This window comes from Pseudoalteromonas sp. NZS11_1 (assembly GCF_015864275.1).
GTDB lineage: Bacteria > Pseudomonadota > Gammaproteobacteria > Enterobacterales > Alteromonadaceae > Pseudoalteromonas > Pseudoalteromonas arctica.
Window position 1 is genome coordinate 1 of record NZ_JADYXK010000025.1, and the last position, 57,671, is coordinate 57,671.

Sequence of the window (57,671 nt, forward strand, 5' to 3'; positions counted from 1 at the left end):
TGACGGCTAAGAATATGATATCAAATAGTTTATGAACCACTTTACCTTGTTGGCGAGGATCATCGATTGATTCGAAATATTTAAATAGCTGAGTATCAAGCATGAGAACGCTCCTTGAAAAGAGGAGTATAAGATCATACTTTTAAGTCAAGGTAAAGTTCGTGATCTTGCCCTGGGATATGGCCTAACCAGCTTAGTTTCTCTAGCAGTTCGATGGCTGTCATTCAGTATTTCTCGTCAGTATCTATAATGAGTCCAGGGAACATTCCAATACACTGGCAGCACTTACTCAATACACTGGTCTTATTTAAGCTTCCAGCTAGACGAGAGGATAGAAGATATCCCCGATGGGTTAAGCCAAAACCATCTAAGTATCCCCATAAAAAGAAAAATGCCAGTCAGCTTAACTGACTGGCATTAACCTTTAGGTGCTTTTTTTGGTTTTAAACTCAGCTTATAAATTTAATAAATAAGCTTCAATAAAACGGCGTTGGTTAGCGGCTTTTGGTGCTGTTTTAAATATAAGTGTATTACCATTTTTACGTAGTTTTAGCTCATTAGTAAATTTACATTCGATAGCATTGAACTGAGCTATGTCGTTTTTAAAACTTTGGTCTTTTTCGCACATGTATGCCATTTCGTTTGCAACTTGTGCACAAAATGAACCCACTGGATATTCTTTTAGGTTTTCATCATCAATGCTTTCCCAATCAACATTGGTATTTATTTTTAATCCGCATTGCTTATCTATTTCGCTATTAGCGGCAGCTATATTTTTTTGTTGATACCCTAAATGCTTTTCACGATTAAACTTCGCTAGTTTAGCTTGAGTACCTTTATTTAACTGTTGATCGTATTGCGTTTTTAAATCTTCAACAATGGCAGGGTTTGACTCTTCTTTTTTTGATAAGTAAATTCCATCACGAGTGTCTGGAATATAAAGATTGTAAGAGCAACAGCGGTAGCCTTCCTCAACACTTACTAAACTTCTTTGTGTACCATCGTAAGTATATTTGTAAGCTTTATTACTACCATGAGGTTTTAAATCGGTTAAAAATACAATCCCATCAATATCATGGTTTATGCCTGTTACTTTTACTAAAGCTTGTTTTTTATCTGTTGTTGGGGCAATAACAACATTAACGCCTTCGCCCGAACTTAATTCTATTGGGTACTTAGCAAATTCCAAAGCAAAGCTTTTTTGACTAAGTAAAATACAGGCTATAAAGAATAGTTTTTTCATATTAAGTCCTTTTTAAGTTTTAAAGTTATACAGCAAGCTGGTTTATAACATTGATAATAATTGATTAAAAGCAATACAAGGTAGGTGAACGTGCCTATTTTTTGATTTTTAGCATTTAAAAAACTAATTAACGTGTTTTTGGCACGAGTGAATTGTGCAGACGTACATAGTAACTAAGCACGAATTTTGGCATTATAGCGCCATTAAACTTTGCATAGCTGTAAAGTGAGCATACGATTTAAGGAAAGTATATGCATATACATATTTTGGGCATTTGTGGCACGTTTATGGGTGGTATTGCAGCCATTGCTAAATCATTAGGTCATAAAGTAACGGGTTCTGATCAAAACGTTTACCCACCAATGAGTACGCAACTTGAAGAGCTTGGCATTGAACTGACTCAAGGCTACGACGTATCTCAATTAGAGCCAAAACCAGATATGGTAGTTATCGGTAATGCAATGAGCCGTGGTAACCCGTGTGTTGAATATGTGCTTGATAAAGGCCTGCCTTATACATCTGGCCCTGAATGGCTTAAACATAACCTATTACAAAACTCGTGGGTACTTGCTGTAGCCGGTACGCATGGTAAAACAACCACAGCAAGTATGCTTGCGTGGGTATTAGAGTACGCAGGTTTAAAACCAGGGTTTTTAATTGGCGGCATAGTCCAAAATTTTGGTGTATCGGCCAAAGTAGGTGAAACGCCATTTTTTGTTATTGAAGCCGATGAATACGACACAGCTTTTTTTGATAAGCGCAGTAAGTTTGTCCATTACCTTCCGCGTACACTTATATTAAATAATCTTGAATTCGATCACGCTGATATTTTCGAAGATTTAAACGCAATAAAAAAACAATTTCATCACTTAATGCGTACATTACCTCAAAGCGGCAAGGTAATTTGGCCTAAGCAAGACGTAGCGCTTAATGACGTAATAGCACAAGGGCTTTGGAGCGAAAGCGAAACACTCGGTGATGACTGGGGCTATGAATTAATAAAAGCCGATGGTAGTGAGTTTAATGTACTTTTAAATAACGAAAAGCAGGGTACTGTTTGCTGGCAAGCAATAGGCGAGCATAACGTTAAAAATGCAATTATGACTATCGCAGCAGCGCGCCATGTGGGTATAGCTGTTGATCATAGTATTGATGCCTTAGGAGAATTTATTAGCCCTAAAAGGCGTATGGAGCTAAAGGCTGATATTAATAATATTAAGGTGTATGACGATTTTGCGCATCACCCAACAGCAATTAAAACTACGCTTGCAGGACTGCGCGCAAAAGTAGGTGATGAAAAAATTATCGCTATTTTAGAGCCGCGCTCAAACACTATGAAAATGGGCGTGCACCAATATACATTATCAGATTCACTGCGTGATGCTGACGACGTACTACTTTTTGAACCAGAGAATCTAAATTGGTCGCTAAAAGAGCAAGCAGATAAAGCAGGCATGCAGTGCTTTAGCAGCACGCAAACAATTATTGATACGGTGCTTGAAAATATTGAGCCTAATCAGCATATTTTAATTATGAGCAATGGCGGTTTTAATGGCCTTCATCAACACCTTGTTGATGGTTTAGCTGATAAATACAGCGGAGAATAGTGTGCAATTTAAAGATAGAATTACGCTCGCTTTTAGCGGTGCATCAGGTGCGCCTTATGGTTTAAGGTTACTTGAAGTATTGCTTGAGCAGCAATTTCAAGTTTACGTACTTATCTCAAGTGCAGCGCGAGTGGTGCTTGATACAGAATCAAATATTAAGCTCTCTGGTAATGAAGACAAAGCCACTGAGCAGTTAAGTACGCTGTTTAATGCTAAATCTGGGCAGTTAAAAGTATACGGTAAAGATAACTGGTTTAGCCCTGTGGCTTCGGGCTCTGCGGCGCCTAAAAAAATGGTGGTATGCCCGTGTAGTGCAGGATCGGTTTCTGCAATTGCAGTAGGGGCGTCAGATAACTTATTAGAGCGCGCCGCTGATGTGGTAATTAAAGAACGCGGACAGTTAATTTTAGTGCCGCGCGAAACACCGTTTAACGAAATTCATTTAGAAAACATGCTTAAGTTATCTCGTTTAGGTGTGACCATAATGCCAGCAGCGCCTGGCTTTTATCATAAGCCACAAAGTATTGAAGACTTAGTTGATTTTATGGTGGCGAGAATTTTAGATCATTTAAATATTGAACATAACCTAACAAAACGTTGGGGTTATGGTGAGGGTAAGTAATGAATAAGCAAAATATTGCTTTAAATATAGAAGGCCTTACCAAGGTTTATAAAAATGGTGTTGAGGCTATTAAAGGCGTTGATTTACAAGTTAAAGAGGGCGACTTTTTCGCTTTACTTGGTCCAAACGGAGCAGGTAAATCAACCTCCATTGGTGTTATTTCGTCACTTGTTAATAAAACAAAAGGCAAAGTAGAAGTATTCGGTTGTAATATTGATACTGACTTAGAAGCTGCAAAAGCGCATTTAGGCTTAGTGCCGCAAGAGTTTAATTTTAGCCAATTTGAAACGCTTAGCCAAATACTTGTTAACCAAGCCGGTTATTATGGTGTGCCACGTGGCGAAGCCCATAAACGTGCTGATAAATACTTAGCGCAACTTGGCTTACTTGAGAAAAAAGACAAACAAGCACGTACGCTTTCAGGCGGTATGAAACGCCGATTAATGATTGCGCGTGCCCTTATGCACGAACCCAAGTTGCTTATACTTGATGAGCCAACAGCGGGTGTAGACATAGAACTTCGTCGTTCAATGTGGGATTTTTTACGCCAAATAAATGAGCAAGGCGTAACTATTATTTTAACTACGCACTACCTTGAAGAAGCAGAGTTACTGTGTAAAAACATCGCCATAATCGATAATGGCCGAATTGTTGAAAACACGACCATTAAAGCACTGCTTGCAAAGCTTGATAAAGAAACCTTTATTTTAGATTTAAAAATGCCAGCAAACCCTGTAACGCTTGAAGGTTATAAATTTACCATGACGGACGATCACACTGTTGAAGTAGAAGTCGCTAAATCTCAAGGATTAAATGCGGTTTTTAGTGCATTAACAACTCAAGGTAATACTGTATTGAGTATGCGAAATAAAGCAAACAGATTAGAAGAGTTATTTGTTGGATTACTAGAGCAAGGGCGGGGCGAATAAATGTTTAAATATGGCGTAGCCTTAAAGAGTTTGTGGATCAAAGAGTGCATTCGTTTTTTACGTATTTGGGTGCAAACTTTAGTACCGCCAGCAATTACGATGAGCTTATATTTTGTTATTTTTGGTAACTTAATTGGTTCACGCATTGGCGACATGGGCGGCTTTAGTTATATGGAGTTTATTGTACCTGGCCTTATAATGATGTCGGTTATTACTAACTCTTATTCCAACGTAGCCTCTAGTTTTTACTCAACAAAGTTTCAAAAAAGCATTGAAGAGCTTTTAGTTGCACCTGTACCTAACTACATCATTGTTCTAGGTTATATGGGGGGCGGTATGACGCGCGGTATTATGGTGGGCTTTATAGTTACCTGTGTATCGTTATTATTTGTTGATATTCAAATTCATAATATTTTTGTAATTATGGCGACGGTTATTTTAACCTCAGCTGTGTTTGCTTTAGGTGGCTTAATTAATGCGATTTACGCAAACAGCTTTGACGATATAAGCATTATCCCCACCTTCATACTAACGCCACTAACTTACTTAGGCGGTGTATTTTATTCAATTACGTTGCTGCCTGAATTTTGGCAGAATGTATCACAAATCAACCCTATAATTTATATGGTTAACGCATTTCGTTATGGCTTTTTAGGTGTGTCGGATGTTGATTTGAGCGTGGCTCTTGGGGTTATTTTAGTATTTATAACAGCGTTATTTACATTAGCGCTTACATTGATCAAAAAAGGTGTGGGGCTAAGACACTAATGAGTGATGCAAATTCACGTAGTATTGTATCTAATCAAGCGGGTATTCACGAAAAGCTTGATGAAATAGTAAATAAGCACTTAGATGCTGAATTTAAAAAGCCAATTGCAGCGCATACCCAAGCCGCATTTGACGAGGTTAATGCTAAAGTACAAGCCTTTAGTGGCCCGCTTATTTTAGACTCGTGTTGTGGCGTAGGTGAAAGCTCAGCTAACTTAGCTAAGCGCCACCCAGATGCACTTATAATTGGTATTGATAAATCGTCGCACCGATTAGATAAGCACGATGTTGAATATAAGCAAACCGACAGTGGTCAGTACATCTTAGTGCAAGCAGACTTAAACGACTTTTGGCGTTTAGCGGTTGCTGCTAATTGGCAACCTATACACCATTATTTGTTGTATCCAAACCCGTGGCCTAAATCTAAGCATATTCGTAGACGCTGGCATGGCGCGGCTATTTTTCCATTTATCGTTAAGTTAGGTGGAAAATTAGAAGTGCGCAGCAATTGGGATATTTACGTTAAGGAGTTTGCTCGGGCGCTCGAATTAACAGGCAACCCTTGCGATGTAACGCTTTATGAGTCAGACGATGCCATTACGCCTTTTGAGCGTAAATACTGGGCCAGTGGCCAGCAAAGCCACCGACTCGTTATTAACTTACCTCGCTAAAGTAAGTTAAAGTGCTAATTCTTCTTCTATAACCGTACTAACATGTGACACTGGGTGGGCAAAGTAGTTGCCTTGCATTAGTGTCACATTCGCCTTTTTAAGTGCGGTTACTATGGTTGCATTTTCTACCGACTCTGCCATTAATTGCAAACCAAGTTGATTAGCAAAACTGGCTATATGTTCAATAAATAAATAGATATCTTTGTCATTCACTATTTGCTTTATTAGTGCGCCATCTAGCTTAATACCATCTACTTCCAGCTTAAGTACGTTTGATATATTTGAATAACCACTACCAAAGTCATCAATAATAACCTTAACGCCTTTCGTTTTAACCATTCCAATAAATGCTTTTACCTCAGAAAAGTTGGCAATAGCTTGGGTTTCTAAAAGCTCTAGTGTGATATTACCAGGATGCGGGTAGCGCTTAAGTTCGTCCGCAATAAACTCACTTAAATTAGGGTCGAGCATATCTTGTGCTGTTATATTTAAACTCCAGCAAATATCGGTTTTTCTAAAGCGACTAACACATTGTGAAAATATAGTACGGGTAAGTATTCCGTCCATTCTTGATCGAGTAACAACATTTAAAAATGCATCAGGTTTCAACACTTCCCCTTGCGCCGTTACCATTCGAGCTAAACATTCGTATTGAACGACCTTGTTGGTATTTGTATCAATAATGGGTTGAAAGTAAGGCACTATACGGTTGTTATCAAACGCTTCACGCACCTCTTTAGCCATTTCAACATTGTATTGATATTGCGTTTTTACATCGTGTAGCGCTTTTGAGTAGTTAACTACGCTATGCCTGCCTTGTTTTGCTTGCAGCGCCGCTATATGAGCATTTTCAAGCAGTAGCGATTTATTGCCACTGGCAATACCTGCACATAGGGTTATGTAAATAAAAGGGTCAGTTAACACTGGGGTATTAAAGTTATATGTTTTTACGAGATCGGTAAATTCGTCATTACTCATTTCTTTAGGCGCGAGTAATACTATTTTGTTGGTTGCTAGTCTGTATATATGGCAATGCGCAGAGCTTCTGAGTTTAAAGTGAATAAGTAAGTTTTTCATTACTTTGTCACCCACTTCAGTGCCGTAGAAACTGTTTATATCTTCTATTTCATTAACCCAAATAACGGCTAACTGCATGTGATGAGCATTACTTTTTTTAATAAAGTACTCAAGAGCAATATGATTTGAAAAACCAGTACTTGAGTCAGTTGCTAAAGAGCGCTTTAGTAAATAAATATATATGGCGGCAACTAGTATCGCGATAAAAAAGAAGAAGCTCGCCATGGCAGCTGCTTTTGATACGCTTTCTTTAAGTTTCTCGTTTAAATTGTAAATAGTTATATCGGCACCCGTTAAATAGGTATTGCCGTTAATAGGGTCAACGTAAGGAATAAAAATAGTTTTAAAGTGGCCCCACTGATCGCTCGATATTTCAAATACAGGCTCGGTTGAGTAAAAAGCACTTATATTTGCATCGGTAGCTTCAGGGTAGAGATCTAAAAATTGAGTTACTTTGCCATTATTCTGATCGTCTTGCGTGTAGCTTGATGAGCTAAAAAGAACCTTTCCGTCTTTTAAAATCATTGAATACACATAAGCAATATCAAGTGCTTGAGCAAACTCAGAGAGCTGTTTACTCTTATTTTGATAGTAAGAAAAACTTATGTTGTCGCCTTGATTAACCGCACTTAAGTAATTTTCACCTAGAATATGTTTAACGCTGGTGGCGGCATTAAGTAAGCGATTATCAACCGACTGCATTATTTCAGCACGCGTGGTTTGGTAAGTGTAGTAAACATAGGTAAGCAAGCTTATTAAAAATAAGCTAAAGCCTGCCACTATCCAACTAACTTTGACTCTTCCTTCTGGCATATGTGTCCCTTTTTTGTTATCAAATTTATTATACCCAAAATAAGTAAATGCCCAATAAATAATTAGGTTTGGTAGAGTTTTAATTAAATTATCATTTTTTTGTCATCGCTTTGATTGCTTTTACAGGTTTAAACGAGACATTTTAGTTATATTGCAGTAAAGTTAGCGCAATTTTTAAAGAAACACGATTGCTCTAAATGTCCTAATAATTAGGCGTTTTTGATGGGTAAGCGCGTGTTTTAGCTACACACACTAGGTATTGAGATGGATCAAAAGCGTTGTGCCGTCGCCTCTAAAGAAAGCCTTAAGCGTATATTTACTGTACCTGAAGCGCCAGACTCAACTTTAAGCAAAATCGAGCTTGAAATTTCGAGTAATTTAGCAGGTTTTCTAAACGAAAATATAGCGGCAATTGAAAAACCATTACATGAAATCGAAAAAGATTTTCAGTCGGCAGTGATCCCAGAGGATCCAACGTTTGTATCTGCTTATGCCCAAGACATAATGGAGCAACTTGTTGCGCATTCTGTGCATACAGCTGCGCCTAGCTTTATTGGTCACATGACCTCTGCCTTGCCGCATTTCTTATTACCGCTGTCAAAATTGATGGTAGGGCTAAATCAAAATCTAGTAAAAATAGAAACGTCTAAAGCGTTTACGCCTCTTGAACGTCAAGTGCTTGGAATGATGCACCATTTAGCTTATGGGCAAGACGATTCATTTTATTCTAAATGGATGCACAGTGCTAAAACCTCATTAGGTGCATTTTGCTCTGGTGGAACGGTCGCTAATATTACTGCGCTTTGGATTGCTCGAAACCGCTTATTAAAACCCGATGGCGATTTTAGAGGTATCGGCGCACAAGGCCTAATTGCCGGTATGCTGCATTACGGCTATAAAGGTTTAGCAGTATTAATATCAGAACGCGGACATTACTCGTTAGGTAAATCGGTTGATTTACTCGGTATTGGCCGCGATAACTTAATTGGCATTAAAACCTGCGAAAATAATAAAGTTGATGTAGGAGCTATGCGCGAAAAAGCACGTGAGCTTGAATCGCAAGGCATTAAAGTAATGGCGATTATTGGGGTAGCGGGTACAACCGAAACCGGTAATATTGACCCACTTGATGAAATGGCCGACTTAGCACAAGACATTAACTGCCATTTTCATGTAGATGCTGCATGGGGAGGAGCAACCCTTTTATCGAACACGCATCGCCCTTTACTAAAAGGGGTTGAGCGAGCAGATTCAATTACCATCGATGCACATAAACAAATGTATGTACCAATGGGAGCGGGCTTAGTTTTATTTAAAGATCCCGCTGCAACCGATGCAATAGAGCATCACGCTGAGTACATATTACGTAAAGGTTCAAAAGACTTAGGTAGCCACACGCTTGAAGGCAGCCGACCTGGTATGGCAATGTTAGTACATGCTTGCTTACGTGTTATTGGTCGTAAAGGTTATGAAATGCTGATTGATCGAAGCATCAAAAAAGCACATTACTTTGCTGATTTAATTAAAGCTGATGAAGACTTTGAGCTTATTTCAGAACCTGAATTGTGCTTATTAACGTATCGTTATGTACCTAAGCAAATTAAACAAGCAATAGCCGATGCAGATGCTGCAACTCGGTTAGATATTTTTGCCTCTCTGAATCGTTTTACTGCCAGTATGCAAAAACGTCAGCGAGAGTCTGGTCGCTCATTTGTATCACGTACTCGTTTAACGCCTTCTAAATACGACAATCAACCTACAGTTGTATTTAGAGTGGTACTTGCAAACCCGCTTACCTCAGGTGCTATTTTAAAAGAGATATTAGCTGAGCAAAAAGAGTTGGCTGCAACAGATCCGGTATTCAAAAAATACTTAAGAAAGTATATGTAATCTAAATACAAAAAAGGGTCCATAAGGACCCTTCTTAATATCAAAAGTACTTATTAATGCAAAATACGTGCTCTAATTGTACCCTCAACAGCGCTTAGTTCTTTAAGTGCTACTTCAGATTGATCTGTATCTACATCAATAACTACATAACCAATAGATGCGTCTGTTTGTAGGTATTGCGCAGCAATGTTAATACCGTGCTGTGCAAACGCTTGGTTAATTTGCGTTAGTACACCAGGGCGGTTGTGGTGCACGTGTAATAAACGGCTACGATTAGCAAGCTCAGGCAGCGATACTTCAGGGAAGTTAACGGCAGTAATAGTTGAGCCATTATCTGAGTATTTAGCCAGTTTACCCGCTACTTCAATACCAATGTTTTCTTGCGCTTCTTGTGTAGAACCACCAATGTGCGGCGTTAAAATAACATTGTCGAATTGGCGCAGTGGCGATACAAATTCTTCATCGTTAGACTTTGGCTCAGTAGGGAACACATCGATTGCTGCTCCACTTAGTTTTTTCTCTGTTAGTGCTTCTGCAAGTGCATCAATATCAACAACAGTTCCGCGTGAAGCATTGATCAAAATAGATCCCTGCTTCATAACAGCAAGTTCTGCGCTACCAATAAGATTTTTAGTTTGCGGTGTTTCTGGTACGTGTAAACTAATAATATCAGAGCGTTGTAACAGCTGAGTTAGGTTGTGAACTTGCTTTGCATTACCGAGTGATAATTTATCTTCGATATCGTAATATTCAACGTTCATACCGATATTTTCAGCCATAATACCTAGCTGAGTACCAATGTGACCGTAGCCAATAATACCTAATGTTTTACCACGTGCTTCAAACGAACCATTTGCTGTTTTTAACCAGCCACCACGATGAGCCGCTGCATTACGCTCTGGAATACCGCGTAATAAAAGTAGGATTTCACCAAGTACAAGTTCAGCAACTGAACGAGTATTAGAAAATGGTGCGTTAAATACAGCAATACCGCGTTCGCGTGCTGCATCTAAATCAACTTGGTTTGTACCAATACAAAAACACCCAACAGCAACTAGCTTGTCAGCTGAGTCTAATACGGCTTGGTTAATATGAGTACGAGAACGAAGTCCTACAAAGTGAACATCTTTAATGCGCTCTTTTAATTCGTCCTCAGGTAAGGATGTTTTAACGTAGTCGATATTGCTGTAACCGTTACGTTTTAGCGTTTCAACAGCGCTTTGGTGAACACCTTCAAGCAAGAGAATTTTAATTTTGTCTTTTGCTAACGATACCTTACTCATAACCTCATCCTATTTAATTTGTGGCCCATTTTTAGTACCGATAATCACTTTATCAGCACCACGCATTGCAAATAGGCCGTTGGTAACTACGCCAACAATTGAATTTATTTGTGCTTCAAGTTGTTTAGCATTGGTAATTTTTAAGTTAAATACATCTAATATAACGTTACCGTTATCGGTAACTACGCCTTGGCGATAAACAGGGTCACCACCAAGCTTTAATAATTCTCGTGCAACGTAGCTGCGAGCCATTGGAATAACTTCTACCGGAAGCGGGAAGTCGCCTAATGTTTTTACTAATTTGGTGTCATCTACAATGCACACAAATTGTTTAGCTACAGCGGCTACTATTTTTTCGCGAGTAAGGGCTGCGCCGCCACCTTTAATCATTTCGTTTTGATCATTTATTTCGTCAGCGCCGTCAACGTATACATCTAAAGCAGCAACGTTATTAAGCTCAAATACTTCAATACCTAACGCTTGTAAGCGCGCGGTTGAGGCTTCTGAGCTTGATACAGCGCCTACAATAGTGTCCTTTACTGAACCAAGGGCATCAATAAAGTGATTAACAGTAGAGCCTGTACCCACACCTACAATAGTGTTTTCTTTTACAAACTCGAGTGCTGCCCAAGCAGCTGCTTTTTTTAATTCGTCTTGTGTCATTGCTTTGTGCTCATGTATGTCAGAAATATGCGGTTAGTAATCAAATTTAATTGTTACCAACAGTATGTTTTATCTGGGGTGATAATGGTTTTAAGTGGTACATCCCACGACTCGATTGGTAGGGCCTCAACTTTTTGGCATTCATGTGCAAGGCCAATTAGTTGTGGTTTTTGCCAATTTTGTTCGTGCAAACGCGCCAATGTCCGGTCGTAAAACCCACCTCCCATTCCTAGGCGATTACCTTGTTTATCAAATGCAACTAATGGCATAAGGAGGTAATCAAGCACTGGTAATGGGCATATTTGAGAGCAGTTCAGCTCAGGCTCCAAGATACCATAGCGATTTGCTCTCATGGGTGAGTTTTTCTCATAGCGCTGAAATAGTAAATTAGCGCCATTGAATGGGTGTATTATAGGTAGGTAAACGGTATGGTTTAAACTCCATAATTCTTTAATTAACAATGAAGTGTCTAGCTCCCCATCGTTACTTAAGTAAATGGCAATATGCTTTGAATTCGTTGTTTTTTCGCTTTTTAAATGTTGAATAAAATTCATTTTTAGCGATTGCGCAGCAATTATTTGCTGATTATTTGACAAGTTTTTACGGGTGTTACGAATTTCCGCTCTTATTTTTGCGCGTTTATTGCTCATTAAATTAATTAGCCATTCTTAAAAAGAGAATAAATCGGGAAAAATTAAAAAAACAGCCAGTACGACTAGCAAAATGGTGGCAGTTGCAATCAATGAATATAAAAGTAAGTTACTGCGTTTTTTAGGAGGCGCTAAATCATCACCTAGCATTAGATCGTCACCTTGCCATTCGTCAATACTTTCGTCTGGTGCTTTTAACTGAGCTTCAGGAAGGCGTTGCTCTAACTCGTCTAACTTTTCTTCAAGGCGAATTAAGCTGCTAGTGATGTAATCGAGTGCATCAAAAATACGTTCATCACGTTGATTGTTATTTGCAGCAGGGTTTGAGCCATTTTGAATGATGTTTGAAACAGCTTGAAGCTTACTTTTAATGCCTAAGCCTGCTAGTAACTTAGCCTGTTTTAACGCTTTGTCTTTATCGCTTGGTGCAAACAGTGGCTTACCTTTAAAAAAAAGAGCTACTTTTTCATCTGACGTTTTTAATTTTGCAGCTAAATTTGTACATGCTGTTTTTATGTCAACGTTATCGGCAAGTCCTGCAAATATAACGCGAAAGTTATCGGCCATTTAACTGTCCCTAAAGCTTTTATAATGAAATGAGTATATACCTAAAGTACAAAAGAATTCGAGGTCGATTTAATAGTTATTTTGTAGACGCTCTACAAACAATATAGCGAATAAGTTTTAGATGTAAAAACGGCCCTTAAAAGGGCCGTTTTTAATTTACTACAACAATTTTGGCTTAAAGGCCGGCAGCTGCGCGAAGTGCGTCTGCTTTATCTGTACGTTCCCAAGGGAATTCGTCACGACCAAAGTGGCCGTAAGCCGCTGTAGGAAGGTAGATAGGGCGCTCTAAATCAAGCATTTGAATTAAGCCGTAAGGGCGCAGGTCAAAATGTTCACGAATAAGCTCGATTAAACGGCTTTCTTCTAGCTTGCTTGTACCAAACGTTTCAACGCTGATAGAAGTAGGCTCTGCAACACCAATTGCGTAAGAGACTTGTAGCTCACACTTGTCAGCAAGACCAGCAGCAACAATGTTTTTAGCAACGTAACGTGCAGCGTATGCCGCAGAACGGTCAACTTTTGATGGATCTTTACCAGAGAAAGCACCACCACCGTGACGAGCCATACCACCGTATGTATCTACAATGATTTTACGACCAGTTAAACCACAGTCACCCATTGGTCCGCCAATAACAAAGCGACCTGTTGGGTTAATGAAAAACTTAGTTGCACTTGTAATAAGTTCTGCAGGAAGTACCGGCTTGATGATTGTTTCCATCACAGCTTCTACTAAATCTTTTTGCGAAATGTCTTCGCTGTGCTGAGTAGAAAGTACAACAGCATCAATACCTACAGGTTTGCCATTTTCGTATGCAAAAGTAACTTGAGATTTTGCATCTGGACGTAACCAATTAAGCTCGCCGCTTTTGCGTACTTGCGCTTGGCGCTGTACTAAACGGTGTGAGTAAGTAATTGGAGCAGGCATTAGTACTTCTGTTTCGTTACATGCGTAACCAAACATTAAGCCTTGGTCGCCAGCGCCTTGCTCTTCTGGGCTAGTACGGTCAACACCTTGGTTAATGTCAGGAGACTGTTTACCAATAGTGTTCAAAATTGCACATGAATCGGCATCAAAGCCCATGTCTGAATTTGTGTAGCCAATGTCACGAATTGTTTTACGTGTAATTTCTTCGATATCAACCCATGCGCTAGTAGTGATTTCACCACCAACCATAACCATACCGGTTTTAACGTAAGTTTCACACGCTACGCGAGCCTGAGAGTCTTGCTCTAGGATTGCATCAAGTACCGCATCAGAGATTTGATCGGCGATTTTATCCGGATGACCTTCAGAAACAGATTCAGAAGTAAATAAATGTTTTGCCATTGTATTTCTGCTCACAAATATTGCGCTTCACAAATGTCGGTATTAGCGCTAAAAAATTAAGGGGCGTATTTTATCGAAAACAAAACGCATTGCATAGTGTTTTTACGCCTAGACGTCTAAATAAAATTACGAATGTCGTTCTAGTCTCAAAAAAAATTCATAATGCTGCCTTTTCTGGGGTTTTTAATTGCACACCGCCCCCACAATAAGTAAGAATGGATATATAACAGTATCCAAGTTATTTGGTTACATAAACAAACACATAAATACCCGCGCAAATACACATATAAGGTAGGAGAATTCATGCCATCTCGCAAAGAACTTGCAAATGCTATTCGCGTCTTGTCAATGGACGCAGTACAAAAGGCCAAATCTGGCCACCCTGGAGCCCCTATGGGCATGGCTGATATCGCAGAAGTATTATGGCGCGATTATCTAAAACATAACCCAACGAATCCAGAGTGGGCTGACCGTGACAGATTTATTCTTTCAAACGGCCACGGTTCAATGCTTATCTATTCTCTATTGCACCTAAGTGGTTACGACTTACCACTGGACGAAATTAAAAACTTCCGTCAAATGCACTCTAAAACTCCAGGGCACCCTGAATATGGCTATGCACCAGGAATCGAAACTACTACGGGTCCATTAGGTCAAGGGATCACAAATGCCGTAGGTATGGCAATTGCTGAAAAAGCACTTGCTGCACAGTTTAACCGTGAAGGTCACGATATTGTTGATCACTTTACCTATGCATTTATGGGTGATGGCTGCCTTATGGAAGGTATTTCTCATGAAGCAGGTTCACTTGCAGGCACATTAGGTCTGGGTAAACTTGTTGCATTTTGGGATGACAACGGCATCTCAATCGATGGCGAAGTAGAAGGTTGGTTTACAGATGATACACCAGCTCGCTTTAAAGCATACGGTTGGCATGTAATTAGTGGTGTTGATGGCCACGACAGCGATGCTGTAAGTGCTGCAATTGCAGAAGCAAAAAGCGTTACCGATAAACCTTCACTAATTTGTTGTAAAACAATTATTGGTTACGGCTCACCTAATAAATCAGGTAGCCATGATTGTCACGGTGCACCACTAGGTGATGACGAAATTAAAGCGTCTCGCGAATTTTTAGGTTGGACTGGCGATGCTTTCGAAATTCCTGATGATATTTACGCACAGTGGGATGGCAAAGAAAAAGGCAAGCAGCTTGAATCAAGCTGGGACGAAAAATTTGCAGCATACGCAAAAGCATACCCAGAGCTTGCAGCTGAATATAAGCGTCGTATTAATAACGAACTGCCTGGCGATTGGGCTGAAAAATCTCAAGCGTACATTGAGCAATTGCAAGCAAACCCTGCAAATCCAGCTTCTCGTAAAGCGTCACAAAATGCATTAAATGCATTTGGTCCGTTATTACCAGAATTTATGGGTGGCTCAGCCGATTTAGCTGGCTCAAACTTAACAATTTGGGATGGCTCTAAAGGTTTAACACGCGATGATGCAAGTGGTAACTACATTTACTACGGTGTACGTGAGTTTGGTATGTCGGCAATTATGAATGGTATTGCGCTTCATAAAGGCTTTATTCCTTACGGTGCAACGTTCTTAATGTTTGTTGAATATGCAAAAAATGCTGTTCGTATGGCTGCATTAATGAAGCAACCAAGCATTTTTGTATACACGCACGATTCAATTGGTTTAGGTGAAGATGGTCCAACTCACCAACCAGTAGAGCAAATTGCAAGCATGCGTTTAACGCCTAACTTATATAACTGGCGTCCATGTGACCAAGTTGAGTCGGCAATTGCATGGCAACAAGCTATTGAGCGTAAAGACGGTCCTACATCGCTTATCTTTACTCGCCAAGGTCTTGAGCAACAAGCACGTGACGCACAGCAATTAAGTGACGTTAAAAAGGGTGGTTACATCCTTAGCTGTGACGGCAACCCAGAGATTATTTTCATTGCAACGGGTTCTGAAGTACAACTAGCACAAGATTCAGCTAAAGAGCTACGCAGCCAAGGTAAAAAGGTACGTGTTGTATCTATGCCATGTACTGATGCCTTTGAAGATCAAAGCGCAGCATACAAAGAAAGCGTATTACCGGCATCTGTTTCACGCCGCGTAGCAGTAGAAGCTGGTATTGCTGACTACTGGTACAAGTACGTAGGCCTAAACGGCGCAGTAGTAGGTATGACTACCTTTGGTGAGTCAGCACCTGCAGGCGAGCTGTTTGAGCACTTTGGTTTTACAGTGGCAAACATTGTAAGCAAAGCAAACGAGCTTTTTTAATCGCTTTGATTAAATAAAGTAAGTAATTGAAAAACCCGCACGTGTTGCGGGTTTTTTTATGCCCTTACATGAAGCAACTTCACCTTGAACAATGCAGCTTTCCTTGCAAGAAAGTAAGCTATCAGGCAAGGTAGTGCGATAAAATTATATAAATAAAAATCTTAAATTAATAGCAGGAGCTAAAAATGCCAAAGTTCGATAACGTAAGTGTAGTAAAAAAAGCCAATGTATATTTTGACGGAAAAGTGTCGAGCCGTACCGTTATTTTAGGTGATGGCGAAGCGAAAACGTTAGGCTTTATGCAACCAGGTGAGTTTGTTTTTGATACAAACCAAAAAGAGTGCATGGAGCTTTTAGCTGGCCAATGGGATATTTTATTACCAGGTGCAAGTGAGTGGAAAATATTTAACGCGGGTGAATCGTTTAATGTTGATGCAAATGTAAGCTTTAAAGTAAAAGTATCTGATTTTGCTGACTACTGTTGTTCGTACACAGATTAACCAGTACAGCTAGACGTCTGAAAGCCCATGCACTATGGGCTTTGCATAAACTTTGCACAACGCATGATTTAAATCACCAAAAACCACAAATAAACCTCAAATATCTCTATTTTTTCCTTGTGTTAATCTAAATAGCCCCCAATACTATTTATGAGGTAACAAATAAAAGGATACCCTATGAAAATTAATCTTTCTGGTCACCATGTTGAAGTTACTGACTCTATTAGAGAGCACATCAACGAAAAATTTTCAAAAATCGAGAGCCATTTCCCATCGCTTATTGCACTCGAAATTATTTTGTCTAAAGAACATCATAAAATCCAAGCTGAAATTAGCACTAATTATGAAGGCACGCGCATATCGGTAAAAGGGGAAAACGAAGTTATGTACCCTGCCATTGCAAGTGCAGCTAAAAAACTCGATGCAGCACTAAAACATCGAAAAGGGCAGATAAAAGCAAACTTACACGAAAAGCCTGTTAGCACTACACCTGAAATCGCACACGAGATCATCCAAGAGATGGATCTTAAATAAAATTTAGTCACAAAGTATTGTAAAAAAGAGCCGTATGGCTCTTTTTTATTGCCTGTAATTTAGGTAAGTTATGCGTTCTTGCAGTTTATTAATTATAAAAATTAATAAAAAGAACACACAACACACATATTTTGAGAAATTAATGCACACAACAAAAGCAGTATGGAAGTCTCGACTAGGTGCGCTTGGACCTGGAATACTCATGGCAACAGCCGCTATTGGCGGTTCTCACTTAGTTGCGTCTACACAGGCTGGAGCAATATTTGGCTGGCAACTATTTTGGTTAATCCTCGTTGTTAATGTCTTAAAGTACCCGTTTTTTCGCTTTGGTATGGAATACACACTCGCCACTAAAAATAGCCTAGTGGAGGGCTATAAAAGCAAAGGCCCGTTTTACTTCTACAGTTTTATTGGCTTAAACATTGTTGCCGCTGTTGTTAATACCGCCGGCGTATTACTGCTTACCGCAAGCTTACTGCATTACGCGCTGCCTGTAGTGATAGAGGTAACACTGCTATGTTGGATATTATTAGGAGTGTGCTTAGCCATATTATTGTTAGGGCACTTTAAAGCGCTCGACAGTGTGGCCAAAGGCATAATGGGATTATTAACGCTGGCTACCGTTATTGCGTTAGTTATCGCGTTTAGTAATGGCCCAATGGCGCCTACTGACTATGTTGGCCCATCACCTTACGAGCTGGCTATGCTGAGCTTTATGGTCGCGTTAATGGGCTGGATGCCAGCGCCTATCGAAATATCTGCATTAAGTTCTTTATGGCTAAAAGAAAAACAAGCACAGCAAACAGTTTCTAAAAGCCAAGGCTTGTTCGATTTTAACGTAGGTTACTGGCTTACAGCTGGCTTAGCGTTAGTATTTTTTAGTTTAGGTGTATTAGTGCAGTACGGGCAAACCAGTAGTATAGAGCTCGGTGGTGTCGCGTTTGCCAAGCAGCTTATTGATATGTACGCATTAACAATAGGCGAGTGGGCAAGGCCGCTTGTATCAGCAATCGCCTTTTTATGTATGTTTGGCACCACACTCACGGTGCTAGATGGCTACGCCCGCACGCTTAACGAGTCTCATAAACTACTTGGCTTTAGGCAATCAAAACACAGCCTAAATATTTGGTTAATACTGCAAGCACTTGCCGGTATGGCCGTTATTTTATTTTTTAAATCAGCCCTTGGCCCCATGCTTACGTTTGCCATGACGCTTTCATTTGTCACAACGCCAGTGTTTGCATGGCTTAACTTTAGCCTTGTGCGATCAGAGCCTGCTATAAAGCACAGCGTTTTACTACGTAGTTTAACGTGGTTAGGTTTGGTGTACTTAGTTGGGTTTGCTGTCGCGTTTGTAGTGTGGAAACTAGCAGCCTAAATAGAGCCACTTACTTAGGGTTTTAAATAAAGCCTAAGGCATTAAATTCTAGGATTAAACGAGGTATAAATGGATATTAGAATAGGTGAGCTTTCAAACCCAGAAGTTATAAAGCTACTACAAGCGCATCATAACGATATGCTAAAGCACTCACCTGTTGAGAGTGTACATGCACTTGATGTGAGCAAACTCACTCAGCCCGACATAACTTTTTATAGCTTATGGATTGATAATAATTTAGCGGGTGTTGGCGCTTTAAAAGCGCTAAATACAACGCATGGCGAAATTAAATCAATGCGCACATCAAGCAACTATTTACGCCAAGGCATAGCGGCTAAGTTACTCACCCATATTATTGAGCAAGCAACACTCCGTGGCTACAAAAAGTTAAGCTTAGAGACCGGCACTGCAAAAGCATTTTTACCCGCGCAAAAGCTTTATTCTCAATTTGGTTTTAAAGAGTGCGAACCGTTTGGTGATTATGAGCTAGATCCTTACAGCTTGTTTATGAGTAAAGCGCTTTAGCTAAAGCAAGAGATACCTGCGCCAATCGTTTAAAATCTTTAATTGAATTTATACGCTATCTGCGTATACTTTAATGTATGAAAAGCCTATTTGTTGAATCAAACATATTCGAAAAGTACCGAGAGTTGTACTTGAGTGATGACGAGTATCGTTTATTTCAAGCAGATCTAATGGTTAACCCAAAACAGGGCGATGTTATTCAAGGAACAGGCGGCTTACGTAAAATACGAGTTGCGAGCAAAGGAAAGGGTAAGCGTGGTGGTTCAAGAGTTATATATTATTACTTGGACGATAAAAGACGTTTTTATTTGCTCACTATTTACAGTAAAAACGAAGTCACCGATTTAACAGCAGATCAGAAAAAGCAATTAAAAGAATTCTTAGAGGTGTGGCGCAATGAGCAAACGTGATTTATTTTCAGAATTAACTACAGCACTTGTGGACGCTAAAGCGCATTCACAAGGTAAGCTTACGTTACGTTCTCATGCAGTAAAGGATATCAACGATCTTGCTATCTCACCTGATGAAATAGTAAATATTCGAGAAACATTTAATATGTCGCGCGGTGTATTTGCAAACATTCTACATACATCAGCAAGAACGCTCGAAAACTGGGAACAAGGACGCAGCGCACCGAATGGGCAAGCGATAACTTTGCTAAAGCTTGTACAGCGTCATCCTGAGACATTGAACCATATAGCTGAGTTATAGAGCTTCGCACACTTTGAGATATGAAATAGATTTGAACAAGAGGGTAGGCAATAAATGGATGTTTCTGGCTTTTTAACTTTATTCGCGGTGCTAGCTGCAATAATCACCTTATTACCTGAAGATAAAAAATTAGAATTATCACTTAATCTTAAATCAAAAGTTACGTGTTCCATTTTTCTATTATTTTGTTCGTTTTCTACTTATTTCCTGCTTTATGATGTTTTTTCTGCTTGGGGAATAATAATACCTTTAAAATGGATAAAAGGCTTTGATCAAGAAAGTGCTTTACTGCTTATTTCGATTCTTTTTCTGGGGTATATTTTTAAATTGATTTTAGCTAAATCAATCAGAGAAAATCAGATACCTCACCTTATTGATGCAATTTCAAATGATATTTAATACGAACAAAAAATGAGCCTCATTGACTCCTTATTAAATAGAAATCTTTGTACTTTGAAACGTTATTTGATTAAGGAAACTTTATTTAAATCACTAAGGGTAAAGTTATTAAATCAAGATATATCAAACTACTTTAACGAACCATTGATTGCCCTCACCAATGAGCAGCCTAAACAAGAGTCATTGAGTGCCAAAAACTTTTTCAAGTACCACTTTCTTATAGTTCCCTTAACTAAATTTGAGCAACTTAGTAGATTAAGCAGCAGGCAAGAAAAATTAATTGAAGTACTGAAAAAAGAATTTTTCACCTCTAGAGTTAAAGCTCATATCCTGAAAAATAATCCTAGAGTTGCATTCGAACTCATTTCACTTACTGGAAATGACTTTTCAGAAGAGGATATTGAAATATTAATAAGTTCTTCACACTTTAAACATGAGTTAGAGACTTTCTTTGAAGATTACTATTTTTATGAAAATATTCTTGGATTTTCTCCTTTATTAGATGAGTCTATTGGAAATGCTGGTTTTATTGATAAATCTAAGTTTTTTGATAGGCTAGAAAGTATAGTAAAAACGTATATTTTAAATAACAAAAATCAACTTGTTGAGGCACATGAGTACATACCAAATGACTCATTTATAAAGCAAACACGATTAAATTTTTATATAGACTGCGTATTCCATTCTTCAGTTGAAGTAAGCAAAAAAGAACAATCATTTTCTTCTCGACATCCTAGCTGGGTACTAACAAAAATTGTAGAGCAATTGATTGAACTCTCTAACGAAAATGCAGCGAAGGTTCAAAAAAATTGTGAATTCGAAAGCAGAGCTGGCTATTTCATATTTGAGATATTAAATAGCCAAATTAAAGTATTTGAACATATTTTTGAAAGCAAAAGCACTCAAAGCTACGATAATATACTGGAATCTATGGGGCATTCGTTTTATAAAATTTTCAAAGATTCTAATTCAGAAGTAATAAAAACATTTTCATTTGAACTTTTAGCAAGGGTATTTGTTAAATCCGAACAAAATGTTCAAATACTAGAAAGCTCGATTTATGGAGTTTATGGAAATGGCTTTAAATCATGTTTATTAGATTTTAGTATTTTAAAACCACTTTCCGTAAATAGTGGGAAAGGTTTTAACTGGGATATACTATCTAACAATCTGGTGAATTATTACTCAGAAAACGAATGTGTATAACAAAATCATATAGCTCAACTACTTCTAAGCACTATAGATTTAGAAGTAGTTGCTAATTTATTTTAACTCAGCTCTTTTATCGCTCTACTTATCCCATCTAAACTCAGCGCATACATGCGATTGTTCATTAACTCTTTTATAAAGCCAATTGATTGATAGTACGGCCAATGTTCAACCGGTTGTGGGTTGAGCCATGCGACTTTATCAAAGTGGTTTGTGACACGTTGTAACCATGCACTGCCGGGCTCTTCGTTGTAGTGTTCTACCGAGCCGCCCGCATAAGCTATTTCGTAAGGTCCCATAGTGGCGTCACCGACAAATATTACTTTATAGTCGCTGGTGAACTTGTTTATGAGCGTCATGGTGTCTATTTCGTTTGAATGGCGGCGCGCGTTGTCTTGCCAAACGTGCTCGTATAAACAGTTATGAAAGTAGTAAAACTCTAGGTGTTTAAATTCGCTGTGGGCGGCGCTAAATAATTCTTCGCAGGTATGAATGTAGTCATCCATTGAGCCGCCAATATCAAATAGCATCAACACTTTTACGGCATTGTGGCGCTCGGGTGCCATTTTTACATCAAGCATGCCGCCTTGTTTTGCAGTAGCGCGAATAGTCTCGTTTAAATCAAGCGTGTCGCTTGCGCCAGTGCGGGCGAACTTACGTAACTTTTTAAGGGCGAGTTTAATTGTGCGCGAGCCAATTTCTCTGTCGGTGTCGAGGTTTTTGTATTCTCGTTTATCCCACACTTTTACCGCTTGGCGGTTACGATTGCCGTCTTGACCTATGCGCACGCCTTCTGGGTTATAGCCGTATGCTCCAAAAGGTGATGTGCCGCCAGTGCCCACCCATTTATTGCCGCCTGCGTGGCGTTTTTGTTGCTCTTCTAAACGCTCTTTTAGGGTTTTCATAAGCTCGTCGAGTCCGCCCATAGCTTTAAGTTGGGCTTTTTCTTCATCGCTTAGGTTTTTTTCAAACTCTTTACGTAGCCAGTCTTCAGGTAAGTTGTGCTGTTGCTTTAAGCTCTCGAGCAAATCAAGGTCGGCAATACCACTAAAGTAGTCGCTAAAGGCTTTGTCGAATCGGTCAAAGTGCGTTTCGTCTTTTACCATTATGGTGCGTGCTAAATGGTAAAAGGCGTCTACGTCGGCAAATATAACGCCTTTTTTTAAGGCGTTTATTAAATCGAGTAACTCGCGCAAGCTTACCGGTAAACGGTATTTACGTAGCGTGAAAAAAAACTGTACTAACATGTTAGCGACGACTCATAAACGCGAGCTTTTCGATTAGGCTGATGTCTTGCTCATTTTTAAGTAATGCGCCAAACATGGGCATTAAACCGCCTTTTTTAGCTTTATCGTGCAGTGTTTTAGCGTCTATGTCTTCTGCCATAAGCAATTTAAGCCAGTCGAGTAATTCGCTGGTAGAAGGTTTCTTTTTAAGGCCGTTAGCTTCGCGCAGGTTAAAAAATACCTCAAGTGCTTGGCGTACTAAATCTTGTTTAACGTTAGGGTAGTGCACGTCGATAATTTGCTGCATTTCATCGCTGCTAGGAAAATCAATATAGTGAAAAAAGCAGCGGCGTAAAAATGCGTCCGGTAATTCTTTTTCATTATTGGAAGTGATGATCACAATAGGGCGCTCTTTTGCGACAATGCGCTCGTTAGTTTCATAAACATGAAACTCCATTTTATCGAGCTCAAGTAGTAAGTCGTTTGGGAACTCTATGTCGGCTTTGTCTATTTCATCAATTAAAAGCACTGGGCGTTTGCCGTTAAGCTCTGCATACGTAAATGCCTGCCAAAGCTTACCTTTAACGATGTAGTTGCCAATATTGTGTACGCGTTCGTCACCTAATTGGCTGTCGCGCAGGCGCGAAACCGCGTCGTACTCGTATAAGCCTTGCTGTGCTTTAGTAGTCGATTTTATATGCCACTGAATAAGCGTGGTATCTAAGCTTTTAGCTAACTCCTCAGCCAGCATGGTTTTACCTGTGCCTGGTTCGCCTTTAATTAAAAGTGGTTTTTCAAGCATAATGGCAGCATTTACAGCTTGTTTAAGCGCGCTACTCGCTATGTAATTGTCAGTTGAATTAAATTGCACGGTGTACCCTTGTCTGGTCTGAGGAGTAAGTTATTTTGTTATAATGCCATAGTTAAACGGCAGGTCCAATATAAGCAAAACGCTGTATGACCTCACCTTCTTTTTCAACAGTTTCTAAAAACATACTAAGTGGGCGCGCCCACATACCAAATTCACCATAGAGTGCTTGATAAATCACAAGCTGCTCCTCGGTTTCGCTATGGGTGGCAACATGAACAACTTTGTATTGCGGCCCTTTGTAGTGTTGGTATATGCCTGGTTTGAGTGAAAGTGGTTTTATTACTGTAGTCATGTTTTGATCTCTTGTATAATTTGGCTTTGCACTTTTAATGTTAACTAATTTGCCAATACTATGAACTATATTTCGCTAGATGATTACAAAAAAGCATGGGTTTTTCGTCATAAAGACTTACCTGTATCAGATGAAGACGCAGTAAAAATAAAGCCTATGGGAGATGAGCGCGCAGCCGTACTTTGGACAACCATGGTAAGCCGTGAGTTTGATCACCCAGATTTTTTTGAAGACACCGATTGGTGTGGCCAAGAAAAAAGCTTTAGCCAAGAAGTAGATTGGCAAGATGCGTGGGAAAATGGTGATGCGCAACCACCAGAAGCAATCTTAACGTTTTTAGATTGGGAAGCTAACACCACTGTTTATTTTTGTATGGCACGCGATAATATTATCGAAACAACATTTGATGTATTTAAACGCAATTGGCAAAACTTTATGTTTTTAGCTGATGGCAGTTTGCTGATTGGTAAAAAGCGTAATACGGTTGTGCAATTTTTAGAATCAGGTAAAGCAAAATTAGGTGAAAAGCCAAGCGCTTAATTAGTGCGCTGCGCTTAAAAAATATTCAATACTGTGTTATAAAACATTTACCTGAATATTTTTGAGTACAGCTTTTGGTCGCTAAAAATCAGTCACTTGGTGCTCAGCAGCAAGTTGAAATTTGGCAAACTGATGCACAAAAAGTGTTGTATGCACAATTGTGCAATGCGTTTTATCAGCGTGAGGTTCAGCGATTAGTTGCAGAGCCTAATGCCGATAAACTGCGCCGTCAGTTAAAAAGCCTACCTTATTATATTGAGCGAGCTGCAACGTTAGTTGCCAATGGTGACACGCCTTTTACGCTGGACGCGCAAAATGGTACGTGGCTTGAAAAGCAAAAACCGACCCCACCCGATGTGAATGTTCAAGCTAATGAACTTTTTTATCAAACGTATGCCAAAGTGGGTCTTATAGTGCCTGCTATATTACATGGCTACGATCAGGTGCGTCTTAGAATAGACAGTATCGATCAGTTAGGCGAAAATAAGCTGCATTGTAACGAGCTTGGTTGGTTTGATTTTTTAGGAAATGGGCTAGAGCAGCAAAATGCTCAGTTAATAAAGCCAAGTAAAGTGAGTTTAACCGCGGCATGTTGCGGGCATCAGTGGCAATTTTCGAAGCGTTGTATGCCACGGGTTTTATCACTACGCGAAATGCTTTTAGCGGGTAGTATTAATTGGCGCAATTTAAAGCGCCCCTTAGCGTATTAAAGTTAAGGTATTTGGAATTTAAAATAAGGAGTGTTAAATGCGTATTTTTCAAGTTGGCTTACTGTGCTTAGCACTGTTTGTACAATACAGATTATGGTTTGGTCATAATGGTTTACAAGACTACACACGGCTAAAAGGTGCTGTAGCGTCGCATCAAGAAACCAACGAAAAGCTCATTAAACGTAATAAAGTACTTAAAGCAGATATTGAAGACTTAAAGCTTGGCCAAGAAGGCATTGAAGAGCGTGCACGCAACGAATTGGGAATGATTAAACCGGACGAAACATTTATTCGTGTTTTACCGGGCAAACAATATGACAAATAAACAGACTATTGCAGCAATTGTACCTGCTGCGGGCGTTGGCAGTAGAATGCAGCACAATGCGCCTAAGCAATATATACAATTAGCCGGTAAAACTATTTTAGAACACACTTTAGCTAAACTTTCTCAACTATCTCAATTACGCACTATTGTTGTTGCCCTTAGCGACTGCGACCCCTATTTTGACGAACTCCCAATACTTGATAAGCGCATTGTTCGAGCCAGTGGCGGAAAAGAGCGTGCAGATTCAGTACTCAATAGCTTACTTTTTTTAGCGCCTAACCCCCCAACATGGGTGTTGGTGCACGACGCTGCCCGTCCGCTAGTTAATATCAGTGATATAGAACGTTTAATTAGTGAGTGTATAAGCGCTGATGAAGGGGGTATTTTAGCTACCAAAGTAAAAGACACTATAAAACGTGGCCACACTCATGCATTGCAAACTGTGCCGCGAGATGATTTATGGCAAGCACTTACCCCCCAACTTTTTAAATATGACGAGCTTAAAAATGCACTTCAAGGCGCATTAGCAAGTGGGGCAACTATTACCGATGAAGCAAGCGCAATTGAATGGGCGGGTAAACCGGTAAAGCTTGTTGCAGGTCGCAGCGATAATATTAAAATAACCACGCCAGAGGATTTAGATTTGGCTGGATTTTTACTACACAAACAACAAAACGAGAGTGCATTATGATACGAATTGGCCATGGTTTTGACGTACATAAATTTGGCGGCGAAGGCCCGTTAACTATTTGTGGTGAAAAAATTGATTACCCACAGGGCTTTTTAGCGCACTCAGATGGTGATGTTGCTATTCATGCATTATGCGATGCTATTTTAGGCTCGCTTGCAATGGGTGATATTGGTAAGCACTTCCCAGATACGGCAAGCGAGTATGAAAATATCGATAGCCGTATTTTACTTCGCCATGTGGTGAGCTTAGCTAAAGAGCAAGGTTATGTAATTGGCAATGGCGATGTGACTATTGTTGCACAGGCGCCAAAAATGCTGCCACACATTCAAGCTATGCGTGCTAATTTAGCCAGCGATTTAAATTGTGACCTTAGCCAAATTAACGTTAAAGCCACTACTACCGAAAAGCTAGGCTTTGAAGGGCGCAGGGAAGGTATTTCGAGCCATGCAGTGGTTATTATGAGTAAAGAGCTTGCGAGTACAAAAAACGCATGAGCGATCTAAATTATTTATACGGTGCGCCGCTTTCTAAAGCTGATTTTAAAACCACTGCTGAAGACTTTATGGTTGATGAAGACTTAGGTATAGAGTTTACCGGTAGTGGCGAACACGTGTGTTTGCAGGTGGTTAAAAAAGGCGAAAATACGCAATATGTTGCCAAGCTAATTGCGCAGCGTGCGGGTGTTTCACCGCGAGACGTAAGTTACGCCGGCATGAAAGATCGCCACGGTGTGTGCTCACAGTGGTTTAGTGTAAAAGTACCGATTAAAAAGCCTATCGATTTTAGCGATTTAAATAGCGAGAGTATTTTTATTGTGTCGCAACAGCGCCACGACCGTAAATTACGCACGGGCTGCCACAAAGGTAATAAATTTACTATTACGCTTCGTAACGTAACCAAGCCCCTCGATATTTTATGCCGCATTAACGCAGTACGCGCAGGTGTGCCTAATTACTTTGGCGAACAACGCTTTGGGCATGGCGGTCATAACTTAGTAATGGCTGAAAAAATGTTTGCAGGGGAGCGCATTCGCGATAAAAAACTGCGCGGCATTATTATTTCAGCAGCGCGCTCTCATGTGTTTAATCAAATAGTAAATTTACGTGTTAAAGAGCATGGTTTAGCTAAAACAATGCACCGTGAAGTATTTATGCTCAGCGGCAGTAATGCATTTTTTGAAGATGCAATTAACGACGAAAACATAGAGCGATTAGCCACTGGCGATATTATGATGTCGGCACCTATGGTGGGAAAAAGCGAAAAAGGTTTAACCGAACAAGAAAAAATATGGCTTGAACCTTTCCAAACATGGTGCGATGGCTTAGGTGAGCTAGGCCTTAAAAATGAGCGTAGGATGCTGCGTTTAATTCCGCAAAACTTAACGGTTGAGACCATAGATGAAACCAGTTTAAAACTGAGTTTTGGTTTGCCAAAAGGGTGTTTTGCAACTGCATTATTACGTGAGCTGGTGGATTATAAAGATGCTAGCCCTCGAGATCGCAAAGAAAAGGATAATGACATAAATGAAGATACTGTTAAGTAACGATGATGGTGTAAATGCTAAAGGTATTGCGGTTTTATATCAGGCGCTTATACAAATTGCAGACGTAACCCTTGTTGCACCAGATCGCAACTGTAGTGGCGCAAGTAATTCTTTAACATTAATGAACCCGCTACGAGCGACTACACTCGAAAATGGTTTTATGTCGGTAAATGGCACACCTACTGATTGTGTGCATTTAGGTGTCAATCAGTTAGCTAATGAAAAACCAGACCTTGTTGTTGCTGGCATTAACCATGGTGCCAATTTAGGCGACGATACGCTTTATTCTGGCACCGTTGCAGCTGCAACTGAAGGTCGCCATTTGGGCTTACCTGCAATTGCAGTATCGCTTTGCTCACATAAGGGCGAGCATTTTGAAACAGCCGCTGCTGTTACCGTTAATATTATTAAAGGTTTGGCTTCGCATCCGCTTCCTAAAGATCAAATCATAAATATAAATGTGCCAGATATTCCATTAAGTGAATTAAAAGGGGTGCAAGTAACACGTTTAGGCGCTCGTCATAAAGCAGAAACCATGACCAAACAAACCGATCCTTGGGGTCGAGATATTTATTGGTATGGATCGCTGGGCATAGAAAGTGATGCAGGTGAGGGTACCGACTTTTACGCAATCAATAACGGTTATGCCTCAGTTACGCCATTAAGTGTTGATATGACAGCCAAAGACAGCCTAAAAGCAGTAGGAGACTGGTTAGCCGATTTGGAGATTAATCGTGCTCGCTAATTATACCCGCAGTGCAAAAGCGCTATCTGACTTACTAAAGCGCGAAGGCGTTGAAGATACACAAGTACTGAGTGCTATAGCTGATATTCCGCGACATATATTCGTAGACGATGTGCTAAAACACAAAGCTTATGAAAATACGGCGCTACCTATTGGGCAAGGGCAAACTATTTCCCAGCCTTATATAGTAGCGCGCATGACAGAGCTACTTCGCTTAGCTGGTGTACGCAATAAAGTGCTGGAAATTGGTACTGGCTCTGGATATCAAACTGCAATATTAGCCAAAACGTTTACAAAAGTTTATTCGGTAGAGCGTATTAAAACGCTTCAGTGGCAGGCAAAGCGTCGATTGCAACAACTCGATTTATATAATGTAACCATGAAGCATGGTGATGGTTGGCAAGGCTGGCAATCACAAGCACCTTTTGATGGTATTATAGTGACTGCTGCGGCCTCTAAAGTTCCGCAAGACTTACTTGCTCAGTTAGCCGATGGAGGCGTGTTATTAGCGCCCATTGGTGAGAGCGATCAAAAATTAGTAATGGTTATTCGCGAAGGCGATAATTATAAAGAGCATGTTATTGCTCCCGTTAGATTTGTGCCGTTAGTACCTGGCGATATTGAATAGGAATTCATTTTGAAGTTGTTTACCAAGTTATACGATATGGCCCTAGTGTGGGCAAAGCACCGCCATGCGGAACGTTATTTAGCTGCAATGAGCTTTGCAGAGTCAGTTTTTTTTCCAATACCGCCCGATGTAATGCTTGCACCTATGTCGCTTGCGCAACCCAAAAAAGCATGGCGTTTTGCAAGTTTTGCCACAATAGCATCGGTTGTTGGTGGAGTAGTTGGTTACTTGCTTGGGTTTTGGCTATTTGAACCCGTTGTTGAGCCATTGATTGCACAAATGCACTGGCAAGAAAAGTTTGATATCGCATTAAATTGGTTTAAAGATTACGGTGTTTGGGTTGTGTTTTTAGCTGGTTTTTCGCCTATACCATATAAAGTATTTACCATTGGCGCAGGTGTTTTACAAATGGCATTTTTGCCATTTTTACTCGCATCGGCGATTGGACGTGGTGCGCGATTCTTTTTAGTTTCAGCCTTAATGACGTGGGGCGGGGCTAAAATGGAAGCAAAATTACGTCAATATATTGAAATACTTGGTTGGGGATTAGTGGTATTAATTGCGCTAGCGTACTTTTTATTGCGTTAAGCGTTAAAAATATCAATTGTCTAATTTGGGAGAAAAATACAATGAATAAACAGTTTTTACTGTATGTGACTATATTTATTGGTGTTTTTCTTTCTGGTTGCTCTTCTCGCCATGTTCCTGCGCCTGTTAGCAGTCTAAATAATAATGTTAACGATTTAGGTCATACTATTAACATTAATGGAAGCAACTATAAAGTACAAAGAGGAGATACCCTTTACTCTATCGCCTTTAGTGCTGGGCAAGATGTTAGATTACTTGCAAAAAACAATTCAATTCCATCACCTTACACTATCTTTCCTGGACAAAATATCTCCTTAATCCCTAAGCCTAAAAAAATAAAAAGGGATGAAAAATATACGAATTCGAGTAAAAAGTCTACAAAAAAAACACAAAAAAATAACATAATATTAAAGAAAGAGCTTGATCCCCCAAAACAACGAGAGTATGTTCAGAAACAAGCCAGTAACAAAGTTAGTAATACTAAACATTTGTCGAGCAGTAAAGTTAAGTGGTTTTGGCCTGCAAAGGGCAAAATTACCAAACGCTTTTCTAATAAGGAAAACGGTTATAAAGGTTTACAGATTACTAATCGCAAAGGGGCTTCAGTCTTAGCTGCGGCACAAGGAACAGTGGTATACGCGGGTAACGCTCTACGAGGTTATGGTAGTTTAATCATATTGAAACATAATGATGATTACCTAAGTGCTTATGCACATAACTCGAAATTACTTGTTAAAGAAAAGCAGAAGGTTAAGGCAGGACAAAAAATAGCAGAAATTGGTAATTCAGAATCTCCGGTCACCGCGCTTCGCTTTGAAATTCGCTACCGAGGGCAAGCTGTCAATCCTGCTAAATACCTACCCTAATTTTTAGGTATTGATAATTGCTCGGGAGAAGGCTTATGGCTAGCGCAGCAAAACTTGACAAACATACTACGACTGACGAAAAATTCGATAATATTGATGCTGATGAAAGTACAGCGTTACTAGAAAAAGTAGAAGACGATGAAATCTTTGCAAAAGAAGAAGTAACTAAAAATCTTGACGCAACCCAACTTTATTTAGGCGAAATTGGTTTTTCTCCTTTGCTTAGCGCAGAAGAAGAAGTGTTTTTTTCTCGCAAATCACTTCGAGGTTGTGAAGCCTCACGCAAACGTATGATTGAAAGTAACTTACGTTTAGTTGTTAAAATAGCACGCCGTTACAATAACCGTGGCCTTGCTCTACTCGATTTAATTGAAGAAGGTAACTTAGGCTTAATTCGCGCTGTTGAAAAATTTGACCCTGAACGTGGCTTTAGATTTTCTACTTACGCTACATGGTGGATACGTCAAACAATTGAACGTGCCATTATGAACCAAACGCGTACCATTCGCTTACCTATCCATGTAGTTAAAGAGCTTAATGTTTACCTGCGTACAGCACGTGAATTAACTCAAAAGCTTGACCATGAACCAACAGCTGATGAAATTGCAGCTTGCCTAGACAGACCCGTTGAAGACGTAACTAAAATGCTACGTTTAAACGAAAGAATTGCATCGGTTGATATGCCGATTGGTGGTGAAAACGACAGTGTACTGCTTGATATCATCCCAGATGAAAAAAGTGCAGGCCCTGAAGGCGAAGTACAAAATAATGATATTAATAAACATATTGTAGATTGGTTAGGAGAATTAAACCCTAAACAACGTGAAGTGTTAGCTCGTCGATTTGGATTGCTTGGCTATGAGCCATCTACACTTGAAGATGTAGGTCGTGAAATAGGCTTAACACGTGAGCGTGTAAGACAAATTCAGGTAGAGGCATTACGTCGTTTAAAAGACATTTTGCAACAAGAAGGTTTAAGTACAGATAGCTTGTTTAATCAGTTTTCGTAACTAGTTAAATAGTATAAGAGACTATGTGTGTTAAAAAGCCGAAGAATTTATTCTTCGGCTTTTTTTATGCTTGTAAATTAGATGATATAAATTACAACAATGCTTTTAGTTTATATAACAAATCGTGCGCTTGGCGTGGCGATAAATTATCAGGGTCAATTGCGCTTAACTGCTCTTCAACTTCTGAAGGTGTATTTTGTGCAACTTCATTATTAAAAGTAAATGCTTGTTGCTCTGTATTTGGTGCAGTAACGCTTTGATGATTTTCAAGTAACTTAAGTTTTTGCTTTGCTTGTGCAATAACAGCTTTTGGCACACCTGCAAGAGCGGCTACTTGTAAACCAAAGCTTTTGCTTGCTGCGCCATCAAGTACTGTATGCATAAAGGCGATTGTATCGTTATGCTCTATTGCATCAAGGTGCACGTTTACCAGACCTGTTGTTTGTTCAGCAAGTTCTGTTAACTCAAAGTAGTGCGTAGCAAATAATGTTTTAGCTGATATTTTTGACGCTAAATGATCGGCTGTTGCATACGCAAGCGAGAGCCCATCGTAGGTACTTGTACCGCGACCAATTTCATCCATTAACACTAAAGACTGCGCCGTGGCATTATTTAAAATAGTTGCTGTTTCGGTCATTTCTACCATGAAGGTTGAGCGACCTGATGCTAAATCATCGCTTGCACCAATACGTGTAAATATGCGATCGATATTACCAATTTTAGCGCTGTCTGCAGGTACATAACTGCCAATGTGAGCCATTAGTACAATAAGTGCTGTTTGGCGCATATAGGTTGATTTACCGCCCATGTTTGGACCCGTAATAATCAACATTTTACGTTGGCTGTTTAATTCAACAGGGTTAGCAATAAACGGTTCTTTCATTACTTGTTCAACAACAGGGTGACGACCTTGTTTAATGCTTATATTGTCGTTATCGCATAGTTCTGGTTTTGCATAATTGAGTGCAAATGCACGTTCGGCCAAGTTATTTAATACGTCTAAATCGGCCAGTGCTGCTGCCATCATTTGCAGCTGTTCAATATGTGGAGCGATAAATCTGAACAGCTCTTCGTATAGTTGCTTTTCAAGCGCTAAGGCTTTTGATTGGCTACCAAGTACTTTATCTTCGTGCTCTTTAAGCTCAGGAATAATATAGCGTTCGTTATTTTTGAGCGTTTGGCGACGAATGTAGTCGGCTGGCACTAAGTGGGCATTGGCGCGGCTTACTTCAATAAAAAAGCCATGTACGCGGTTATAACCAATTTTAAGCGTACTAATACCCGTGCGTTCGCGTTCACGTAACTCTAGTTGATCAAGTACATCGGTTGCACCTTTACTTAAGTTACGCCACTCATCTAGTTCGCTGTTGTAACCAGGGGCAATAACGCCACCGTCACGAATAAGTACCGGTGGGTTTTCTATCACTGCACGTTCTAATAACTCTTGTAAATCAGGGAGCTCAGGCGAGTGCTTGATAATACCCGCTATACGAGGTTCGTTAGCATCACCTAACAAAGTATGTAGTGGCGCAAGTGCTTGTAATGCGCTGCGAAGGCGAGTTAAATCGCGCGGGCGAGCTGTGCATAAAGCTAGGCGTGCAATAACACGCTCTACATCACCAATCTCTTTTAATGATTCGTGTAATTCGCCGCACAGTTGTACATCTAAAATAGCGCTAATTGCATTTAAGCGTGAATTTAGCTCGTCTTTATTACGTACAGGTGTATGAATACGGCGCTTAAGTAAACGAGAGCCCATAGGTGTTGCTGTTTTATCAAGTACCTGGGCAAGTGTATTTTCAAACCCACCTGATAAATTAACGGTAAGTTCTAAGTTTTTACGAGTAGCGGCATCTAAAATCACAGCGTGTTCGTTGTGCTCAAGTGTAATTGCACGAATATGTGGCAGTGCAATACGTTGTGTATCTTTTACGTATTGCATTAAACAACCGGCAGCAACAAGCGCGCTGTGGGCTTTATCAACACCAAAACCAACTAAATCTTTAGTACCAAACTGATCGCATAATAAGTGCTCGGCCGTATCTAAGTCGAACTCCCACTCTGGGCGGCGGCGGGCACCTTTTATATGCTCAATTAAATGAAAGTTTTCAAAGCTTTCGCTATACAGAAGTTCTGCCGGAGCTAAGCGCTGAATAGTTGAGCTAAAGGCTTCGTCGGTGTTAACCTCTACAACGTTAAAGCGACCAGAGTTAATATCAAGGTACGCGATACCGTACAGACCTTTTTTACTTTGCCAAACGCTGGTAAGGAGGTTGTCTTGTCGTTCTTGTAAAAGCGCTTCATCAGAAATTGTACCAGGTGTAACTATACGAACAACTTTACGATCGACAGGACCTTTACTAGTTGCAGGGTCACCCACTTGTTCACAAATAGCGACTGATTCACCCATTTGGACTAGGCGTGCTAGGTAGTTTTCTACTGCATGATAAGGTACGCCCGCCATAGGGATAGGATCGCCACCGGCTTTACCGCGATGTGTTTGCGAAATATCGAGTAATTGAGCGGCGCGTTTAGCGTCATCAAAAAAGAGTTCGTAAAAATCGCCCATACGATAAAACAATAAAATATCGCGATGCTCTGATTTTATTTTTAGATACTGCTGCATCATAGGGGTTTGTTGTTTTATAGTGTGTGGTGCATAAAGATCAAACGACATGTATTTACCCAAAGGCTGAATATGGAATTACATCAAGAGATTAAAACACTTGCTGCGCAATTAGGCGCTATTTTAACGGATAAATGCTTATGGATCACTAGTGCTGAGTCATGTACTGGTGGCGGAGTGAGTTATGCCCTTACAGATACGCCCGGAAGCTCGGCTTATATTGACCGCGCATTTGTGACTTACAGCAACCAAGCAAAGCAAGACTTACTAAATGTAAGTGCCAGTACATTAGCGCAATTTGGTGCTGTGAGCGAGCAGACAGTACGTGAAATGGCACTAGGTGCAATTAAGGCAACAAACGCAAATATATCTATAGCTGTATCGGGTATTGCAGGACCTGGCGGGGCAACTGATGGCAAACCTGTGGGACTTGTGTGGTTTGGCATACAAATTAATGACAAAGTACTGACCTTTAAACAAGTATTCTCTGGCGATAGGGCTCAAGTTAGACTGCAAGCTATTGTATTTGCATTGAAAAGTGTAATAGATGAGATAAAATAAAAAAATTAGCTTGATACTGTGATTTCATACAGTATACTTGATTCCATTAGCTGGATTTGGAGAATAAAATGAACGATAACAAACAAAAAGCGTTGGACGCTGCACTATCACAAATTGAACGTCAATTTGGTAAAGGCTCAATTATGAAATTGGGTGATAACAAAGCGTTAAACATTGAATCTGTATCTACAGGCTCATTAGGTATTGATATTGCTTTAGGCATAGGTGGTTTACCTATGGGACGTATTGTTGAAGTATACGGACCTGAGTCATCTGGTAAAACAACGCTTACTTTACAAGTTATCGCAGAAGCACAAAAAGAAGGCAAAACATGTGCCTTTATTGATGCTGAGCATGCTCTAGATCCAGTTTATGCACAAAAGCTTGGTGTTAACATTGATGAGCTTTTTGTATCGCAACCAGATACCGGTGAGCAAGCATTAGAAATTTGTGACATGTTAGTGCGCTCAAGCGCGGTAGACGTTGTTGTAATTGACTCGGTTGCTGCACTTACACCAAAAGCTGAAATTGAAGGCGACATGGGCGACTCGCACATGGGCTTACAAGCACGTTTAATGTCGCAAGCATTACGCAAGCTTACTGGTAACATTAAACGCTCTAACACGTTATGTATTTTCATTAACCAAATCCGTATGAAAATTGGTGTTATGTTTGGTAACCCAGAAACAACAACGGGTGGTAATGCACTTAAGTTTTACGCATCGGTACGTATTGATATTCGTCGTATTGGTTCTGTTAAAGAAGGCGATGAAGTTGTTGGTAACGAAACTCGCGTTAAAATTGTTAAAAACAAAGTAGCGCCGCCGTTTAAACAAGCTGAATTTATCATCATGTATGGTGAAGGTATTTCTAAGCAAGGCGAGCTAATTGACCTAGGCGTTAAGCATAAAATTGTTGAAAAAGCAGGTGCTTGGTATAGCTACTGTGGCAACAAGGTTGGCCAAGGTAAATCTAACTCAATTAAGTTTTTGAAAGAAAACCCAGAAATTGCAGATGAGATTGAAGGCAAGTTACGCGAAATGCTTTTATTAAAAGCAACTATTGAACCAGATGATGGTGAAGATAAGTTGGGCGATGACGCTGATCTTTAACAGCCTCAAAATGAGTTTTTAAGCTTGATTTGACCCGAGCTTTAAAAAGCGTTAATCAGTAATGATTAGCGTTTTTTTGTTATTAAAAACTTAAAGTAGATAACCTGAGCTCTGGATAATAAATCTATCTCGAGCAGCTATTTTCAGCGCTAACTGCGTTGAATTTACTTACAATAGGCCAGCTATTGACGCGTAAATTCGCCTTGTTTCCACTGAAAATCTCTGGCTAGAGAAAATAAATTTAAATACCACTATGATTCAATACGTTAGTAAATCTCTTAACCAGAGTTTAGGTTAGATAAAAATAAAAACGACACATTAAAAATGTGTCGTTTTTTAATTTAACCGCAAAAATCTACAGCCTTTAATTAATCAAATATATTTATAACTGCCAATTTACAGATAGAGCGTAGTTACGCGGTGCACCGTAGTAACCTTGTTCCCAGTATAGGCTGTGCAAATATTTTTCACCTGTGGTGTTATTAACGTTGAAAGTGACTCCTACGTTATCTGTAATTTTGTAAGTGGCCATTAAATCAAGTAACCCGTATGCATCTTGGTTGGTAGTAACACTTGCAATACCATTAGCATCTTTAACTTGAACTCGGCTAGTTGAATCCTGCCAGCGATAGTTTGCACCAAATGATAAGCCATCAACTAAAGGAACTTGGTAGGTTGCGGCCACTTTAAGTTGGTTTTCTGGTGTGTAATCTTTTACTAAATCATCACCATCAATATTTAAATTACTAAAGCTAATACTTGCACTTAAATCATCTGTAAATTTACCACTTAACTCTACTTCAAAACCATTACTACTAATGCCATCAGCTGCATAATAACGCGTATCACTTGGTAATGAGTTAGCTATAGCAACAGCAAGGCCATCTTGTTTTGCATCAAAATAAGCAAACGTTACAAATAACTGGTCGTCTAGAAGCTGTGCTTTGACACCTATTTCGCTACTTTTGCCAGTAACAGCAGGTAGTTGATTGGCATTTATGTCTAGTTCTTTTTGCGGTACAAATGTTTCTGTATAGCTTGCATAAGCCGATAGAGATTCGTTAAAGTCGTACACTGTACCAATGTACGGTATTAGCTCAGAGTCACTTCGAGTTTGAGCAACGCCATAGGCTGTGCCTTTTGTTTCCCAATCGGTATAACGCACGCCAGCGAGCACACTTAAAGGCTCACTTAATTTAATGCGAGTAGATATGTAAGCTGATTTTTGCTCGTTAGTAATATCACTACCATTTACGCCATCAGCAAGTGTTGCCTTTGGTACTACACCATCCCACGTTTTAAGTGATGGCATATCTGGAAAACCATTGCCTGTAGTGTAATCGTAAAGAGACTGCTCGTTGTAATCCATTTTAGCTTGGCTAACACCAAATGATAGGTCGTGCTCTTGATTAAATAAATCAAACTTACCACTGGCGTATAAATCAAATAAGTCATGCTTATCTTCGTAATCATAACGGCTAGCATAACCTGTTAAACCAAGTTCAGTATCTTTATCAGGGGTACCGTATACGTAGAACAGCTCTGAGTTTTGCTTGTTTTCGATGTGAGCATAGCGTGCTCTAGCCACCCATGTTGCTGATAAGTTTTGTTCAAGCGTTACATATACTTGCTCTGCACTGTTATCCCAGTAAGACCAATCAGCAGCAGTACTGGTTGATTCGTCATAGTTAGTTGGTGAGCCGTCGGTGTAATAAAGAGGTAGTGCCCCCCAAAGTGGGCTATCAGCATCTTTTTGTTGGTTAACGTAGTTAACGCTTAATAATGTGCTGTCTGTTAATTTGCCTTCGTAGGCTAAATAAATAATTGTTTTATCTGTTTCGTAGCGATCTAGGTATGAATCAGCTTTTTGCTTTGTAAATACAGCACGTACGGCGTGTTCTTCATTTATTGGCGTAGATACATCTAAATCTAAACGTTTTTTATTCCATGAGCCATACGAGGCTGATGCATTTGCTTGTGTTGTGTAAGTTGGTTTCTTTAAAACCATATTTACAGTTGCAGAAGGGTTACCGGCACCGGTCATTAAGCCATTAGCGCCACGAACTATTTCTACACGGTCATAAATTGAAGTATCAAGGCTGCCTTGAATAGATCCAGAGCTTTGTGGAATACCTAAGCCATCAACTTGAAAGTTAGTAATTTCAAAGCCACGAGCTTTAAAGTAAGTACGATCTGTTTCTATTTGCTCTACTGTTACGCCGGGGGTGCTTTCAAGTACTGAGTTTATATCGTCTAGTGAAAAGTCGTCCATTAATGCGCGTGATACTACCGAGATTGACTGTGGTGTTTCTTTAATTGTTAAACCTAGTTTGGTAGCTGATTGCGCTTCTTCTGTTATGTAGTTTTTGTGATGTTGACCATATACCGCAATTTTTTCGAGAGGTTCATCTTTTACAGTTGCTTCATCAGCAAGTGCATAACCAGATAGAATTAAAGAAGTAGCAAAGCTTAATTTAGATAAACGCAAAACTTGAGGGGACGACATAAGTTTTTCCAGTTAGTTCAAAAAGAAGTGCGTAACTTAATCTAAATGATATCGATTTGCAATTAGGTTGTGTGTTTTTACCTATTATTATTCTATTTTGTTGGATTTTAGCGTCACATAAAGAGATTATGGGTACGAATTGATGAATTATATAGAACTTAATATCCCTTATAAAAAAGCGGCCTAGGCCGCTTTTTTAAAGTAGTTAGCTTTTTAGTTATTAAAAAGAGTATTTAACAGAGAATTGTAAACGATCTAAATCGCCATCTACGCCACTTTCAGTTTCACGCTCAGCATGTTTTAGCTCAGCTCCAAATGTTAGGCGTTTAACAGGGGAATATAAAATGTTAGCGCTATAGCTTTGGCTTGATTCAGTCGGATCACCAGAAATAGCTAATAAATCAGTGTTGTTATCAGCAGAGAAGAAAGAGTATAAGAATGTTGAACGCCATTGGCTTGTCCACTTGTGCTGGTAAGCAACAAAACCAGAAGTCGAATCAATGGCATCTAGTTCATCGCCATTAAGTACTGCGCCGTGAGCAACGTTTAAGCCTACGTAACGGCCTAAGCCTTTACCTTGAGTAAGCATAAATTTAAGGTTGTCTTCACCAAGGTTTATTTTACCCGACGCACTAATACCAAAAGATGTTTCATCTGCATCAACACTGCCTACCTTATAGGTAAGTTGGCGAGCAAGCGCTGCAACAACAATGTTACCCCAATCAGCTTTGTGTGTGTAACGAGCTGTAAAGTCAGGCAATGATGCATCATCAGTTACTACCATACCGCTAGTAGTAGAAATTGTACTTTCTGGGTTTTCTAATGAGAAAGACCATGCGCCAGTGGTATATTTAATTTGCGATTGACGAACAAATATAGTGCCTTCAGCTGGGCCTACAAAATCAAGCGTTTCAGCAAGGGCACCCACGTTTTGAAAGTTAGACCATGTTTGACCAAATAACCAACCGTCGTATGTCACAAACGCATGGCGAATACGTGGAGCATAAGAGTTTGATACACGTTCATTGCCGCCAGCAGCTGAGGCTAAAAAATCAATCTCAATTTTAGTGTTAACGGTCTTACCGTTATCCATAACAGTGGCTGTGCCAAAGTTAAAGCGTGACTCGCGAGCATGCATATCAAACACAGCATCTGAGCTGTTATCGTCGCCAACTGTTAGCGTACTTGGTACGTAAAAGTCACGACCTACGTTTGAACCTGCAGGCGCACCCGCTGAATAATCACTCCACATAGAGTCGAGTTTAATGTATCCACCGTAAGTAAATTCGGTATCACCAATTTTTGCAGCAGTTGCCGCGTATGCAGTACTTGATAGTGCACATAGTACAGCGCTTGCTGCCAATGTTTTTAATGGGGTAAATTTCATTGTGGTGTCCTTTATAGGCTACTTGTTATTTGTTACTTTTTTTTCATAGATATTTGTATTACTTGCTACGAGTATTACTTACGAATAAAAAGGGTTGTTAATTTGGCTTTCAATTCACTTTCTATTTTCATTCGTTAAATAAAGCATTTTAGTAAGTACAACAAAATATCTTTATTAGAGTACGACAACACTGTTGAATATGTGCAATATTTACTCAATTACCTATTGGTCTATAAGACTAAGGTTTGAGAGCAGATTAGTTTGTATTTACTTACATTTAACGCGTTGTATTATTTATGTAAAAAAATTGAAAGCAGAAGGATTATAAACTACAAATGAGGAAATTGAAGAGGTGTACAACTAAGGTCTAATACTTAATGTAGCACTGCTGAGTAATCCTTGATAAAAGCTTAAGGCAAGTAATTTAAATGGAGACTAAGATGTCACAAAGTATCTATCCAGTTCCTGCGCATATTAAAGATGCGACTCTTGTAGATAAAAATAAATATAATACGCTTTACAAGCAATCTATTGATGACCCAGAAAGTTTTTGGCGTGAGCATGGCAAACGTCTTGATTGGTCTACCCCTTATACAAAAGTTAAAAACACATCATTCGACAAAGGCCATATAAATATTAAATGGTATGAGGATGGCTACCTTAATGCTTCGTACAATTGTATCGATCGTCACTTAAAAACCAAAGCAGATAAAACGGCGCTTATTTGGGAAGGTGACAGCCCATCTCAAAGTGAGAATATTACTTATCAACAATTGCATGATGAAGTAGCCAAGTTTGCCAATGGTTTAAAAAAGCTAGGTGTTCAAAAAGGTGACCGTGTAGCGATTTATATGCCTATGACGCCTCAAGCTGTTTATGCAATGCAGGCTTGTGCACGTATTGGTGCTATTCATTCGGTTGTATTTGGTGGCTTTTCACCTTCTGCGATTGCAGATCGTATTCGAGATTCGGGTGCCAAGGTCGTTATTACTTCAGATGAAGGGCGCAGAGCGGGTAATTGTGTTCCATTAAAAGCAAATGTAGATGAAGCGGTAGCGCAAGAAACTGTAACCTCAATTGAGCATGTTATTGTGCACCAATTAACCGGCGGTGAAGTTGATTGGAATGAGCACGATATATGGTGGCATGACCTAGTTGCTGATTTACCAGCAAAGTGTGAACCAGAGCCAATGAACGCTGAAGATCCATTGTTTATTCTATATACGTCAGGTTCAACAGGTCAGCCGAAGGGGGTTGTGCATACGACTGGTGGCTACTTAGTTTACTCATCAATGACACATGAATACGTATTTGATTTAAAAGAAGACGATGTGTATTGGTGTAGTGCCGATGTAGGTTGGATCACAGGCCACAGTTACATTGCATACGGGCCATTAGTAAACGGTTGTACACAAGTATTATTTGAAGGTGTACCAACTTATCCAACTGCAGGACGTATGGGCGAAATTGTTGATAAACACGGTGTAACTATTTTATATACTGCGCCTACAGCAATTCGTGCGCTAATGGCGAAAGGTGATGAGCCAACAGCTTCGTCAAATCGCGATAGTTTACGTATTTTAGGCTCGGTTGGTGAGCCAATAAATCCAGAAGCATGGACGTGGTATTACGAGAGTATTGGTAAATCTAATTGTCCGATTGTTGATACGTGGTGGCAAACAGAAACCGGTGGCATAATGATTACGCCTCTACCGGGTGCAACTGATACAAAACCTGGTTCTGCGACACATCCATTTTTTGGTATTGCCCCTGCATTATTTGATGCTGAAGGCAATAACCTTGAGGGTGCTGTAGACGGTAATTTAGTAATTTTAGATAGCTGGCCATCGCAGGCGCGAACGGTTTACAACGACCATGAACGTTTTGAACAAACTTATTTTAGCGCCTACCCAGGTGTTTACTTTACAGGTGATGGTTGTCGTCGTGATGAAGACGGGTATTACTGGATCACAGGACGTGTGGACGATGTACTTAACGTATCAGGCCATCGCCTTGGTACTGCCGAAATTGAAAGTGCTTTAGTTGCGCACGAAGCAGTAGCCGAAGCTGCAGTAGTGGGTTACCCGCATGATATTAAAGGCCAAGGTATTTATGTTTATATTACGCCTAACGAAGGTGTAACAGTAAGCGATGAGTTAACCAAAGAGGTACGTAACTGGGTTCGTAAAGAGCTTAGCCCAATAGCATCACCAGATATGATTCAATGGTCACCGGGTTTACCTAAAACGCGCTCAGGCAAGATTATGCGTCGTATTTTACGTAAAATCGCTGCAAATGAGCACCAACAACTCGGTGATACGTCAACGCTTGCAGATCCATCTGTAGTTGATGAACTAATCGAGAACAGATTAAATCGTTAAATGTGCGTTAAAAACTTGATTACAAGTTGATTCTAAACGTAGTATATCGGCTGTCAGTAATGGTTTTATACCTAACTGGCAGCCGAATTTATTAGGAGTGAACCATGAGTCAGTTTTTAATAGCGGACGACCATCCGTTATTTCGTGAAGCACTAAAGGGCGCATTGAGCGCAAAATTTGAAGGTTTAGAGGTTTTTGAATCATCCGATTTTGACAGCACACTGCAAGTGTTAAGCGAGCAAGAGGATCTTGATATATTACTGCTAGACCTTCACATGCCAGGTAATGGTGATTTATATGGTCTTATTCGTATTAGAGAAGAATACCCAAGCTTACCTATTGCCGTTGTTTCGGGTAGTGAAGACGCTAATATAGTTTCTAAAGTAATGGGTTACGGCGCTATGGGTTTTATTCCTAAATCGTCATCGTCTGATGATATTGCCAGTGCAATTAACCAAATACTTGAAGGCGATACATGGCTACCAAAAGAGCTAAAAAACAAAGTAGCTGAAATTGAAGGTGAAGACCGAGAAATAGCAGCGCAAGTTGCCTCATTAACACCTCAACAATACCGAGTGCTGCAATATCTGCACGAAGGTTTACTTAATAAGCAAATTGCTTATGAACTGCACATATCAGAAGCAACAGTAAAAGCACACATTACAGCCATATTTAGAAAACTCGGCGTGTACAATCGTACCCAAGCGGTTTTAATTGCCGCTAAATTAAAACTCGAGCCAATAGAGCAGGCATAATTTTTATACAAAAAGAGGCTAAGCCTCTTTTTTTGTCGTTTCATCCTTTTCTTTTCATTTTTATTCGACTAGCTTTTTTTTTGCATGTACTGTAAATAAATAGAGCAATAAGTAATCAAAAAGCAATCAAAAAATACTTAAAGGGATTATTATGTCTAAAATTAGATTGGGTTATCTATTTTTAATTGCCAGTTTCGTTTCTTTTTCTACCTTAGCAGAGAAAACCGCTTTAGTTGGGGGGCGGTTAATTGATGGTTTTGGTAATCAACCAATCGCAAATAGTGTGATATTGATTGAAAATGGAATCATTCAACAGGTAGGAACTATTGAAAGCTTAGATGTGCCAAGCAGCTTTAAAATAATTTCAACTGAGGGAATGGATGTACTGCCAGGGCTTTGGGAAAATCATGCTCACTTAATGTTAAATGGTCATTCAGATTATGTACATTGGGATAAAACCTATCTAAATCGATTGTCAGATGAAATTATGCCAGCAAGTGCACTGCAATTATTACTCGCAGGTGTTACAAGTGCTCGGGATTTAGGCGCACCACTGGCAGATACCGTTAGCATAAAAAACAGAATAAATAATGGTGATATTCCAGGCCCAAACTTATATGTATCAGGGCCATTTTTACAGCATGAAGCATATTCAGGGGCTAAAGCATTTCGATGGGGTATAAATGGTGTTAGTGATGCAAAAAGAAAAGTTAATAAATTAGCAGACGCTGGAATGGATATAGTTAAGCTAATAGATCAAGATAAAATGACGCTTAAAGAGGCACAAGCGATCGTTGAGCAAGCACATAAGCGAGGCTTGAAAGTTGTAGCTCATTCACATAGGCCTGATGAAATAAGACGAGGGCTTGAAATCGGAGTTGATAACTTTGAGCACACAGGGTTAACTACTGCACCTGAGTACCCTGAAGATATTGTTAAGATGCTGAAAGAGCGTACGGCCACAGGTAGAGTTGCCGGTGGTCCATTATTTTGGACTCCAACAGTTGAAGGTTTATGGAATTATCAGCAAACGGTTGCTAACCCGGAAAAGCTAGATAGTAAATGCTGGCAACGAGGTCTAAAATCAGACACGATAAGTGATATCCAGAACTCACTTAAAAATGTTGGACAACTAGAATATATGCAATTAACCCCATTAAGAAAGCCAACATTAAAACGAAAAATTGCTCAATTAAAAGATGCTGGAGTTGTTTTTTTGATTGGAACAGACAGCGGTATTCCGACAAAGTTTCATTGTCAAAGTACTTGGAATGAAATGGCAGTTTGGGTTGAGCAAATGGATATAAGTGCTATGGATACAATTCGCGCAGCCACATACTGGCCTGCAGTAATGATGGGAGTTAGCAAGAAAACGGGTACAGTCTCTGTTGGTAAAACCGCTGATATCATTGCAGTAAAAGGTGATGTTTTGCGCTATATAAATTTATTGCAAAATGTTGACTTTGTTATGAAAAGTGGAATTATTTATAAAGAACAAGGTTTACCTGTAGAAACGAATTTATAAGCAGGCTCAGTGTCTAAATGAAAGTGATTGAATGCAGTTTTCGATTATTATAATTTAGATATAAGCTCAAACTGTAGTAAGTCTACTCAGGTTAGACATAAAACAGTTAGGGCTTATTTTCAAAGAAGGATATTAGGTTAACTAAACACTACAGTTTTATTACCATTAATAAATAGCTTATGCTCTGATGCAAGTTGGAGTGCTTTACAAAACACTGTTTTCTCTACATCTTTACCCATTTTAGCCATCATTTCGGCGGTATTAGCATGTGTAACGCTTGTTACATCCTGCAAAATAATAGGGCCTTCATCAAGCTCATTATTCACAAAGTGAGCTGTAGCACCAATAATTTTTACGCCGCGCTCAAATGCTTGATGATAAGGTTTAGCACCAATAAATGCGGGTAAAAATGAATGATGAATATTAATTATTTTGCCTTCGAAGCGACCCACAAATTCAGGGCTTAAAATACGCATGTATTTGGCAAGACCAATAATATCAGGGTGGTAGCTGGCAATTAAATCACCTACTTTTTGATCGTGCTCGCTACGAGTTAGTCCTTCGTGCGATACAACATGAAAGGGCACATCAAACCCTTTTGCTAAAGGCTCTAAATCAGCGTAGTTAGCAATAACTGCTAATACTTCAATATTAAGAGTTTGTTCAAATTGCTTTAGCAACATACCACCTAAACAATGGGCTTCTTTAGTTGCAAGTAAAACTACTTTAGTTTTTGCACCGCAATGTAGGGCAAGTTTAGCGCCTTGTGGCAACAGTGCGCGTAGTTGATCTAAAAAGTCGCTTTGTGGCTCGCCTGTAAGCTCTGTGCGCATAAAAAATCGCTGTGCGTCTTTATCTACAAACTCGTTGTTACGCGTAATATTTAAATTATTTTTATGACAAAGCCCTGTGATTTTAGCTATTAAGCCTACGTCGTCAGCACATTGGGTGGTTAGTATATAGCTCATTGTCCTCATTCTTACCCTGTGATTAATACTTCATTATTTGTGTTTTGGCACATAAAGCAAGGGCTTTGTGGACTAATCCAATATTAATCATGTTGTTGAGTATAAAAGAGGTAGTAAAGTTAAAAGGTATTGAATAGAGGTTAATAAAGGATAAAAAAATGCCACCTAATTTACAAGGTGGCATTAATACTAATAATCCAGAGTTTAAGTTAATTAACCCTTTGGCTCGGGAGATAAGTTTTCTTCTTGTCTTAAATACCCTGCAGCTTCTTCGTCATCTTTAGCTATCGCTTGCTGAGTAGGTATAGCACGCGTTTGCTGGTTTAATTGATGTATTTGTGACGCATTACCTAAATCACGCTCACTGGTGATTGAGGCGATAGATTCACGGTCTTTCAAGAACGCGATAACGTCTTTTTTGATTGCTTGTAATTGTCCTTCGTCTTTATGCATTTCCATAATATGGCGAGGATGTTCAAGATTTTTCATACCTGTTGCTGCAAACGTAGTAGAAATAACACGAGAAACAATAATCCAAGGCGTTATGCTACTGCGTACTAAAGTATTTTCTGAGCGAGTACTATCGTGAATACCAGTACCTGTTGATATTTTAGACTCAGTAAATGTGCCTTCGCATTTAAAGTACACTAGTAGTGATTCAAACTGCATTTCAGCAAAAAATAGATGAGCTGTATTTGTAAGCAATTGCGCAAATGCTTTAATAAGTATACCTATTAGCAATAAGTGAAAGCTTGTCATTAATAGCTCACTAAATTGAATAACATGTTGGTTATTAAATGCTTGTTTAAAGCTACTAATATTTGCAGCGTCAACGTAATGATAAATATTAATAAACGAATACGCTAAAAACACAGTAAATGCTAACGCTACAATATAAAGCAAGTTACCACTTACTAAAGCAAGTAACCTTGCTAGCGTAAAGTTTTTACCTAAGTCTATTGAGTGCAGTTTAGGTTGAATCTCTTGGATCATTTCACCTTTAAAACCGCCTTTACCTTCAATTTGTTCTTGAAGCTTAGGATCTAATTCGCGATAAACTCTGTTAGGTACTTCTTTATAACGACGGTTAGCCATTACTAGGTTGTCTAGGTTTATAAAAATTTCGTCTGGATGAACAGACTCTTGCCAGTTTTCACGTAGTTCTGATACTTCAGCAGAAGGGGTAACTGCATTTAAACGCGCTTTAATCATAATAAAAGCAATTGCGCAGCTCAGAGTGGCTAATACAATAATCGCAATTAAGTACATGCCAGCATGAAGACTAGGTAGTTGTTCAATCCAGCCATCTATTTCTTGTTTGCTAATGTGTTGTTCTTTCATCAGCCATGACATCGAAAGGCCAATAGCGATTGGTAGAATAAAAGATAAAGAAATAATTTTAGCGAGTGCACCGGTACCAAGTGCTTCAATATTTTTTTCAGCGTTCCTAGAAATAGGTTTACCCGTAGAGCGCCACGAAAAAAGCACGTAGAACATTAATATGGCACTATAAACAGGAAATGCTAATTCGCCTGCTTCACCGGTAAAACCCGATAAAGATACAAATGCCACAAGGCCATAAGCAATAAGTGCAACAAGGGTACTTACCCATGAGCCAAATAAGCGCTGAGCAACATTACGAATAGGATAAGGTAGGAATAATAACTTAGGGATTAAGCTGTGAAGTAAACGTGATAAAAAACCATTAGGCTCTTTAAACGTACTGTTTTTACGACCAACCAGCATTTCTTCGAGTGATTGCGCGGTGTAGGCTACTTCTTTTTGTTCTTCTTGGGCGGTTGATGCTTGTGATTTGCTGTAGTTATAAGCAAGTGAAGTAGGGTGGTTTCTGCCTACAAAATATTTAAGAGTTGCATAAATACCACTTGAAAGTGAGCGAATGCCGAATGCTAAAATAAGCATGCCAAACACCATTAAAATCCATCCAGCGGTTGTATCTTCTTTTACTGAGCCCGCAGCAATAACAAGTAAACTGATACCCGCTATAGACTCAATGAGTCCTCTTACAGCTGTTACTTTACCTTCAAGTTTGAAGGGGTTTTTTAGTCCAAGATCAATCGATCCATAATCAAAAGCCATTGAATGCTCCTTTTAAACAGCATGCCCAATTAAGGGAGAATATAAGCGTAGTTATAATAACCATTATATATATCGTATTTTTGTTTTTGCTCAATTTTTGATTATATATCAATAAAGTCGTTCAGTTTAAGGTTATTTTAAAGTGGTACATTCTATGCTTTGAAATATAAGCTTAAGCGAGTTAACAATATCTCTTTTAAATGCTTGAGGAGGAATGATGGAATTGATTTACGTTGATGATAGTTTGCCCGGAATTACCCGAAAGCAAAAAAACAAACATTGGCAGTATTTTGACCCAATAGGAAAAATAATTAAAGAGAAGGCAGTTATTGAGCGCTTAAATTCACTCGCGTTCCCGCCTGCTTATAAAAGTGTATGGTTTTGCCCTGAAGAAAATGGGCATATTTTAGCAACAGGTTACGACAGTAAAGGACGAAAACAGTACCGGTATCATCCACTATTTACACAACAACAAGATGCTAAAAAGTATCAAGCTTGTAGTGTGTTTGGACATAAGCTGCCGTTACTTAGGGCTCAATTAATGGAAGCATTGCAAGGTGATGAGCTCGATTATGAACGTACTTTAGCAGCCATTGTTAGATTAATGGATTTAGGTGCTTTACGGGTGGGGAATGAACGTAATGTAAAACAAAATAAAAGTTTCGGAGCGACAACCCTAAGATCAAGGCATGCAAAATTAACAGGTAAAAATATTAGATTAAAATACCGTGCAAAGTCAGGCAAAGAAAGGGAAGTAAATATAACGGATAAAGCATTGAGTAGTGTTATTAAGGAACTTCAGGACTTACCCGGCCAACACTTGTTTCAATATACAGAAGGGGGGGAGCGCTCTAACGTTACCTCTACTGAAATCAATCAGTGTATTCAAAATATAATGGGTGAAGAATTTAGCGCAAAACACTTTAGAACATGGCGAGCAAGTGTGATTGCTTTTAAAGAAGTGTATGAAGCAAAAGGCGCTATTACATTAAAAACAATGCTTGATGAAGTGTCTTCAAAGCTTGGGAATACGCCAACAATAGCGCGTAATTCTTATATTCACCCTGATGTTATTGAGCTTTGTAAGAAAAATGAATCAGAACAAACTCATTGGCGCGACAATTTTAAATTACCCCGTAAAACAAAGTATCTTAGTCGGTTTGAGCGCGGTTTATTAGAGTTTTTAACGTAACGATAAAGGCTGTAGCTTACAGCCTTTATGCTAAGTTTTTATATTATGCTATTGCAGCATAAACGTTTCGTATTCTAAATCTTCAAATTGTTTTGAAAGCCAAAACAACCCTACTACCGAGGTAATAATAGTCGCTAATGCAAAGCCATAGCCATAAAACTGCGGTCCAAAAGCAATTGATAACAAAGTTAGAACAACATTGATTACTAAAAATAACCCCGCTAAAAATAGCACTGTTGAGCGTTTATCTAAATAAAACAAAATATTTAAAATAGATAAAAATATAACTTGTACCCCTACACCGACTACATCAATAAATAAAAGCGTTTTATAGTTTGGATCAATGCCAATAAAGGTAAGTATTTGCTCACCCCATAATAATAAGCAGGCAACGGTAATACCTTGAATTTTAAATATATCGTATAAACCGGCACGTGCAGTTTGGATCATATTGTCTTTTAATATGTAGATCTCTTCAAGAGATGAGCCACCACGAATAGCTGTGTAAAAACGGTCGTATTCTTCTACAAAGTCGGTTTCCATTTTTACTAAAAATACTGCCATACCGGGAATAATAGACAAATAGGCTAAAAATATAGGTAAGTCGTAAATTGGGCTAGCTCTTAACGTGCCAATAATTTGAATTGATGTGCTTGGAGAATACCAAAAAATGATTTTATCAGCCCATACACCAATGTTATAAAACAGACCACAAAAGAATAGGCTGTAATACACTTTTTTATTGCTTAAAAAGTCAAAGCTTATAAGTTTTTCACCTGGGTAGCGGCGAATAATCATAAATAAAAAGCCAAAAAAGAGCAGTGCTTCGCCAGCAAAAAATGCAAAAAATAAGCCGTCTAACTGCCAGTCTCTTAATAAATATGCAAGCAATACCATAAAGGCGTAACCACTTAGCATGGTAATTAAAATTAACCGGTATTCTTTCATACCTGATAGAAAAATAGCGCCAAGCCACTGATTACATAAGCTTACAAAGGCACCTAAAATTATAATCTTAGTAACAACGGGTATAGGGAGCATAGGCCATACACCTAAGCCGACTAATAGAGCAGCTATTGTTGTTACAAGTTGCGCACCAAGTAAATTAGGGAGTACTTTTGCCTCTTCTTTTTGAAAAAACAAATCGGCAATAAACCGAGTTAGTAATAACTGCAAGCCACCCGTTAAAATAAGTGAGGCAGCCATCATGTAGGTAACAAGCGTTAAAAATTGAATAATAAGTACTTTAGGTAATACAATTCCTAAACTTAAAATACCAATTAGCATTAACGCTACAATAGAGAGCAGCCAGGGGCCTGAGCCTATTAAACCTGCGTAGCCGTATGCTTCAAAAACTGAGAGCAGGGTATTTTTTTTGAGAATTTTTCGTATCTCAAAACCTATTCCGGCCATGCCATTGTATCCTTATAAAGTTTATCGTAACGGGCAAACATGTGGCTCTCGTCATAAAATTTTTGTACGCGGTCTAAACCACTTTTTTGATACTCAAGCCAAGCTTGCTCATTTGTTAGCATGTTTGATATTTGTTGTGCTGTTTCGCTAGGTGAAGCAATTGAGACAACTTCACCGGCTTTACCTAATGCTTTATCTTCATCGGTTCCGCCTTCGATTATTTCGCGGCACGAGCCAACATCACTAGCAAGTACAGGCACACCGGCCGCCATTGCTTCTAAAAGTACTAAAGGCTGCGCTTCGGAAATCGAGGTTAAAGCAACAATTCCGAGCTTAGGCAAAATTTTGGTAATATCTTGCATACCTAAAAACTTAACACTGTTTTGTAAATCAAGGCTGCCTACAAGTAGTTCACACTCTTTGTAATATTGCGGATCTTCTTCATAAGGGCCGATGATCCAGCCTTCGACCTCTGGTAATATCGATTGCGCTTCTTTAATCGCACGTATAAAGGTTTTAATATCTTTTATAGGCACTACACGTCCAATTAAACCAACAACCGGTGGTATCTGTTTTGGACGCTGCTCAAGTGCTTCAATAAAGCGTACTGTTTTAATGCCATTAGGTACAACAAATGCTTTTTCAGGCGCTGCACCATCTTTTATTTGGCGCTGCCTGTTACCGTCGTATAGCGAAATGATCTTATCTGCTTCTTGATATGTTGTTCGGCCGATTTGCTCAAAAAAGCTGATCCACATACGGCGAATAAAGCCCATCTCGGTATTTAAGTTTTTACCTAGGCTTTGCTCAGACTCTTTGATCCAAATGGCTTGAATAAGATCTATTTTTCTCTCTTTGGTGTAAATACCATGTTCGGTCAACAAAAAGGGAGTATCGCTTATTACACTGGCACCAGATCCTAAAATACCAGCATACCCGGTAGATATTGAGTGAATAAGTTTAACTTTTGGAAGTCCACGTGCAATTTCGGCTATTTTAAATAGCGGTTTATATAAATTGCGATATGACCAAAAAAAGTCAATAAAAGAGGATTCATCACAAAAAGTTGAATAGTAATTAGTGAGCACTTGCCACGATGATTCACTATATAAAAAGTCGGCTTCGTTAATACCGTCTTTTTTAGCCAAAGTTTCAAATGCAAATTTTAACAATTCAGTCGGGATAGGCTCGTTACAATCTCTAAAATAATTTTGTAGTTGTTGCCAGAAATCAAAGAGCTCTTTTTTATATTTAACCCCATGCTTGGCTTTTATTTCAGAAGTATCATTTTCCACTAAATAATGAACATGCAGCTTGGTAACGTTTTCAGGTAAAGTATATTGAATCTCGCCATAATGCTCTGGTGCTCCACCTATAAAAACAAGCTCAAAGTTATAATGAGGTAACCCTTCAATTATTTGATGAACCCAACTAGATACACCACCACGTACGTAAGGGTAGGTACCTTCCAAAAGCAGTAAAATGTCTGCATTTTTATTACTCATGCCAATACTCCTGCAAATGACGTAATTCACTGCCTTTAGGTTGTTCTGGGAGTTCTTTTAAATAGCGTTTACAGTCGTCAAACTTGTTCATACAAAAGGCAACTTCGGCTTTATAAGGGAGAACATGACGCCTTGCCATACCAAACTCAGTTGCTTTAAGTAAGTACTCATGGGCTATTTCGTATTTGTCTAAGGCTAAAGATATTCGGCCTAAAAATATAAAGGTTGCAGGTGTTTTTACGTGCTCAATACTTTGCTCTGCAAGTGCTTCTGCTTTTTCTAAAACATATTTACGCAGTGCACCTTGGGCTAAACCCAAATAGCTAAGTTCCCAATACAGTTCGGCTAGCTGTTTTTGTAAATGGCTCAATTTAGGCTGCTTAGTCGTAACGGCTATTTCTTGCTGATACAAACTGATTTTTTCGTTGAGTTTGGTTTCTTTACCATCAAGGGTTGAGTAGGCGAGTAGTCGAATATCATCTTCTAAATCTTTAAGTGCTAGCTTTAAAATAGGAATAGCTTGTGAGTCACTCATGTGACGAGCTGCCATTACAGCACTTAAACGTTTATTTGGTTCACTCGCGTGCTTTAAAATTGCTTTAAGTCCGCCAATAGAATAGGTCGGGTTTGCTGATATTGCTCTGGCTTCAAAAGGAAGCTCAGGTATTTTATGCTCTTCTATTTCTATCTCGTCGTTTTTGAGAGGCTTACAAAGAGCAAACGTAAGCGCTACTACAACACCTATAACTCCAAGTACGGGTAATGTAAACAATAATAAAAACATGAGCAAAAAAGAGCTATAAGGAGTCGTTTTGTATTTTTTGGGTATAAACACATAACTAACAATAGCAAAAAGGATGCTAGCAATAGCATGCAGTAGTATAGCTAAAAACCAATTAGGTGTTTCCAGTACTTCTATTAGTGCAAAGTACTGGCAAATACACCCTAATATCGCCGCTACAATAATTATAATCATGAAAGTGAAACCAATCTCTTTATATCATCTGAGCTTATTGGTAGTGCAAGTTGTTGCTCAATAACAATATCAAGCTCAGCTAAAGTGTTACCCGTACGCTCTTTACACCAGGTGTTCATTCGGGCGATAAATCCTGCTTTTTCAAGTTCATCAGCTAATGGCATTAATAGCAGTAATACCTGATTTTGATTATCATACAAATAAATGTCTAAACCACGGCGTGCTTCACTTAAATAACTCATAAGTTGAGTCGATTTATCAGTAATATTATTGGCTTTTATTTTTAGCAGCTGCGATGGAATGTTGTATCGTTTTGCTTCTTTATTCGCGCGTTTAACTTGGCGAATAAAGTACGGAGACTCTTCATATGTCATTACTGGGTTTGTTATTTCATGGCGCAGTAGGTCGCCAATATGCCCAGCCATAACAGCAAGTAGTGTAAGAGTGGTATTTTTAAGTGCAAAAAATTGTACTCTTTCAACTAAAATAGCGCCGTAAATTGTATTATTTACGTCGATAAGTGGGATTGCCATATGGTATTTACTTATACCTAACGCAGTTTTTGCGTCTTTTACTGATACTAATTCTTTTTCTTCAATCATCGCTAATATAAGAGGATCATTTTCAGCTATTTGACCCATTTGGCCAATAGAGGCAAGTGGAGGCTCTAAAACAGTGTCGTTTTCAACTTTATATAAGCCCGCTCTTTCTAATAAACCATATTCAACGAATAGGTCGATTATTTTTTGCGCTGCGCTATCAAGCCTTCTTTCTTTTAATAGCCCGATAGAGGTTCTTACTGCTTGTAGCGATTCACGCAAACTTAACGTATGACCAGCAAGCATTTGCTCTATTCTATCGTGAGATGAATTAATTAAGTGATACTGACGAGTAAATGTTTCAAGGCGATCGGTTACGTACTCAAGCTGAATACTTTGTTGTTGATTAGTACGTTCCCACACATCCCTAAATTCGCCAGTGATCATAATTACAATAATGTAGCCAATCATGGCGTTAATATTGAAGTCGCTTTGTGGTGATAAAATATTTGCTTGAAGTAAAAAAAGTTGACCAACAAGCAAACATAAAATACTAATAAAGCCTTTTGAAAAGCCATAACGTAGAGAAACTAAAAGTGGGCCAAGTACAGGCCACGAAAACCCTCCCTCAGTCCAAAATGGGTCCTCTGCGTTAAATAATACAGGCAGCCCTAAAGCAAGCGCGGTAAATATAAATACCTCAGCCCATATTTGTAGCTCAGGAACGTCTCTTGGTCTAAGGAAATGTGTTTTCACTCACTAACCTCTATATAAGAAATTAAATCGGCAATCACATCTTGTGCTGTTGCTGCAATGCTATCGCGGCCCCAACCACTTTTAGCAATAGTACCCGTCCAAATCGGCGTTGTTTGTCCATTTTCAGTAAGTGATAATGTAAGTGCAACAACGGGTTCGCCGTCAAGCCCAGCTTTGTAGCGCCACTCTTCAATGCTGCCTGTTAGTACATAGTCAGCTTGTTGAGTGCTTAACCACTGCATAGCATTGTCTAAACGGTATTGATCGTCCAGTGGTGGAAGCTCTTTGGTGTTTACACGAGGTGCGCGTATAAGAGTTGGTAATTTATTTTGTTGCCAAATACTGGCTAAAATATCTTCAGCACGCTCACCAGCAAGCGGTGTTTGAGCATGATTAACAAGTGGCATTAATGCCACAATTTTTGAAGGGCTAAGCTCTACATCATCAGCAACTCTGCTGGTGGTACATGCTGATAATAGTAATACCAAACACGGTATAATTAAACGAAACATACTCTCTCCTAACATTAAAAATGTACGTAATAACCTAATTGTAATTGTGTATCTGAGTTACCCACTTTATTACTACTTTGGTAACCCAGCTGTAATTTAAATAAATCATCGCCCAGTACAGACCAACCAGCGCCACTTGAAACTGATACATCTACTGTATCGTTAAGTGTTTGATAGCCAGTACTTATATCAAATAACCATGAAGGGCTTGCGCCTAAATAAGGAGGTTCTAAAGAACCAGTTGAAGCAAATGAGGTCCCTAGTGCAAAACGTCTAAATGGTTGAAGGTCAACTCTTAGCGGTCTTCTACTTGCATCTGTATTTATTAATGCATTAACACGTTCAAAGTCTTGCCATTGCGCACTAAAATAAGCGTTCCAAATTGGGCGGTCTTTTAAAATGCTGTATTGGTAACGTGCATTATATTCTTGGCCATTTATTAGTGAGCTGCCATCGCTTCTTCGAGAAAAAGACATCGCTGCTGCTGATAGCTGTACGTTTTGTCTACCATCAATATTGTAGTTAACATAGGCCGTGGCTTTATCTAGCTGAGCATAGCTAAGTAGCGCTTCTGATTGGCGGTTTTCAACATTATATTCAAGCTTTAAACCTACCTGTGTACGCGAATCCCATTGATAACGAGAGTCCAAGCTAAAACCTTGACGGCTAACTAAGCTGCCTTGGTGAGAATCTATTTTTGCATCAAAATACCAACGACCAAATGTCATCTTATCTTCTATTGCAAACAGTAATCCGTTGTTATCAAGATTTTGCTGATTACTTAAACTTAATTTCCATTGCCCATTAGCATAAGGGAAATAAACGTTTACATCATACTGGCTACTGTTTAAACCAGCCTCTGGCGATAGGTTTATTTCAAGCGCTCTAAAATAGGATGCGCGTGCATTTCTGAGTAAACTCAATTGCGATTCATTTGCCTCGCCAGTGAGTTCTTCGTACCAACGTTGCATGGTGGCATAGGGTTGTTTTAAATAGAGTAGGGCGTTTAGCTCATCTAATTTGCTTAGTGAACCTTCGGCTATAAGCTGTTTCGCTTTATTAAATTCGCCGTTGGTCATATAAAGTTGTAGTTTTTGCCATGGCTCTAATTTTTGTGCGGCCTTGCGCGCTAACCACCAGTTTGTTTGGGGCTCACCAATAGTGTCGGGGGCAAGTTCTTCCATTGTGTTTAATTGCATTAAATGAGGAACAGCCATCGCGCCCGCCCAGCGGAACATTAAGCCTCTGTATGCATATTTATCTTTAGGTAAGTGTTGCAGTAAATAGTGATTAAGTTCAGCAGCATTTGCATAATAACCAAGTTGCTTCATTACATCGGCTAAGTTAACCAGTGTTGTTAAGTCACTTGGATCTGCAATGGCTAATTTACGCAAATAAAAGTAAGCACTATTATATGATTTTTCATAAATAGATAAGCTTGCTAATAGCTGGGTCCACGCATAGGAAGGATCACTTTGTGAATAGCGAGCTAAAATGCGGCTAATCATCACAGTGTCGTGCATTTGCAGTGCTAACCAACCTTGTGCAAGCACAACATCAGGGTTGTATTCGCTTAATTTAGCGGCGCGGTTAAGCGTTGTGTAAGCATAATTTAAATCACTTTGGTTTTGATACCAATTTGAAAGAATTAACCAAGCAGGATAGAGAGCTTTATTATATCGTTGTTTATCAAGTTCAGCATGAATACGTGCAACTGATTTAGCATCATTTACTTGTGTACTTAATAATGCAATTTGAATCAATTGACGGTCAGTTTGCGACTCACTTTTCCATAAATAATCAAGAAGCTCCTGAGGCCGACCTTCAAAGCGCAATTGTTGGTAGTGCAGCATGTCGCCTACGCTTAAAGGGCTTATTTTTTGTAACTGCTCTAATGCATATAGCTCATGAGCTTTGTCTTTGACTCGCGTAGCCATATCTACATTGGCGCTCCAAAACTCATCGTCAGAACTTTCTTGCTTGCTTTTTAGTACTTGCAGAGCTGTAGCAAAGTCATCTTCTAGCCAAAATGCGCGGGCAATCCAAAGTAAATCTTCTTCATTTTTAGGCCCTTTATATGTAGGCCACAAGACCCTTAAGGCTTTTAAATTACCAGTATCGTGAAGCACTTTTGCTTTCCAGTATTGTGATAATACACTTTTACCATTTATTTGCTCAAAGCGTTCAATATTGTTTAACTCTTGCTTTGTGTTACCAATAAATTCGTTAGCTTGCATCCAATTAGCAAAACCATTGCCTTTCAGACTTCTGTTTTGCGCCTTGTATTCGTATATATCATTAGCATCTTGGTATAAATATAAAGCGGTGGCATCGTTAATACTGTCGGTAAGCATCGCAGGAGTTACTGCTTTGTTAGACATTAGCCATTTAAATTCTCGAAGAGCTTCTTTAGGCTTGTTTTGCCAGCGCTTTATCTTCCAATTTAATAAATGTAGCTCTTTGTCATCTGGGCTCTGTAGTAATAACTGTGCGAGTAATTGTTCTGCCCCTTTTGCATTTCCATTTGCTAAACGTAGGTGCATTGCTTTTGTTAAGTAGTCGGTGTTATTTGGCTCAGCTTTTAATAAGCTTTCAATGGCTTGAGCTGCATCTTCTGTGTTGCCAGCTAGGTTAGCTAAATAAAGGGTGCGTTTAACATCGGCTTTGTCACCATAGGTTTTCCACCATGCATAAGCTTGAATCGGGTTATTTGCGCCCAGTGCAGTTTCAATCGCTTTAGCTGCAATGTCAGCATTTATATTTATTTTATAAATTGCGAGTGCTTTGTCAGGTTCCCCTGCGCTTAACCAGTAATCGGCTGCAAGGAGTGGCTGTTTATTTTTTTGATAGTACTGAGCAACTTTTGCGTTTAACCCAACTGCTTTTGCAATAGTTAGTATTTGTTCGTTCCAATTTTTATGAGCACCTATTTTTAAAGATAGTTCTTCAAAGCGGTCGTCAATATTAGCCCCGCTTGCTAGCCATAGTGAGTAAAGCAGCTTTATTTCAAGCGTCGCTTTGCGCTCACCTCTAGGTAGTTTTTCAAGCTCGTTAGTGGCTTGTGAATACTCACTAAGCCCTATATGCAGCTCAACTAATTTTGCGCGTAGCTTTTCGTTGTCGGGCTCTGTGTTGAGCGCTGCATTAAGGTACGATTTTTC

53 protein-coding genes (1 of these 53 running past the window's edge) are annotated in these 57,671 nt (G+C 39.3%); 32 read left to right on the forward strand and 21 right to left on the reverse strand.

Annotation, left to right across the window (positions count from 1 at the left end; genetic code table 11):
* Positions 1 to 454 precede the first annotated feature (454 nt).
* On the reverse strand, positions 455 to 1,243 hold the full coding sequence (locus I6F44_RS15595; protein ID WP_197174131.1) for a hypothetical protein: 789 nt from the start codon (positions 1,241 to 1,243) through the stop codon (positions 455 to 457).
* 251 nt (positions 1,244 to 1,494) lie between these two features.
* On the opposite strand from I6F44_RS15595, the gene mpl reads away from it, so the two are divergent.
* From mpl to trmB, 5 genes are read left to right on the forward strand one after another with little or no spacing between them, the layout of a single operon-like run.
* Positions 1,495 to 2,850: a UDP-N-acetylmuramate:L-alanyl-gamma-D-glutamyl-meso-diaminopimelate ligase gene (gene mpl / locus I6F44_RS15600; protein WP_197174132.1), complete on the forward strand. Its 1,356-nt coding sequence runs from the start codon at positions 1,495 to 1,497 to the stop codon at positions 2,848 to 2,850.
* Between the two features lies 1 nt (position 2,851).
* Positions 2,852 to 3,472 (forward strand): flavin prenyltransferase UbiX, encoded by a 621-nt coding sequence (locus I6F44_RS15605; protein WP_007584746.1) that lies wholly within the window; start codon positions 2,852 to 2,854, stop codon positions 3,470 to 3,472.
* Positions 3,472 to 4,401, forward strand: a complete 930-nt coding sequence (locus I6F44_RS15610) for an ABC transporter ATP-binding protein (protein WP_197174133.1) — start codon at positions 3,472 to 3,474, stop codon at positions 4,399 to 4,401. The genes I6F44_RS15605 and I6F44_RS15610 overlap by 1 nt, the downstream gene beginning before the upstream one ends.
* Positions 4,402 to 5,169, forward strand: a complete 768-nt coding sequence (locus I6F44_RS15615; RefSeq protein ID WP_007584748.1) for an ABC transporter permease — start codon at positions 4,402 to 4,404, stop codon at positions 5,167 to 5,169.
* Complete coding sequence (gene trmB / locus I6F44_RS15620; protein ID WP_165722914.1) at positions 5,169 to 5,840, forward strand: tRNA (guanine(46)-N(7))-methyltransferase TrmB; 672 nt, start codon at positions 5,169 to 5,171, stop codon at positions 5,838 to 5,840. The genes I6F44_RS15615 and trmB overlap by 1 nt, the downstream gene beginning before the upstream one ends.
* A 6-nt stretch (positions 5,841 to 5,846) precedes the next feature.
* Here trmB and I6F44_RS15625 read toward each other — a convergent pair whose 3' ends face one another.
* A complete protein-coding gene (locus tag I6F44_RS15625) occupies positions 5,847 to 7,730 on the reverse strand; it encodes a bifunctional diguanylate cyclase/phosphodiesterase (RefSeq protein ID WP_010554415.1) in 1,884 nt (627 codons plus the stop codon).
* A 264-nt stretch (positions 7,731 to 7,994) separates the two neighbouring features.
* Between I6F44_RS15625 and panP the strand changes: the two genes are divergently transcribed.
* A complete protein-coding gene (gene panP / locus I6F44_RS15630; protein WP_197117757.1) occupies positions 7,995 to 9,620 on the forward strand; it encodes a pyridoxal-dependent aspartate 1-decarboxylase PanP in 1,626 nt (541 codons plus the stop codon).
* 53 nt (positions 9,621 to 9,673) lie between these two features.
* Here panP and serA read toward each other — a convergent pair whose 3' ends face one another.
* The 5 genes from serA to metK all read right to left on the reverse strand — a co-directional run bounded on the left by serA (position 9,674) and on the right by metK (position 14,110).
* Positions 9,674 to 10,903, reverse strand: coding sequence for a phosphoglycerate dehydrogenase (gene serA, locus I6F44_RS15635; RefSeq protein WP_024594074.1), 1,230 nt, complete (start codon positions 10,901 to 10,903; stop codon positions 9,674 to 9,676).
* Between the two features lie 9 nt (positions 10,904 to 10,912).
* Positions 10,913 to 11,566, reverse strand: a complete 654-nt coding sequence (gene rpiA / locus I6F44_RS15640) for a ribose-5-phosphate isomerase RpiA (RefSeq protein ID WP_024591469.1) — start codon at positions 11,564 to 11,566, stop codon at positions 10,913 to 10,915.
* A 53-nt stretch (positions 11,567 to 11,619) separates the two neighbouring features.
* A complete protein-coding gene (locus I6F44_RS15645; RefSeq protein WP_165736233.1) occupies positions 11,620 to 12,216 on the reverse strand; it encodes a 5-formyltetrahydrofolate cyclo-ligase in 597 nt (198 codons plus the stop codon).
* A gap of 18 nt (positions 12,217 to 12,234) precedes the next feature.
* Entirely contained in the window at positions 12,235 to 12,783 is a 549-nt protein-coding gene (locus tag I6F44_RS15650) for a hypothetical protein (protein ID WP_197174134.1), read from the reverse strand.
* Between the two features lie 175 nt (positions 12,784 to 12,958).
* Positions 12,959 to 14,110: a methionine adenosyltransferase gene (gene metK, locus I6F44_RS15655; protein WP_024600601.1), complete on the reverse strand. Its 1,152-nt coding sequence runs from the start codon at positions 14,108 to 14,110 to the stop codon at positions 12,959 to 12,961.
* A gap of 303 nt (positions 14,111 to 14,413) precedes the next feature.
* Between metK and tkt the strand changes: the two genes are divergently transcribed.
* From tkt to I6F44_RS15700, 9 genes are all read left to right on the forward strand, one after another.
* Complete coding sequence (gene tkt, locus I6F44_RS15660; RefSeq protein ID WP_197174135.1) at positions 14,414 to 16,405, forward strand: transketolase; 1,992 nt, start codon at positions 14,414 to 14,416, stop codon at positions 16,403 to 16,405.
* A 185-nt stretch (positions 16,406 to 16,590) separates the two neighbouring features.
* Entirely contained in the window at positions 16,591 to 16,905 is a 315-nt protein-coding gene (ppnP, locus tag I6F44_RS15665; protein WP_197174136.1) for a pyrimidine/purine nucleoside phosphorylase, read from the forward strand.
* Positions 16,906 to 17,082: 177 nt separating this feature from the next.
* Positions 17,083 to 17,439 (forward strand): ribosome hibernation-promoting factor, HPF/YfiA family, encoded by a 357-nt coding sequence (gene hpf / locus I6F44_RS15670; protein WP_007584763.1) that lies wholly within the window; start codon positions 17,083 to 17,085, stop codon positions 17,437 to 17,439.
* A gap of 202 nt (positions 17,440 to 17,641) precedes the next feature.
* Positions 17,642 to 18,817 carry an NRAMP family divalent metal transporter gene (locus I6F44_RS15675; RefSeq protein WP_197174159.1) on the forward strand — a complete coding sequence of 392 codons (1,176 nt, stop codon included), beginning with the start codon at positions 17,642 to 17,644 and terminating at the stop codon, positions 18,815 to 18,817.
* 69 nt (positions 18,818 to 18,886) lie between these two features.
* Positions 18,887 to 19,342, forward strand: coding sequence for a GNAT family N-acetyltransferase (locus I6F44_RS15680; RefSeq protein WP_197174137.1), 456 nt, complete (start codon positions 18,887 to 18,889; stop codon positions 19,340 to 19,342).
* A 77-nt stretch (positions 19,343 to 19,419) separates the two neighbouring features.
* On the forward strand, positions 19,420 to 19,752 hold the full coding sequence (locus I6F44_RS15685; protein WP_039486712.1) for a type II toxin-antitoxin system RelE/ParE family toxin: 333 nt from the start codon (positions 19,420 to 19,422) through the stop codon (positions 19,750 to 19,752).
* Entirely contained in the window at positions 19,739 to 20,053 is a 315-nt protein-coding gene (locus I6F44_RS15690; protein ID WP_039486714.1) for a helix-turn-helix domain-containing protein, read from the forward strand. The genes I6F44_RS15685 and I6F44_RS15690 overlap by 14 nt, the downstream gene beginning before the upstream one ends.
* Positions 20,054 to 20,107: 54 nt before the next feature.
* Positions 20,108 to 20,452: a hypothetical protein gene (locus I6F44_RS15695; RefSeq protein ID WP_197174138.1), complete on the forward strand. Its 345-nt coding sequence runs from the start codon at positions 20,108 to 20,110 to the stop codon at positions 20,450 to 20,452.
* Between the two features lie 12 nt (positions 20,453 to 20,464).
* On the forward strand, positions 20,465 to 21,658 hold the full coding sequence (locus tag I6F44_RS15700; RefSeq protein ID WP_197174139.1) for a hypothetical protein: 1,194 nt from the start codon (positions 20,465 to 20,467) through the stop codon (positions 21,656 to 21,658).
* A 62-nt stretch (positions 21,659 to 21,720) separates the two neighbouring features.
* Here I6F44_RS15700 and I6F44_RS15705 read toward each other — a convergent pair whose 3' ends face one another.
* The 3 genes from I6F44_RS15705 to I6F44_RS15715 are packed head-to-tail and all read right to left on the reverse strand — an operon-like array spanning position 21,721 to position 24,050.
* Complete coding sequence (locus I6F44_RS15705) at positions 21,721 to 22,908, reverse strand: vWA domain-containing protein (RefSeq protein WP_197174140.1); 1,188 nt, start codon at positions 22,906 to 22,908, stop codon at positions 21,721 to 21,723.
* A gap of 1 nt (position 22,909) precedes the next feature.
* Positions 22,910 to 23,758 carry an AAA family ATPase gene (locus tag I6F44_RS15710; RefSeq protein ID WP_010554437.1) on the reverse strand — a complete coding sequence of 283 codons (849 nt, stop codon included), beginning with the start codon at positions 23,756 to 23,758 and terminating at the stop codon, positions 22,910 to 22,912.
* A gap of 52 nt (positions 23,759 to 23,810) precedes the next feature.
* On the reverse strand, positions 23,811 to 24,050 hold the full coding sequence (locus tag I6F44_RS15715) for a DUF1653 domain-containing protein (RefSeq protein ID WP_197174141.1): 240 nt from the start codon (positions 24,048 to 24,050) through the stop codon (positions 23,811 to 23,813).
* 60 nt (positions 24,051 to 24,110) lie between these two features.
* Here I6F44_RS15715 and I6F44_RS15720 point away from each other — a divergent pair, with 60 nt between their 5' ends.
* The 11 genes from I6F44_RS15720 to rpoS all read left to right on the forward strand — a co-directional run bounded on the left by I6F44_RS15720 (position 24,111) and on the right by rpoS (position 31,696).
* The gene (locus tag I6F44_RS15720; protein WP_010554439.1) at positions 24,111 to 24,590 is read left to right on the forward strand and encodes a DUF2947 domain-containing protein; all 480 of its coding nucleotides are present in this window, start codon (positions 24,111 to 24,113) and stop codon (positions 24,588 to 24,590) included.
* A gap of 74 nt (positions 24,591 to 24,664) precedes the next feature.
* Positions 24,665 to 25,300, forward strand: coding sequence for a hypothetical protein (locus I6F44_RS15725; protein WP_197174142.1), 636 nt, complete (start codon positions 24,665 to 24,667; stop codon positions 25,298 to 25,300).
* A gap of 37 nt (positions 25,301 to 25,337) precedes the next feature.
* Positions 25,338 to 25,625 (forward strand): cell division protein FtsB, encoded by a 288-nt coding sequence (gene ftsB, locus I6F44_RS15730; RefSeq protein ID WP_007584772.1) that lies wholly within the window; start codon positions 25,338 to 25,340, stop codon positions 25,623 to 25,625.
* Entirely contained in the window at positions 25,615 to 26,316 is a 702-nt protein-coding gene (ispD, locus tag I6F44_RS15735; protein WP_197174143.1) for a 2-C-methyl-D-erythritol 4-phosphate cytidylyltransferase, read from the forward strand. The genes ftsB and ispD overlap by 11 nt, the downstream gene beginning before the upstream one ends.
* Positions 26,313 to 26,810, forward strand: a complete 498-nt coding sequence (gene ispF / locus I6F44_RS15740) for a 2-C-methyl-D-erythritol 2,4-cyclodiphosphate synthase (RefSeq protein ID WP_010554441.1) — start codon at positions 26,313 to 26,315, stop codon at positions 26,808 to 26,810. Before ispD ends, ispF begins: the two co-directional genes overlap by 4 nt.
* A complete protein-coding gene (gene truD / locus I6F44_RS15745; RefSeq protein WP_197174144.1) occupies positions 26,807 to 27,859 on the forward strand; it encodes a tRNA pseudouridine(13) synthase TruD in 1,053 nt (350 codons plus the stop codon). Before ispF ends, truD begins: the two co-directional genes overlap by 4 nt.
* Positions 27,840 to 28,604 (forward strand): 5'/3'-nucleotidase SurE, encoded by a 765-nt coding sequence (gene surE, locus I6F44_RS15750; RefSeq protein ID WP_165726518.1) that lies wholly within the window; start codon positions 27,840 to 27,842, stop codon positions 28,602 to 28,604. Before truD ends, surE begins: the two co-directional genes overlap by 20 nt.
* Entirely contained in the window at positions 28,594 to 29,232 is a 639-nt protein-coding gene (locus I6F44_RS15755) for a protein-L-isoaspartate(D-aspartate) O-methyltransferase (RefSeq protein ID WP_007584780.1), read from the forward strand. Before surE ends, I6F44_RS15755 begins: the two co-directional genes overlap by 11 nt.
* 9 nt (positions 29,233 to 29,241) lie before the next feature.
* Positions 29,242 to 29,820, forward strand: a complete 579-nt coding sequence (locus tag I6F44_RS15760; RefSeq protein ID WP_197174145.1) for a YqaA family protein — start codon at positions 29,242 to 29,244, stop codon at positions 29,818 to 29,820.
* 41 nt (positions 29,821 to 29,861) lie between these two features.
* Positions 29,862 to 30,686, forward strand: coding sequence for a peptidoglycan DD-metalloendopeptidase family protein (locus tag I6F44_RS15765; protein WP_197174146.1), 825 nt, complete (start codon positions 29,862 to 29,864; stop codon positions 30,684 to 30,686).
* A gap of 35 nt (positions 30,687 to 30,721) precedes the next feature.
* Positions 30,722 to 31,696, forward strand: a complete 975-nt coding sequence (gene rpoS, locus I6F44_RS15770; protein ID WP_010554443.1) for an RNA polymerase sigma factor RpoS — start codon at positions 30,722 to 30,724, stop codon at positions 31,694 to 31,696.
* Positions 31,697 to 31,787: 91 nt separating this feature from the next.
* On the opposite strand, the gene mutS is transcribed toward rpoS, so the two are convergent.
* Positions 31,788 to 34,373 (reverse strand): DNA mismatch repair protein MutS, encoded by a 2,586-nt coding sequence (mutS, locus tag I6F44_RS15775; protein WP_197174147.1) that lies wholly within the window; start codon positions 34,371 to 34,373, stop codon positions 31,788 to 31,790.
* A gap of 21 nt (positions 34,374 to 34,394) precedes the next feature.
* Between mutS and I6F44_RS15780 the strand changes: the two genes are divergently transcribed.
* Positions 34,395 to 34,883 carry a CinA family protein gene (locus I6F44_RS15780; RefSeq protein ID WP_165722864.1) on the forward strand — a complete coding sequence of 163 codons (489 nt, stop codon included), beginning with the start codon at positions 34,395 to 34,397 and terminating at the stop codon, positions 34,881 to 34,883.
* A 68-nt stretch (positions 34,884 to 34,951) separates the two neighbouring features.
* Complete coding sequence (recA, locus tag I6F44_RS15785; protein WP_024591486.1) at positions 34,952 to 35,995, forward strand: recombinase RecA; 1,044 nt, start codon at positions 34,952 to 34,954, stop codon at positions 35,993 to 35,995.
* A 382-nt stretch (positions 35,996 to 36,377) separates the two neighbouring features.
* On the opposite strand, the gene I6F44_RS15790 is transcribed toward recA, so the two are convergent.
* Both I6F44_RS15790 and I6F44_RS15795 read right to left on the reverse strand, forming a co-directional pair.
* Positions 36,378 to 38,501: a TonB-dependent siderophore receptor gene (locus tag I6F44_RS15790; protein WP_165722863.1), complete on the reverse strand. Its 2,124-nt coding sequence runs from the start codon at positions 38,499 to 38,501 to the stop codon at positions 36,378 to 36,380.
* A gap of 220 nt (positions 38,502 to 38,721) precedes the next feature.
* The gene (locus tag I6F44_RS15795) at positions 38,722 to 39,888 is read right to left on the reverse strand and encodes a DcaP family trimeric outer membrane transporter (RefSeq protein ID WP_010554447.1); all 1,167 of its coding nucleotides are present in this window, start codon (positions 39,886 to 39,888) and stop codon (positions 38,722 to 38,724) included.
* Between the two features lie 440 nt (positions 39,889 to 40,328).
* Between I6F44_RS15795 and acs the strand changes: the two genes are divergently transcribed.
* The 3 genes from acs (at position 40,329) to I6F44_RS15810 (ending at position 44,549) form a co-directional block, all read left to right on the forward strand.
* The gene (acs, locus tag I6F44_RS15800; RefSeq protein WP_121955524.1) at positions 40,329 to 42,269 is read left to right on the forward strand and encodes an acetate--CoA ligase; all 1,941 of its coding nucleotides are present in this window, start codon (positions 40,329 to 40,331) and stop codon (positions 42,267 to 42,269) included.
* A 104-nt stretch (positions 42,270 to 42,373) separates the two neighbouring features.
* The gene (locus tag I6F44_RS15805; protein ID WP_007584799.1) at positions 42,374 to 43,024 is read left to right on the forward strand and encodes a response regulator transcription factor; all 651 of its coding nucleotides are present in this window, start codon (positions 42,374 to 42,376) and stop codon (positions 43,022 to 43,024) included.
* A 151-nt stretch (positions 43,025 to 43,175) separates the two neighbouring features.
* The gene (locus tag I6F44_RS15810) at positions 43,176 to 44,549 is read left to right on the forward strand and encodes an amidohydrolase family protein (protein ID WP_121954095.1); all 1,374 of its coding nucleotides are present in this window, start codon (positions 43,176 to 43,178) and stop codon (positions 44,547 to 44,549) included.
* Between the two features lie 137 nt (positions 44,550 to 44,686).
* On the opposite strand, the gene purU is transcribed toward I6F44_RS15810, so the two are convergent.
* Positions 44,687 to 45,517, reverse strand: a complete 831-nt coding sequence (gene purU / locus I6F44_RS15815) for a formyltetrahydrofolate deformylase (protein ID WP_197174148.1) — start codon at positions 45,515 to 45,517, stop codon at positions 44,687 to 44,689.
* A gap of 213 nt (positions 45,518 to 45,730) precedes the next feature.
* The gene (locus I6F44_RS15820; RefSeq protein WP_197174149.1) at positions 45,731 to 47,617 is read right to left on the reverse strand and encodes a hypothetical protein; all 1,887 of its coding nucleotides are present in this window, start codon (positions 47,615 to 47,617) and stop codon (positions 45,731 to 45,733) included.
* A gap of 217 nt (positions 47,618 to 47,834) precedes the next feature.
* Here I6F44_RS15820 and I6F44_RS15825 point away from each other — a divergent pair, with 217 nt between their 5' ends.
* On the forward strand, positions 47,835 to 48,809 hold the full coding sequence (locus tag I6F44_RS15825) for a DNA topoisomerase IB (protein WP_197174150.1): 975 nt from the start codon (positions 47,835 to 47,837) through the stop codon (positions 48,807 to 48,809).
* 48 nt (positions 48,810 to 48,857) lie between these two features.
* Here the strand turns inward: I6F44_RS15825 and pelG are convergent, their stop codons facing one another.
* The 6 genes in view from pelG to I6F44_RS15855 are tightly spaced (at most 14 nt apart) and all read right to left on the reverse strand, a layout consistent with a single transcriptional unit that may run on beyond the window.
* On the reverse strand, positions 48,858 to 50,222 hold the full coding sequence (gene pelG / locus I6F44_RS15830) for an exopolysaccharide Pel transporter PelG (protein ID WP_197174151.1): 1,365 nt from the start codon (positions 50,220 to 50,222) through the stop codon (positions 48,858 to 48,860).
* Positions 50,210 to 51,727, reverse strand: a complete 1,518-nt coding sequence (gene pelF, locus I6F44_RS15835) for a GT4 family glycosyltransferase PelF (protein WP_197174152.1) — start codon at positions 51,725 to 51,727, stop codon at positions 50,210 to 50,212. Before pelF ends, pelG begins: the two co-directional genes overlap by 13 nt.
* On the reverse strand, positions 51,720 to 52,703 hold the full coding sequence (locus tag I6F44_RS15840) for a HEAT repeat domain-containing protein (protein WP_197174153.1): 984 nt from the start codon (positions 52,701 to 52,703) through the stop codon (positions 51,720 to 51,722). Before I6F44_RS15840 ends, pelF begins: the two co-directional genes overlap by 8 nt.
* Entirely contained in the window at positions 52,700 to 53,998 is a 1,299-nt protein-coding gene (locus tag I6F44_RS19735) for a PelD GGDEF domain-containing protein (protein ID WP_007584806.1), read from the reverse strand. Before I6F44_RS19735 ends, I6F44_RS15840 begins: the two co-directional genes overlap by 4 nt.
* On the reverse strand, positions 53,995 to 54,510 hold the full coding sequence (locus I6F44_RS15850) for a hypothetical protein (RefSeq protein WP_007584808.1): 516 nt from the start codon (positions 54,508 to 54,510) through the stop codon (positions 53,995 to 53,997). Before I6F44_RS15850 ends, I6F44_RS19735 begins: the two co-directional genes overlap by 4 nt.
* Before the next feature lie 14 nt (positions 54,511 to 54,524).
* Positions 54,525 to 57,671, reverse strand: the 3' portion of a protein-coding gene (locus I6F44_RS15855; RefSeq protein ID WP_197174154.1) for a tetratricopeptide repeat protein. Its footprint extends 141 nt past the window's final position; only the last 3,147 of its 3,288 coding nucleotides appear in the window; the start codon falls outside the window, past its right edge — the gene reads right to left on this strand; the stop codon is at positions 54,525 to 54,527.

Bases quoted from the DNA above. Each gene is read 5' to 3' on its own strand.
- I6F44_RS15595 (WP_197174131.1), bottom strand. From the start codon at position 1,243: ATGAAAAAACTATTCTTTATAGCCTGTATTTTACTTAGTCAAAAAAGC.
- mpl (WP_197174132.1), top strand. From the start codon at position 1,495: ATGCATATACATATTTTGGGCATTTGTGGCACGTTTATGGGTGGTATT.
- I6F44_RS15610 (WP_197174133.1), top strand. From the start codon at position 3,472: ATGAATAAGCAAAATATTGCTTTAAATATAGAAGGCCTTACCAAGGTT.
- I6F44_RS15615 (WP_007584748.1), top strand. From the start codon at position 4,402: ATGTTTAAATATGGCGTAGCCTTAAAGAGTTTGTGGATCAAAGAGTGC.
- trmB (WP_165722914.1), top strand. From the start codon at position 5,169: ATGAGTGATGCAAATTCACGTAGTATTGTATCTAATCAAGCGGGTATT.
- I6F44_RS15625 (WP_010554415.1), bottom strand. From the start codon at position 7,730: ATGCCAGAAGGAAGAGTCAAAGTTAGTTGGATAGTGGCAGGCTTTAGC.
- panP (WP_197117757.1), top strand. From the start codon at position 7,995: ATGGATCAAAAGCGTTGTGCCGTCGCCTCTAAAGAAAGCCTTAAGCGT.
- serA (WP_024594074.1), bottom strand. From the start codon at position 10,903: ATGAGTAAGGTATCGTTAGCAAAAGACAAAATTAAAATTCTCTTGCTT.
- rpiA (WP_024591469.1), bottom strand. From the start codon at position 11,566: ATGACACAAGACGAATTAAAAAAAGCAGCTGCTTGGGCAGCACTCGAG.
- I6F44_RS15645 (WP_165736233.1), bottom strand. From the start codon at position 12,216: ATGAGCAATAAACGCGCAAAAATAAGAGCGGAAATTCGTAACACCCGT.
- I6F44_RS15650 (WP_197174134.1), bottom strand. From the start codon at position 12,783: ATGGCCGATAACTTTCGCGTTATATTTGCAGGACTTGCCGATAACGTT.
- metK (WP_024600601.1), bottom strand. From the start codon at position 14,110: ATGGCAAAACATTTATTTACTTCTGAATCTGTTTCTGAAGGTCATCCG.
- tkt (WP_197174135.1), top strand. From the start codon at position 14,414: ATGCCATCTCGCAAAGAACTTGCAAATGCTATTCGCGTCTTGTCAATG.
- ppnP (WP_197174136.1), top strand. From the start codon at position 16,591: ATGCCAAAGTTCGATAACGTAAGTGTAGTAAAAAAAGCCAATGTATAT.
- hpf (WP_007584763.1), top strand. From the start codon at position 17,083: ATGAAAATTAATCTTTCTGGTCACCATGTTGAAGTTACTGACTCTATT.
- I6F44_RS15675 (WP_197174159.1), top strand. From the start codon at position 17,642: ATGGCAACAGCCGCTATTGGCGGTTCTCACTTAGTTGCGTCTACACAG.
- I6F44_RS15680 (WP_197174137.1), top strand. From the start codon at position 18,887: ATGGATATTAGAATAGGTGAGCTTTCAAACCCAGAAGTTATAAAGCTA.
- I6F44_RS15685 (WP_039486712.1), top strand. From the start codon at position 19,420: ATGAAAAGCCTATTTGTTGAATCAAACATATTCGAAAAGTACCGAGAG.
- I6F44_RS15690 (WP_039486714.1), top strand. From the start codon at position 19,739: ATGAGCAAACGTGATTTATTTTCAGAATTAACTACAGCACTTGTGGAC.
- I6F44_RS15695 (WP_197174138.1), top strand. From the start codon at position 20,108: ATGGATGTTTCTGGCTTTTTAACTTTATTCGCGGTGCTAGCTGCAATA.
- I6F44_RS15700 (WP_197174139.1), top strand. From the start codon at position 20,465: ATGAGCCTCATTGACTCCTTATTAAATAGAAATCTTTGTACTTTGAAA.
- I6F44_RS15705 (WP_197174140.1), bottom strand. From the start codon at position 22,908: ATGTTAGTACAGTTTTTTTTCACGCTACGTAAATACCGTTTACCGGTA.
- I6F44_RS15715 (WP_197174141.1), bottom strand. From the start codon at position 24,050: ATGACTACAGTAATAAAACCACTTTCACTCAAACCAGGCATATACCAA.
- I6F44_RS15720 (WP_010554439.1), top strand. From the start codon at position 24,111: ATGAACTATATTTCGCTAGATGATTACAAAAAAGCATGGGTTTTTCGT.
- ftsB (WP_007584772.1), top strand. From the start codon at position 25,338: ATGCGTATTTTTCAAGTTGGCTTACTGTGCTTAGCACTGTTTGTACAA.
- ispD (WP_197174143.1), top strand. From the start codon at position 25,615: ATGACAAATAAACAGACTATTGCAGCAATTGTACCTGCTGCGGGCGTT.
- ispF (WP_010554441.1), top strand. From the start codon at position 26,313: ATGATACGAATTGGCCATGGTTTTGACGTACATAAATTTGGCGGCGAA.
- truD (WP_197174144.1), top strand. From the start codon at position 26,807: ATGAGCGATCTAAATTATTTATACGGTGCGCCGCTTTCTAAAGCTGAT.
- surE (WP_165726518.1), top strand. From the start codon at position 27,840: ATGAAGATACTGTTAAGTAACGATGATGGTGTAAATGCTAAAGGTATT.
- I6F44_RS15765 (WP_197174146.1), top strand. From the start codon at position 29,862: ATGAATAAACAGTTTTTACTGTATGTGACTATATTTATTGGTGTTTTT.
- rpoS (WP_010554443.1), top strand. From the start codon at position 30,722: ATGGCTAGCGCAGCAAAACTTGACAAACATACTACGACTGACGAAAAA.
- mutS (WP_197174147.1), bottom strand. From the start codon at position 34,373: ATGTCGTTTGATCTTTATGCACCACACACTATAAAACAACAAACCCCT.
- I6F44_RS15780 (WP_165722864.1), top strand. From the start codon at position 34,395: ATGGAATTACATCAAGAGATTAAAACACTTGCTGCGCAATTAGGCGCT.
- recA (WP_024591486.1), top strand. From the start codon at position 34,952: ATGAACGATAACAAACAAAAAGCGTTGGACGCTGCACTATCACAAATT.
- I6F44_RS15790 (WP_165722863.1), bottom strand. From the start codon at position 38,501: ATGTCGTCCCCTCAAGTTTTGCGTTTATCTAAATTAAGCTTTGCTACT.
- I6F44_RS15795 (WP_010554447.1), bottom strand. From the start codon at position 39,888: ATGAAATTTACCCCATTAAAAACATTGGCAGCAAGCGCTGTACTATGT.
- acs (WP_121955524.1), top strand. From the start codon at position 40,329: ATGTCACAAAGTATCTATCCAGTTCCTGCGCATATTAAAGATGCGACT.
- I6F44_RS15805 (WP_007584799.1), top strand. From the start codon at position 42,374: ATGAGTCAGTTTTTAATAGCGGACGACCATCCGTTATTTCGTGAAGCA.
- I6F44_RS15810 (WP_121954095.1), top strand. From the start codon at position 43,176: ATGTCTAAAATTAGATTGGGTTATCTATTTTTAATTGCCAGTTTCGTT.
- purU (WP_197174148.1), bottom strand. From the start codon at position 45,517: ATGAGCTATATACTAACCACCCAATGTGCTGACGACGTAGGCTTAATA.
- I6F44_RS15820 (WP_197174149.1), bottom strand. From the start codon at position 47,617: ATGGCTTTTGATTATGGATCGATTGATCTTGGACTAAAAAACCCCTTC.
- I6F44_RS15825 (WP_197174150.1), top strand. From the start codon at position 47,835: ATGGAATTGATTTACGTTGATGATAGTTTGCCCGGAATTACCCGAAAG.
- pelG (WP_197174151.1), bottom strand. From the start codon at position 50,222: ATGGCCGGAATAGGTTTTGAGATACGAAAAATTCTCAAAAAAAATACC.
- pelF (WP_197174152.1), bottom strand. From the start codon at position 51,727: ATGAGTAATAAAAATGCAGACATTTTACTGCTTTTGGAAGGTACCTAC.
- I6F44_RS15840 (WP_197174153.1), bottom strand. From the start codon at position 52,703: ATGATTATAATTATTGTAGCGGCGATATTAGGGTGTATTTGCCAGTAC.
- I6F44_RS15850 (WP_007584808.1), bottom strand. From the start codon at position 54,510: ATGTTTCGTTTAATTATACCGTGTTTGGTATTACTATTATCAGCATGT.